The organism is Sphingomonas sp. SDUR79 (assembly GCF_056821745.1).
In genome coordinates this window covers 1-56442 of record NZ_JBPDIN010000002.1, presented here as the reverse complement: position 1 = coordinate 56442, position 56442 = coordinate 1, and the positions used below count along the sequence as shown (strand labels likewise).

The 56442-nt window shown below is 62.8% G+C and carries 53 protein-coding genes and 1 pseudogene; 28 read left to right on the top strand and 26 right to left on the bottom strand.

Features of this window, described 5'->3' with window-relative positions; translation table 11 throughout:
* Nucleotides 1-237: 237 nt before the first annotated feature.
* From ACRYLO_RS19450 to ACRYLO_RS19395, 12 genes are all read right to left on the bottom strand, one after another.
* Complete coding sequence (locus tag ACRYLO_RS19450) at nucleotides 238-2070, bottom strand: ParB/RepB/Spo0J family partition protein (RefSeq protein ID WP_482661830.1); 1833 nt, start codon at nucleotides 2068-2070, stop codon at nucleotides 238-240.
* A 34-nt stretch (nucleotides 2071-2104) separates the two neighbouring features.
* Nucleotides 2105-2296: a hypothetical protein gene (locus tag ACRYLO_RS19445; RefSeq protein ID WP_482661829.1), complete on the bottom strand. Its 192-nt coding sequence runs from the start codon at nucleotides 2294-2296 to the stop codon at nucleotides 2105-2107.
* Between the two features lie 375 nt (nucleotides 2297-2671).
* Nucleotides 2672-3637, bottom strand: coding sequence for a Dyp-type peroxidase (locus tag ACRYLO_RS19440; RefSeq protein ID WP_482661828.1), 966 nt, complete (start codon nucleotides 3635-3637; stop codon nucleotides 2672-2674).
* A gap of 145 nt (nucleotides 3638-3782) precedes the next feature.
* Complete coding sequence (locus tag ACRYLO_RS19435; protein WP_482661827.1) at nucleotides 3783-3980, bottom strand: hypothetical protein; 198 nt, start codon at nucleotides 3978-3980, stop codon at nucleotides 3783-3785.
* Nucleotides 3977-4294, bottom strand: a complete 318-nt coding sequence (locus tag ACRYLO_RS19430) for a DUF7673 family protein (protein WP_482661826.1) — start codon at nucleotides 4292-4294, stop codon at nucleotides 3977-3979. Before ACRYLO_RS19430 ends, ACRYLO_RS19435 begins: the two co-directional genes overlap by 4 nt.
* A 30-nt stretch (nucleotides 4295-4324) precedes the next feature.
* Nucleotides 4325-4978: a hypothetical protein gene (locus tag ACRYLO_RS19425; protein ID WP_482661825.1), complete on the bottom strand. Its 654-nt coding sequence runs from the start codon at nucleotides 4976-4978 to the stop codon at nucleotides 4325-4327.
* A complete protein-coding gene (locus ACRYLO_RS19420) occupies nucleotides 4975-5910 on the bottom strand; it encodes an ArdC family protein (protein ID WP_482661824.1) in 936 nt (311 codons plus the stop codon). The genes ACRYLO_RS19425 and ACRYLO_RS19420 overlap by 4 nt, the downstream gene beginning before the upstream one ends.
* 288 nt (nucleotides 5911-6198) lie before the next feature.
* On the bottom strand, nucleotides 6199-6462 hold the full coding sequence (locus ACRYLO_RS19415) for a DksA/TraR family C4-type zinc finger protein (protein WP_482661823.1): 264 nt from the start codon (nucleotides 6460-6462) through the stop codon (nucleotides 6199-6201).
* Nucleotides 6463-6595: 133 nt separating this feature from the next.
* Nucleotides 6596-7492 (bottom strand): bestrophin family protein, encoded by an 897-nt coding sequence (locus ACRYLO_RS19410; protein WP_482661822.1) that lies wholly within the window; start codon nucleotides 7490-7492, stop codon nucleotides 6596-6598.
* Nucleotides 7493-7561: 69 nt separating this feature from the next.
* Complete coding sequence (locus ACRYLO_RS19405) at nucleotides 7562-7678, bottom strand: DUF2474 domain-containing protein (RefSeq protein WP_482661821.1); 117 nt, start codon at nucleotides 7676-7678, stop codon at nucleotides 7562-7564.
* Nucleotides 7678-8682 (bottom strand): cytochrome d ubiquinol oxidase subunit II, encoded by a 1005-nt coding sequence (gene cydB, locus ACRYLO_RS19400; RefSeq protein ID WP_482661820.1) that lies wholly within the window; start codon nucleotides 8680-8682, stop codon nucleotides 7678-7680. Before cydB ends, ACRYLO_RS19405 begins: the two co-directional genes overlap by 1 nt.
* Before the next feature lie 2 nt (nucleotides 8683-8684).
* A complete protein-coding gene (locus ACRYLO_RS19395; RefSeq protein ID WP_482661819.1) occupies nucleotides 8685-10097 on the bottom strand; it encodes a cytochrome ubiquinol oxidase subunit I in 1413 nt (470 codons plus the stop codon).
* Nucleotides 10098-10404: 307 nt separating this feature from the next.
* Between ACRYLO_RS19395 and ACRYLO_RS19390 the strand changes: the two genes are divergently transcribed.
* The 11 genes from ACRYLO_RS19390 to ACRYLO_RS19340 all read left to right on the top strand — a co-directional run bounded on the left by ACRYLO_RS19390 (nucleotide 10405) and on the right by ACRYLO_RS19340 (nucleotide 24129).
* Nucleotides 10405-10695, top strand: coding sequence for a metal/formaldehyde-sensitive transcriptional repressor (locus tag ACRYLO_RS19390; RefSeq protein ID WP_482661818.1), 291 nt, complete (start codon nucleotides 10405-10407; stop codon nucleotides 10693-10695).
* 158 nt (nucleotides 10696-10853) lie between these two features.
* On the top strand, nucleotides 10854-11774 hold the full coding sequence (locus tag ACRYLO_RS19385; protein ID WP_482661817.1) for a LysR family transcriptional regulator: 921 nt from the start codon (nucleotides 10854-10856) through the stop codon (nucleotides 11772-11774).
* A 269-nt stretch (nucleotides 11775-12043) separates the two neighbouring features.
* Nucleotides 12044-13216, top strand: a complete 1173-nt coding sequence (locus ACRYLO_RS19380) for a glutathione-independent formaldehyde dehydrogenase (RefSeq protein ID WP_482661816.1) — start codon at nucleotides 12044-12046, stop codon at nucleotides 13214-13216.
* 330 nt (nucleotides 13217-13546) lie between these two features.
* Nucleotides 13547-14656 (top strand): S-(hydroxymethyl)glutathione dehydrogenase/class III alcohol dehydrogenase, encoded by a 1110-nt coding sequence (locus tag ACRYLO_RS19375; RefSeq protein WP_482661815.1) that lies wholly within the window; start codon nucleotides 13547-13549, stop codon nucleotides 14654-14656.
* A 51-nt stretch (nucleotides 14657-14707) separates the two neighbouring features.
* Nucleotides 14708-15106 carry a VOC family protein gene (locus tag ACRYLO_RS19370; RefSeq protein WP_482661814.1) on the top strand — a complete coding sequence of 133 codons (399 nt, stop codon included), beginning with the start codon at nucleotides 14708-14710 and terminating at the stop codon, nucleotides 15104-15106.
* A 147-nt stretch (nucleotides 15107-15253) separates the two neighbouring features.
* On the top strand, nucleotides 15254-16084 hold the full coding sequence (gene fghA, locus ACRYLO_RS19365) for an S-formylglutathione hydrolase (RefSeq protein ID WP_482661813.1): 831 nt from the start codon (nucleotides 15254-15256) through the stop codon (nucleotides 16082-16084).
* Entirely contained in the window at nucleotides 16081-17436 is a 1356-nt protein-coding gene (locus ACRYLO_RS19360; RefSeq protein WP_482661812.1) for an NAD(P)/FAD-dependent oxidoreductase, read from the top strand. Before fghA ends, ACRYLO_RS19360 begins: the two co-directional genes overlap by 4 nt.
* Complete coding sequence (locus ACRYLO_RS19355) at nucleotides 17433-18755, top strand: DUF3422 domain-containing protein (protein WP_482661811.1); 1323 nt, start codon at nucleotides 17433-17435, stop codon at nucleotides 18753-18755. Before ACRYLO_RS19360 ends, ACRYLO_RS19355 begins: the two co-directional genes overlap by 4 nt.
* A 64-nt stretch (nucleotides 18756-18819) precedes the next feature.
* On the top strand, nucleotides 18820-20796 hold the full coding sequence (gene uvrB / locus ACRYLO_RS19350) for an excinuclease ABC subunit UvrB (protein WP_482661810.1): 1977 nt from the start codon (nucleotides 18820-18822) through the stop codon (nucleotides 20794-20796).
* A gap of 54 nt (nucleotides 20797-20850) precedes the next feature.
* Complete coding sequence (locus ACRYLO_RS19345; RefSeq protein ID WP_482661809.1) at nucleotides 20851-23508, top strand: excinuclease ABC subunit UvrA; 2658 nt, start codon at nucleotides 20851-20853, stop codon at nucleotides 23506-23508.
* A gap of 75 nt (nucleotides 23509-23583) precedes the next feature.
* Nucleotides 23584-24129: a PRC-barrel domain-containing protein gene (locus ACRYLO_RS19340; protein WP_482661808.1), complete on the top strand. Its 546-nt coding sequence runs from the start codon at nucleotides 23584-23586 to the stop codon at nucleotides 24127-24129.
* Nucleotides 24130-24138: 9 nt separating this feature from the next.
* Here the strand turns inward: ACRYLO_RS19340 and ACRYLO_RS19335 are convergent, their stop codons facing one another.
* Nucleotides 24139-24435, bottom strand: coding sequence for a type II toxin-antitoxin system RelE/ParE family toxin (locus tag ACRYLO_RS19335; protein ID WP_482661807.1), 297 nt, complete (start codon nucleotides 24433-24435; stop codon nucleotides 24139-24141).
* A complete protein-coding gene (locus ACRYLO_RS19330) occupies nucleotides 24432-24701 on the bottom strand; it encodes a type II toxin-antitoxin system ParD family antitoxin (RefSeq protein ID WP_482661806.1) in 270 nt (89 codons plus the stop codon). Before ACRYLO_RS19330 ends, ACRYLO_RS19335 begins: the two co-directional genes overlap by 4 nt.
* An 87-nt stretch (nucleotides 24702-24788) precedes the next feature.
* On the opposite strand from ACRYLO_RS19330, the gene ACRYLO_RS19325 reads away from it, so the two are divergent.
* Nucleotides 24789-25046, top strand: a complete 258-nt coding sequence (locus ACRYLO_RS19325) for a hypothetical protein (RefSeq protein ID WP_482661805.1) — start codon at nucleotides 24789-24791, stop codon at nucleotides 25044-25046.
* A 48-nt stretch (nucleotides 25047-25094) separates the two neighbouring features.
* Here ACRYLO_RS19325 and ACRYLO_RS19320 read toward each other — a convergent pair whose 3' ends face one another.
* The 3 genes from ACRYLO_RS19320 to ACRYLO_RS19310 form a co-directional block, all read right to left on the bottom strand.
* Entirely contained in the window at nucleotides 25095-25424 is a 330-nt protein-coding gene (locus ACRYLO_RS19320; protein ID WP_482661804.1) for a hypothetical protein, read from the bottom strand.
* A 156-nt stretch (nucleotides 25425-25580) separates the two neighbouring features.
* Nucleotides 25581-26180, bottom strand: coding sequence for a thermonuclease family protein (locus tag ACRYLO_RS19315; RefSeq protein ID WP_482661803.1), 600 nt, complete (start codon nucleotides 26178-26180; stop codon nucleotides 25581-25583).
* Entirely contained in the window at nucleotides 26177-27061 is an 885-nt protein-coding gene (locus ACRYLO_RS19310) for a DUF7146 domain-containing protein (protein WP_482661802.1), read from the bottom strand. Before ACRYLO_RS19310 ends, ACRYLO_RS19315 begins: the two co-directional genes overlap by 4 nt.
* Nucleotides 27062-27155: 94 nt before the next feature.
* On the opposite strand from ACRYLO_RS19310, the gene ACRYLO_RS19305 reads away from it, so the two are divergent.
* The 14 genes from ACRYLO_RS19305 to ACRYLO_RS19240 all read left to right on the top strand — a co-directional run bounded on the left by ACRYLO_RS19305 (nucleotide 27156) and on the right by ACRYLO_RS19240 (nucleotide 40516).
* Entirely contained in the window at nucleotides 27156-27443 is a 288-nt protein-coding gene (locus ACRYLO_RS19305) for a hypothetical protein (RefSeq protein WP_482661801.1), read from the top strand.
* 494 nt (nucleotides 27444-27937) lie between these two features.
* Nucleotides 27938-28627 carry a lytic transglycosylase domain-containing protein gene (locus ACRYLO_RS19300; RefSeq protein ID WP_482661800.1) on the top strand — a complete coding sequence of 230 codons (690 nt, stop codon included), beginning with the start codon at nucleotides 27938-27940 and terminating at the stop codon, nucleotides 28625-28627.
* Between the two features lie 65 nt (nucleotides 28628-28692).
* Nucleotides 28693-28995, top strand: a complete 303-nt coding sequence (locus ACRYLO_RS19295) for a TrbC/VirB2 family protein (protein ID WP_482661799.1) — start codon at nucleotides 28693-28695, stop codon at nucleotides 28993-28995.
* A 63-nt stretch (nucleotides 28996-29058) separates the two neighbouring features.
* Nucleotides 29059-29403: a VirB3 family type IV secretion system protein gene (locus tag ACRYLO_RS19290; protein ID WP_322790382.1), complete on the top strand. Its 345-nt coding sequence runs from the start codon at nucleotides 29059-29061 to the stop codon at nucleotides 29401-29403.
* Nucleotides 29396-31786 (top strand): VirB4 family type IV secretion/conjugal transfer ATPase, encoded by a 2391-nt coding sequence (locus ACRYLO_RS19285; RefSeq protein WP_482661798.1) that lies wholly within the window; start codon nucleotides 29396-29398, stop codon nucleotides 31784-31786. Before ACRYLO_RS19290 ends, ACRYLO_RS19285 begins: the two co-directional genes overlap by 8 nt.
* A gap of 12 nt (nucleotides 31787-31798) precedes the next feature.
* Nucleotides 31799-32512, top strand: a complete 714-nt coding sequence (locus tag ACRYLO_RS19280; protein ID WP_482661797.1) for a type IV secretion system protein — start codon at nucleotides 31799-31801, stop codon at nucleotides 32510-32512.
* Nucleotides 32512-32814, top strand: coding sequence for a hypothetical protein (locus ACRYLO_RS19275; protein WP_482661796.1), 303 nt, complete (start codon nucleotides 32512-32514; stop codon nucleotides 32812-32814). The genes ACRYLO_RS19280 and ACRYLO_RS19275 overlap by 1 nt, the downstream gene beginning before the upstream one ends.
* 28 nt (nucleotides 32815-32842) lie before the next feature.
* Entirely contained in the window at nucleotides 32843-33850 is a 1008-nt protein-coding gene (locus tag ACRYLO_RS19270) for a type IV secretion system protein (RefSeq protein ID WP_482661795.1), read from the top strand.
* Between the two features lie 401 nt (nucleotides 33851-34251).
* Nucleotides 34252-34944 (top strand): VirB8 family type IV secretion system protein, encoded by a 693-nt coding sequence (locus tag ACRYLO_RS19265; RefSeq protein WP_482661794.1) that lies wholly within the window; start codon nucleotides 34252-34254, stop codon nucleotides 34942-34944.
* A complete protein-coding gene (locus tag ACRYLO_RS19260; protein ID WP_482661793.1) occupies nucleotides 34941-35780 on the top strand; it encodes a TrbG/VirB9 family P-type conjugative transfer protein in 840 nt (279 codons plus the stop codon). Before ACRYLO_RS19265 ends, ACRYLO_RS19260 begins: the two co-directional genes overlap by 4 nt.
* Nucleotides 35781-35820: 40 nt before the next feature.
* Nucleotides 35821-36978, top strand: coding sequence for a type IV secretion system protein VirB10 (gene virB10, locus ACRYLO_RS19255; protein WP_482661792.1), 1158 nt, complete (start codon nucleotides 35821-35823; stop codon nucleotides 36976-36978).
* Nucleotides 36975-37985 carry a P-type DNA transfer ATPase VirB11 gene (gene virB11 / locus ACRYLO_RS19250; protein WP_482661791.1) on the top strand — a complete coding sequence of 337 codons (1011 nt, stop codon included), beginning with the start codon at nucleotides 36975-36977 and terminating at the stop codon, nucleotides 37983-37985. Before virB10 ends, virB11 begins: the two co-directional genes overlap by 4 nt.
* Nucleotides 37957-39777 carry a type IV secretory system conjugative DNA transfer family protein gene (locus tag ACRYLO_RS19245; RefSeq protein WP_482661790.1) on the top strand — a complete coding sequence of 607 codons (1821 nt, stop codon included), beginning with the start codon at nucleotides 37957-37959 and terminating at the stop codon, nucleotides 39775-39777. Before virB11 ends, ACRYLO_RS19245 begins: the two co-directional genes overlap by 29 nt.
* A gap of 1 nt (nucleotide 39778) precedes the next feature.
* Nucleotides 39779-40516 (top strand): LPD7 domain-containing protein, encoded by a 738-nt coding sequence (locus tag ACRYLO_RS19240; RefSeq protein ID WP_482661789.1) that lies wholly within the window; start codon nucleotides 39779-39781, stop codon nucleotides 40514-40516.
* 133 nt (nucleotides 40517-40649) lie between these two features.
* On the opposite strand, the gene ACRYLO_RS19235 is transcribed toward ACRYLO_RS19240, so the two are convergent.
* Nucleotides 40650-43619 carry a Tn3 family transposase gene (locus ACRYLO_RS19235; protein ID WP_482661788.1) on the bottom strand — a complete coding sequence of 990 codons (2970 nt, stop codon included), beginning with the start codon at nucleotides 43617-43619 and terminating at the stop codon, nucleotides 40650-40652.
* 129 nt (nucleotides 43620-43748) lie between these two features.
* On the opposite strand from ACRYLO_RS19235, the gene ACRYLO_RS19230 reads away from it, so the two are divergent.
* Nucleotides 43749-44384, top strand: a complete 636-nt coding sequence (locus tag ACRYLO_RS19230; protein ID WP_482661787.1) for a recombinase family protein — start codon at nucleotides 43749-43751, stop codon at nucleotides 44382-44384.
* A gap of 1089 nt (nucleotides 44385-45473) precedes the next feature.
* Here ACRYLO_RS19230 and acs read toward each other — a convergent pair.
* The 4 genes from acs to ACRYLO_RS19210 form a co-directional block, all read right to left on the bottom strand.
* Nucleotides 45474-47756, bottom strand: coding sequence for an acetate--CoA ligase (gene acs, locus ACRYLO_RS19225; RefSeq protein ID WP_394427752.1), 2283 nt, complete (start codon nucleotides 47754-47756; stop codon nucleotides 45474-45476).
* Nucleotides 47756-48790 carry an alcohol dehydrogenase AdhP gene (gene adhP, locus ACRYLO_RS19220; protein ID WP_066278433.1) on the bottom strand — a complete coding sequence of 345 codons (1035 nt, stop codon included), beginning with the start codon at nucleotides 48788-48790 and terminating at the stop codon, nucleotides 47756-47758. The genes acs and adhP overlap by 1 nt, the downstream gene beginning before the upstream one ends.
* A gap of 79 nt (nucleotides 48791-48869) precedes the next feature.
* Nucleotides 48870-50390 (bottom strand): aldehyde dehydrogenase, encoded by a 1521-nt coding sequence (gene adh / locus ACRYLO_RS19215; protein WP_183937418.1) that lies wholly within the window; start codon nucleotides 50388-50390, stop codon nucleotides 48870-48872.
* Nucleotides 50391-50530: 140 nt separating this feature from the next.
* A complete protein-coding gene (locus tag ACRYLO_RS19210; protein WP_137861163.1) occupies nucleotides 50531-51478 on the bottom strand; it encodes a helix-turn-helix domain-containing protein in 948 nt (315 codons plus the stop codon).
* A 427-nt stretch (nucleotides 51479-51905) separates the two neighbouring features.
* Between ACRYLO_RS19210 and ACRYLO_RS19205 the strand changes: the two genes are divergently transcribed.
* A protein-coding gene (locus ACRYLO_RS19205) for an IS5 family transposase (RefSeq protein ID WP_482661786.1) occupies nucleotides 51906-52663 on the top strand; the annotation gives its coding sequence in 2 pieces (ribosomal slippage) (nucleotides 51906-52227 and nucleotides 52227-52663; 759 coding nt in all).
* A 224-nt stretch (nucleotides 52664-52887) separates the two neighbouring features.
* Here the strand turns inward: ACRYLO_RS19205 and ACRYLO_RS19200 are convergent.
* The 4 genes and pseudogenes from ACRYLO_RS19200 to ACRYLO_RS19185 all read right to left on the bottom strand — a co-directional run.
* Nucleotides 52888-54159: a DUF763 domain-containing protein gene (locus ACRYLO_RS19200; protein ID WP_482661785.1), complete on the bottom strand. Its 1272-nt coding sequence runs from the start codon at nucleotides 54157-54159 to the stop codon at nucleotides 52888-52890.
* A gap of 105 nt (nucleotides 54160-54264) precedes the next feature.
* Nucleotides 54265-55377 carry a relaxase/mobilization nuclease domain-containing protein gene (locus ACRYLO_RS19195; RefSeq protein ID WP_482661784.1) on the bottom strand — a complete coding sequence of 371 codons (1113 nt, stop codon included), beginning with the start codon at nucleotides 55375-55377 and terminating at the stop codon, nucleotides 54265-54267.
* Nucleotides 55377-56006 carry a hypothetical protein gene (locus ACRYLO_RS19190; RefSeq protein ID WP_482661783.1) on the bottom strand — a complete coding sequence of 210 codons (630 nt, stop codon included), beginning with the start codon at nucleotides 56004-56006 and terminating at the stop codon, nucleotides 55377-55379. The genes ACRYLO_RS19195 and ACRYLO_RS19190 overlap by 1 nt, the downstream gene beginning before the upstream one ends.
* A 138-nt stretch (nucleotides 56007-56144) precedes the next feature.
* Nucleotides 56145-56442 (bottom strand): annotated as a pseudogene (locus tag ACRYLO_RS19185) (ParB/RepB/Spo0J family partition protein); the annotation flags it as partial.

Below are 56442 nucleotides of genomic sequence, written 5' to 3'. Positions count from 1 at the left end.
ACTCAAGCGGAGCGCGAGCCGATCATCGTGCGTGCTGATGCAAAGTCGCGCAGCTCGTCATGATGTCGTGAAGTCGCCACGGCGCCGCCCGTCCCTTGTGGGCGGGCGGCGCCCGCGGGCCTGAAAGGGCAGCGGGCGCGACGGCCATGCAGGGCATGGCTGTCGCGCCGGCGACGGGGCCTCTGCTGGGCCAAACGGGGAAGATGGGGGCCGATCTTCACCGGCCCCCGATAGTCGTCACGCCATCTCGTCGTCGGCCATGTCCTCGTCCTCGATGCCGTCCATGTCGCCGTCGAAGTCCTCCGCTTCGCCCTCCGGCTGATCGAACGCACCGATCTTCATGGGGGCGGGAAGCCAACTGGCCGGAAGCCGCTCCGACACGTTCACCGCCAAGTCGCCCTTCTTCTTGATGGTGGCGCAATTTTCGGCGCTCGGGGCACCGCATTCCTCGCGCAACAGGTCGATCATCGCGGCGCGGCGCATCTTGTCGAACAGGGCGATGGGGGCGCTCCAACGGGCGGCAATGTCCACCCCGCTCGCGCGCGCGATCTGCTCGAAGTGGTGATGCCGCCTACCCGGGGAACCGCCAGAGAACACCGTGCCGTCCACCGTCATCGCGACAAGCCCCGCCAGCAGCGCCATCTTGTCGTCGCTGCTCATGGCGCGGATCGCCTCGAAACGCCCCTCGGCGGGGATCGACGCAAACCGGGTCGCCATCACGTCCTCGACGGGGCGAACATCACTGGTCGCCATAAGCTCGTCGGGAACATCGGTCGCGACCGTCTTGGCCTGAACCTCAAGCGCCATCTGGTAGCTATGCGCGCCGTGAAGCAACTGGCCCGCAAGGCTGTCCAGCACAATGTCCAGCGCCAGCGCCGGGTCGGCTGCGACCGCTTCCTGCACGATCTGCGTCTTGATGCGTGACAGGTCCGCGAACAGGCTGTTGCTGTAGAGCGGTTGCGGCTCGCAGCTGCCCGCCTTCGGCTTGGGCTCTGCCTTCGCACGATAGATGCTCTTGCCGAGCGAACCGTCATGCGAAACCCACAACGCCACGCCCCCGACTGCAACCTGCTCCGCATTGAAGGCCCGGAGTCCCTCGGTGATCGTGTCCCGCTCATCGACAAGCGGTTCGATCCGGTCACTGTCCTCGCCTTCCTTCTCCGCGATGGCCTCGATCTCAAGCTCGATCTCGGCAAGCCGTTGGCCCTCCGCCTCGGTCGGCTCGCGGGTGGCGGGATACATGCCGCCCTTCATATAAAGGTCATAGGGCCGGTCCAGCGAGGCGCGGACCTCATGCCAACCGATCGCGCGATATTCATCGGCGATGGCGTCCAACTTCTCTTCCGCCAGTTCCTGCACAAGCTCGGGCTGATCGGCGTAACCGGCATCCCCTTGGCTGAACAGGTCCGGGGTGATCGTCCCGCCCTTCGCCTCATAGGTTTCCCGCCCGATGAACAGGAACGCGCCGCTGGTGGTCGCGATCTTCTCCGTGGTGAGCATCCGGCGAATGGCGTGGGCCTGCCCGTTCGCCGCCTTGCAAACCTTGATCTGCTGGCTGTGATCGTCGGTGAGGGTGAGCGCGCGCGCCGCCTCAAGCGTCAACTGGTCCTTGGCGATCAGGTCGATCAGCGAGGGTGCCAGCGCGGAAAGGCGAAGCATCTTATAGACGAAGCTGACGGCAAGGCCGGATCGGGCGGCAATGTCCTCGGCCGACATGCCCGCATCGCGCAACGCGCCATAGGAACGGATGCGGTCGGCGGGGTGCATGTCCTCGCGCTGCTCATTCTCGATCAGCGACAGTTCGATGGCTTCTTCCTTGGCGCGGACCTCGACAGGGAAAACGTCGCTGTTCTTGATCCGCTTGCGCTTCGCCAGTTCCTTCAACCCACGGTAGCGCCGCCCTCCGGCGAACACATAGAACAGGCCATCTTCCTCGTAGGCGATAAGGTTCTGCAACAGGCCGTGCGCGGCAATGTCGTCGGCCATGGCGTCGATGGCGCTCGGCTTCACCTTGCGCTGGTTGAGCGGGGAAAGGCGAAGCTGCGACAGCTTGATGGTGATGATACCCATGATGAAATCCTTGATCCGTATGAGTTTTGGGGGGTCAGCCTTCGAGGGCTGCGAGTTCGTCAAATTCTGCTGATGCGCGCGCCGCGCCGTCGCCCGCGTAAGTCACGCCGGTTCGCGGATAGAAGAACACGCGGTCGCCACGGCGGTAGGGTGTGCCGTCCGCACTGGTCCCATCCGCCCTTGCCGTCTTCCAGTAGGGATCGCCTTTGTATCGGGTGTAAGCCATTGTCCTTTCTCCTTCTTCCTGCGGCTGAAAGCCGGTTGCCGCAGCAACCGGGTCTGCCTCTCCGGCGAGGAGCGGGATGGGGAGGGAGGAGGAAAATCGATGGCCTGGCGCGGGCAGGCCGCCTTAGCGCGGCCGACGCCCCCTCGGGCGTCGGGTGCCGCGCTTGGCGGACCACACGGGGCCGTCTATTTTCCTTCGGGAACGAAAGGGCAGCAGTCCCTTGGCGTTCCCCGCGCTGGCGGGCCTCCGGGGGAGGGCCGCGGCGCCCACAAACCGTCGACGCGCCTCATGGCGCTCAATCAGCGAGGCCAGGGACGCGGGCGAGACGCAGAGCTGTGGCCTGAAAGCTGCACGCGGCCGCCAGGGTCTCAGGGGTCAGGAAGGGTCTTTTGCCAACTCGGCGAGCTTCGCGCGCGAAGGCGCAAAAAACGTGATGCCAGTTTGTGCCGTAGAGAAATCCAGAAGGCGGTCATAGGCCCCCTCTGGATCGCCCACGAACATGCGCTTCAGCATCTCCTCGATCACCCAAAGGCGCCGGGTATAGCCGATGAAATAGGTGCCATATTCGCCTCGGCCAGGACTGCCGAAAGGCATATTATCGCGAAGAATGTCGTGCTCCAGACCTTCGTCATCGACGATCGTTGCAAGCGATTTATGGGATTTACGCGGAGCGGCATCATCGTCGATTTCGATGTTATCCGCCTTGGTGCGCCCAATGATGGCCTCCTGCTCCGACGTATTGACGGCACTCCATGCGGAAAGATCGTGCAGATATTTCTGCACGACGACATAACTCCCGCCGGCAAAGTCGCCATCCTCATCGCCAACCAGGGCGGAGGCGGGAATGTCGCTGCCCGCTGGGTTCGCGGTCCCGTCAACGAAGCCCAACAGATCGCGGGCATCGAAGTAGCGAAAGCCAGATACCTCGTCGACGACGCGAACGGCATCGCCGAGCGTGTTGAGCAAGAGCTTTTCCAGCTCAAAGCAAAAGTCACCCCGTTCAGCGCGAATGTGGAAGAGCATATCGCCCGGGGTTGACGGTGCTTTGTGAACGGGGCCGGTGATGGGCGCGAACGGCTTGAGTTCAGCGGGCCGCGACGCCGGCGAGAGCCGGTCCCATAAAGCGGCGCCGATCGCGACGATGCAGGAGAGTTTGGCTTCAAGGTCGCGGAAGCCAACCGTCTTAATCAGGTCGTCGAGCCCATCCAGAACAGAACGCACGGCACTAAGAGGGGAGGGGCCGTCCTCCACGTTGAGGACCAAGAACACGGCTGCATTTGATAGTGGGGCCTCAATGCTTTGAGCGTCAATCGGAACACGGTCCCACGTCTGGCCTGCCATTCGTTACTCCAACGATCGGTGAATCGCGGCCCCATCAACGCCGCGCCATGCGCAACATTAGGCTCAAACTAGGGGTGACACCAACCATTGCGGCATGAAGCGCAGCTTGCCCGCCCTGCGGGCGAGCTGCGCGCGATTTTCAGGCCTATTCGGCTAGGAAGCTGCCGCGCCCGCCCCGAAACGCCCCAACGACATTGCCCCGGTCCCAATGGCCTGAGAGGATTCCGCGCCGGGGGATGCTCCCGATCGGTTTGCGGCGCGCGGCGAGAAGTCGCGCGCGCCGCGTATCGCGATCAATTGGCTCGCCGGTCGCGATGTCGATGGCGTCGCGCAGCGGGGTCATGAAAGCCGCCATTGCTCGACCAGGGCCTCCATCGCATCGCGATAGCCCCAGGCATCGGGATAGACGGTCGGCTCCTGCGCCAGATGCGCCATGATCGTAATCATGTCCTCCGAAATGATCGCATCGCAATTGCACAAGTGAAGGATTGGGAAATGGCCGTTGTCGTCCCCATTCCACCATGCCAGCAGGAAATCGGCGACGCGCGAGGATTGGCCGGTATCGGAACCGGCAATTTCGATCAGACGGCCAATAGCATCGCCGACTTCCTCAAAGGTCACGGCGCGGATCGCGGGGCGGCGCTGGGGCGGATTCATTTGGTAGCTCCATTCGGACGGTTGAGCCGATCATAAGGAGAAGGCGACGGGGACCAACAGTGGATCGTCGATTGGCTCGACGTCGCGCAGCTCTACCATCGGGGTTTTCTCGACGCGCTCCGCGCCGATCGGATCGAGATAGACATAGAGATGATCGGCAAAGACGGGGCTGCACAAGCGCCATACGACACCCTTGCGGCCGATGCGGCGCTCAAACCGCCCATCGTAGGACGACGACGATCCGGCGAGGCGGACACGCTGCCCGATACGCAGCCAGTTCGCGGCGGACTGGATCAGCGCCGCCTTATCCTCGGCGCTCAAGCCGGGGCGGCCGATGCCGAACGTCGCGTTGGGGTCGCGTGCGATCCGCGCCAGCTTGTCTTCCACCGGCTCGGGCTTCCAGTCGATGACCGGCCCGGGCGCGGCCTTGTGCATGTGCGTCACTGGCTTTCCGCCGAATAGGTCGGGCTGCACGCCGACAAGGCGGCGGTTGAACATCGCCTTGTGATAGTCGCGCCGCCATTGCGCTTCCGGGGTCAGCGGCTTGGCGGCGATGCCGTCGCGCATGATCGCGACCAGTTCGTTAAACTCCTCCTCGCTGACGGTCGCGAAGCTCGGATCATAGACCAGTCGCCCCGCGACTGCCCGGCCCTCGTCGGGGCCGGGGTCGTGGGGGGCGGTCACGCCGCCTCCTCCAGTTCGGGGGCCGTCTCGACCGCCATGCGGCTCAACAGCCAGTCGGAAGCATCCTGCGCGAGCCGTGCGGCGGTGAAGATGCACCGCTTGTCGTTGCGGAGGGCGTGGAGCCAACTTGCCAGATAGGCGGCATGGTCCTCGCGATCGTGGAGCTTGATGCCGATCGTCGCGCTGACGAACGCGGCCCCAAGCTCGGCCACTAATTCCTCTCGGGCATAATCCTCGCGCTTCGTGGAAATGAGGGTGGGACGGGCGAGCCGGTCCACATGGCCGCTGGCGTGGCATAGCTCGTGTGCTAGGGTCGAATAATAGTCGTCGCTGGTGTGGAAGTCGGCAAATTCCGGCATGACGACATGATCGCTGCTCGGCTGATAATAGGGCTGTGAGCCGTGATGACGCACGGTGACGGGCACGCGGGCAAAGAGGGCATCCAGTTCGGCGTCCCGCTCGTCGGGATTGGTCGCGGTGATGATCGGCGCGGGGGTCGGATACTTGGCCTCAATGCCGTCGATCTGCTCGGCATTGAAGACCGTGTAGCGCTTGAGAAACGCCACCTGACGCTTTGCATCCTCGCCCTCATGATCGCCGCCACGGTCGCCCCTGTCGGCGTCCACCACGATCTTGTTGGCATAGACGACGGTCGAGCCCTTCTCGCCCTTTCTGACGCATCCCCCAAGCGCGAGGGACTGCTTGAAGGTCAGCCAGTGCGGGGAGGTATAGCCCTTCGTCATTGCCGCAACCCAAAGGGTCAGGACGTTGATGCCACGATAGGGAACGCCGGTTGAGCGCAGCGGGATATTGGGCGCGGTGCTGCCGTTCCACGATTTCGACCAAGGCCGGGTGCCCGCCTCGATCATGGCAATCATCTGGTCGGTGATTTCCTGATACACATCGGCCCGGTTTTCGGTGATCCGTCCCATGACTTCTTCCTTTCCTTGAGGCTGAAAGCCGCTTGCTCTGCGGCAATGCGGCTCTGCCTTCCGGCGAGGACGGGATGGGGAGGGAGGGCGAGAATCTACCGCTGGCGCGGGCGAGCCGCCTTAGCGCGGCCGTCCCTTCAAAGGGGCGGGCGCCGCGCTTGGCGGATTACACGGGCGGTCGATTGTCGTTCGGGAACGAAAGGGCAGGGCCCTTGGTGTTCCCAGCGCCGACGGGCCTCCGGGGGAGGGCCGCGGCGCAAATTCAAATCACGCTGCGCAGCGCATCGTTCAACGCAATTGGCTGTCTTTGCTGCCCCGGCGATTGATGCCGGCGAAGGCGGGACGCTTGTCGCGCTCGCTCTGACAGGCCACACAGGTCCTAACGCCAGGGATAGCGATGCGGCGCTTCGCGGGGATATCATCACCGCACACCTCGCAATCGGTAGTGCCTTCCCCGGAAGGCAGCCGTGATCGCGCGGCGAAAACCGCGTCCATGACCGTTGCATCAATCTGGTCCTGCACCGCGCTATCGGGTGCCCATCCGTTTGCCATCGCCGCAAGCTCCTCGATCTTAACCTGGGGGACAGATAGCGGCCGTCGTCCCCATGCAAAGACGGGCGACAGTCAAGCTATAGCACCCCAATATAGGGTACTCCCTAGCAGTATCAAGATTAGGCTAGAGCGGTCAGCTCAGGACGGATTTATGAGGCTGCATCGGCGCCGGTAGATCTTCCTCGCCGAGCAGCGACAGCATTTCCCGTTCGATCGTCCGCTTTAGCGCGTAAAGCGGAAGGCAGTTCGGCTTCACACCAAATGGATCTTCAAGCTCGTGCCCTAGGGCGTCTAGGCCGAAGAATGTGTAAGCGGTGAGGAGAACGGGGAGGAGCGTCCACCAGTCGAGCGATCCTGCAAGAGCGAAGGGAAGCATCACGCAGAAGACCAGGGCGGTGCGGTGGAGCAGCAGAGAATAAGCGAACGGGACCGGCGTCGTGGCTATACGTTCGCAAGCGCCCTGAACCTTGGAGAACGAACGCATCTCGTCGGCGAGGACCGAATAGTGGATCGGCGTGATGATGCCGTCCTGCATCAGAGATAGCAGCCGTCGCCCCATGCGATCGAGCACGGCGTTAGTGACATTTGGCCCTTTGGCGTCATCCCCGAAGTTTTCCCAAGGTGCGACGGCGGCAATTTCGTCCTCGCCCCGAAGCCGGGCAGTGAGTCCGCAGGCAAAGCCACATACACCGTGGAGCAGTGCGCGCCGATCCTCCTCTGGAAGAAGCGACGTCTCGCGGGCGAATGAACGGGCCGAGATAATCAGCTCGCCCCATAGCTGCCGTCCTTCCCACCAGCGCGTGTAGCAGGCATTGTTGCGGAAGCTCATGAAGACCGAGAGCGCGATGCCGATCAGGGTGAAAGGGATCGTCGAGATCCGCGCGAAGATGCCGGGATGCGCTTGGGCCGCCAGAATCGCGATCACACTGACGATAGCGATCGCCGCCAGCCTGCGCGCGATGCGCGGCAGGATCGAGCCATGCACGGTAAAAATGATATCTTGGAAGCTCGGTTGCGATCGAACGATCATGGCCCGTGGGATGTCCTTGTCGGCTGTCTTGCAGCATGTCACCCGGCAGCTCGTCGTGACGAGCTGCCGTCATGGTTTGAGAATGAAGCGAATGACCTGCGCGACGGCCCCCAGCGCCAAGACGCTGGCCGTCCAGATGAACACCATCCAGGCAAGCCGTCGGCCGAGAGGTTTGTGCTCATCCATCAGTGATAACCGTGGGCGCCGACTTTGCCGCGGAACACCCAATAGGCCCACGCCGTATAGCCGAGAATGATGGGAATGATGATGGCCGCGCCCACCAGCATGAAGAGCTGGCTTTGCGGGGGCGTCGCGGCATCCCAGATCGTCACCGCGCGCGGAACGGCGTAGGGGTAGATGCTAATCCCCAACCCCACGAAGCCGAGAAAGAACAGGCCAAGCGCCATCATGAAGGGAAGGCGCTCCGCGCCGCGCTTCAAGCTCCAGAAGAAGGTCGCCGCGCAGATCGTCACCAGCAAAGGAACTTGCGCGGTAAGGAGCACACCGGGCATCGCGAACCAGCGTCGCCAATAGTCATAGGTCAGGAATGGCGTCGCCGCGCTGACAGCGAGAAGCGCGAGCAGCGTCGCCCCGCCGAGCCAAAAAGCCAAGCGCCGCGCCCGCTCTTGGCCCGGCCCCTCGGTTTTCCAGATCAGCCAGGTTGCCCCGAGAAGGGCATATCCGACGACGATGGCCGTTCCGGTAAGCAGGCTGAAGGGACTGAGCCAGTCCAGCCAACCCCCGGCATAGGCGTCGTTCTCGACACGGACGCCCTGAAGGATAGCGCCAAGCGTAATCCCTTGCGAAAGCGCGGCGATGACGGAGCCAAGGCTGAAGGCCAGATCCCAGAATGCGCGATGGCGCGGATCGCGCCAGCGAAACTCGAACGCCACCCCGCGAAACACCAGGCCGAGCAACATGGCGATGATGAGCGGATAGGTCGCGGGAAGGATGATAGCATAGGCGAGCGGGAAGGCTGCGAACAGGCCGCCTCCGCCAAGCACCAGCCATGTTTCATTGCCGTCCCATACCGGCGCAATCGAGTTCATCGCCTGATCTCGTTCCCCGCCGACTGAAAGGGCGGGAAAGAGGATACCGATTCCCAGATCGAAACCGTCCATCACGACATAAGCGAAGACGGCAAAACCGATGATCCCGGCCCAAATGATGGTAAGGTCAAGGTGCGCCATGGTCATGCCTCCCTCGCGGTCGACGCCGCGACTCCGGTCGCCGGGGTGATCCCCGCCGCCCGTTGTGGAATCTTGGAAGGTTCCGGCTCGCCCGCTTCGGGCGGCTTTGCCATCATCCGGAGCAGATAATAGGTGCCGGCGCCAAACGCGCCGAAATACACGATGATGAAAGCAATGAGCGATGCTGCGACGGCGGGGGCGGCCAGGGGCGAATGCGATTCCGCAGTTCGCAGAAGGCCATAAACAGTGAAGGGCTGTCTGCCCACCTCCGTTGTGACCCATCCCGCGATGACGGCAATGAAGCCTGAAGGTCCAAGCGCGATCGCGGCGCGATGAAGCCAGCGCCAATGGTAGAGTTTGCCGCGCCAGCGCGCGAGCAGGCTCCAAAGCCCGAGCCCGAGCATGGCGAGCCCCATCGCCACCATGATCCGAAACGACCAGAATACGATCGGCGTGGGCGGCCAGTGATCGCGCGGAAAATCCTTGAGACCGGGCAGGGGGGCTCTGGGGTCATGCTTGAGGATCAGAGACCCCAAATAGGGGATTTCGACCTTGCCGTGGACCACAGCATCCTTGTTGCTGGGGAGGCCGAAAAGGATGAGCGAGGCGCCCTCCGGGCTCGCCTCATAATGGCCCTCCATGGCCAGAACCTTTGCCGGCTGATGCTCGAGCGTATTGAGACCATGCTGATCGCCCGCGAGGATCTGGATCGGCGCGACGAGCGCCGCCATCCACATCGCCATCGAGAACATCTTGCGGGCGCCGGGATTTGCGCGGTCGCGCAGGAGGTGCCATCCCCCGACAGCGCCCACGACCATCGCCGTCGTCAGATAGGCCCCGATGACCGTGTGAACGAGACGGTATGGGAAACTCGCGTTGAAGATGATCGGAAGCCAGGAGCCTGCCGGCACGAACTGACCTTTGGCATTGATCGCATAGCCTGCCGGCGTCTGCATCCAGCTATTCACGGAAATGATCCAGGTCGCCGAAATGAGCGTCCCGATCGCGACCATGCAGGTCGCGAAAAAGTGCGGTCCCTTGCCCACCTTGTTGATCCCGAACAGCATCACGCCAAGGAAGCCCGCTTCGAGGAAAAATGCGGTAAGAACCTCATAGGCCATGAGCGGGCCGATAACTGGACCGGCCTTTGCCGAGAACACCGACCAGTTGGTCCCGAACTGGTAGGACATCACCAAGCCAGAGACGACGCCCATGCCGAAGGCGACGGCGAAGATCTTGAGCCAATAGCGGTAGAGGTTGGCATAAACGCCGCTGCCCGTCTTCAGCCACAACCCCTCAAGCACCATCAGGTAACTCGCCGTGCCGATGGAGAAGGCGGGGAATATGAAATGAAACGAGACCGTGAACGCGAATTGCGCACGGGCCAGGATGAGCGGATCGAGATTCGCAAACATCAAACGTCCTCCCTGTTTCGCCCCGCCAGAGGATTTCCGATCTGCACCTGGGACTGAGAGCCGGAGGCACGCCGATTGCGGCGTGCTGCGATCCGGGAATATGCGTCGCTAATATCATACTCCCCACCAGTATCAAGGGGGGATAGGAACCTATCAGCGATGTCCCTGTCTCCGGAGGGGGGACGATTACGGCATAGCTCTCAAAACGGCTGTAGGATCGCGCTTGGCTACGAAAGAGCCAGTCTCGGGATAGGGTTGAAACTCCCCCCCTGTATAGTATGCTGAAGCGATCTTTCAGGAAAGCGCGATGCCACATTCACCAGAGGACAAGAAGCGGGCCATCACACGCCTGCGGCGCATCAAGGGACAGGCGGACGCTCTGGAACGTGCGATCGAAGCTGGGACCGATTGCGCTCCCCTGCTTCAGCAAATTGTGGCCATGCGGGGCGCGACAAACGGTCTGATGGCAGAAGTGATGGAGAGTCATCTTAGACAGACATTCGGTCCCGGTGCCGATCCGACCGTCAAAGGCGAGGGCAGCGCTCACGATGACGACGTAGAAGGCGTAATGAAGATTCTGCGTACATATCTTAAGTAGCGGTTTCAGGGCTTCGTTGCTTGCCTGTGCTCTCCCCTAGTTAGAGCATAAGCCTCGTATCAGCTAAGCCCTTTGATTTCTGGTATTCGGCTACGCGATAGTCGCCACCAAGACACGGTTTAAGATGCCTTGGGACTACCAGGGCAGGGGAGGAATTTATGATCGTAAAGACTTTTGAATATCTGCTTGCGCTCGATCGCGAAGGACACTTCGGACGGGCCGCCAAGAGCTGCAATGTGTCGCAGCCCACGCTTTCGGCGGGCATCAAGCAGCTCGAGCAAGATCTAGGCGTGGAGATCGTGCGGCATGGCCGGCGATACGATGGGCTCACATTGGAAGGCGAGACAGTGCTCGCGTGGGCCAAGAAGATCGAACGCGACTGCGACGGGCTGGAGAGCGACCTATCGGCCATCAAGCGCGGGCTCGAAGGCATGTTCCGCTTGGGGATGGTGTCCGGGACCTCGGCTGTCGGCGCGATCATCAGCGCCGCTCTCGCAAATCAAATTCCGCTGCTGGGGCAAGCCGTGTCGGCGAACGACACCGCTTCGCTGCTGAGATCCTTGCTGGATCACGAGATGGACATGGCGCTGACCTATCTCAGCGATGTTCCGAAGGACGAGTTCGAGACCCACCATCTCTACCGAGAGCATACGACCCTGTTCCAGGCGAGCGAGGAGCCGCAACCCAAGCGCGTCCCGTGGGATCATGTCGTGAGCCTGCCGCTTTGCATCTTGGCGGATGCCCTTCCGAGCGCGGCGCAATTGCAGCTCGCGCATTGCTCGGCCGTGACAATACACACCGACACGATCGGCATTCTGGCGGCGCACGTCGCCACCGGGCGATACGCGGCAGTGTTACCCCAGTCCCTCGCGAGCCGTCTTGCCCACATTCCTAACCTTCAGGCTTCCGCCTTGACGGGGGCTGGCGCGCACGCAGATGTTGGATTTGTCATGACGAAGGGGGAGACAAAGTCGCCGCCCTCGGCCGCCCTGCTTGAATTGGTCCACACTCCCAAGGTCGTGTCCCCGTTGCAGGAAATCCTTGCATTGCATCGCCAGTTACAGCCTCGAAAGGGCTGAACCGAAGCGCTTTCGCTTCGAATAGCGATCATAGGAATTTTCTATCTCAAGATAGAATCTTCGAGTTTGCCGTCACATGCAGCCAAAGCCATGTTGCAAGGACGGTAACGAAGAGGTTCGTGTCGCCAAAGGCGCATTGTGCTAATGGATTTGGCGCAACTCCTTTGGCGCGTCACCAAGAAACTTCATCATTACTGAGGGGTGGCGATTGAGACCTAGGAGATAATGCGATGGCTACCGGAAACAGGATCGTAACCTTCGAGAAAAAGATGGAGATGAAGGTCAATACCTTCAAATTCCCGGAACTGATCACTCCGCAAGGCAAGAAGGCCCCCCACGGCGCCATTCTCAAGATCGTCACCACCAACATCTGCGGCAGCGACCTGCACATCTACCGCGGTTCGTTCGAAGTCCCCAAGGGGATGACGATGGGCCATGAGATGACCGGCGAGGTGATCGAGGTCGGCTCCGACGTGGAGTATATCAAGGTCGGCGACATCGTGTCCGTTCCCTTCAACGTCGGCTGCGGGCGCTGCTACAACTGCAAGCACATGCGTTCGGACGTCTGCGAGCACACCAACCCCGAAGTCGATTGCGGCGCTTACGGCTTCAACCTGGGCGGTTGGACGGGCGGGCAGGGGGATTACCTCTTCGTGCCTTATGCGGATTTCAACCTGCTGGCCTTCCCCGACAAGGACGCGGCCATGGCGAAGATCCGTGACCTGACGCTCCTTTCGGACGTGCTGCCTACCGCGTTCCACGGCTTCGCTGCGCCCGACTGGCCGGCGCAGCCTGCGTATATCGTCGGCGAAAACGTGCTGATCTTCGGCGCCGGTCCCGTCGGTCGTGCAGGCGCCGCCTGCGCGAAGCTTCTCGGTGCCGGCGCGATCATCGTCGCCGACTTCATCCAGGAGCGGCTCGATCTGCTCAAGCCGCACGGCATCGAGACCATCAACCTGTCGGACGGCATCCCGATCGAGGATCATCTCGAACGCATCACCGGCAAGCGCGAGGCCGATCGCGTCATCGACTATGTGGGCCTCGACTGTCGCGGGTTCGGGGCGGAATCCGACCAGATCGTCGAGAACGCCGTCACCAATGCCCTGCTGAAATATGTCCGCTTCGGCGGGATGACCAGCACGGTCGGCGTTTACTGCCCCAACCCGATCTCCAAGAATCGGGACAACCAGAAGGGCAGCATGGAAGTCGATTGGGCCAGTGGCTGGATCAAGTCGCCGCGCATGTCGGCAGGCCAGTCGCCGACGGCGAATTACAACCATGCCCTCATGCGCGCGATCCTGAACGATCGGATGCCCTATCTGACCCCGATGATGAACACGAAGATCATCAAGCTGGAGGACGCACCGGCGGCCTACAAGGAGTTCGATGAAGGATCGGCGTTCAAGTACGTCATCGATCCTCACGGCTCGGTCGCGGCCTGACCCCGCCCGGAATGTCCCCGGTCTTGATCGGGGACATTCCGGCTTCGCAGGGGCAGGACGGCTTGCTGCACAAATGCCCCTCTCGGCTTGTCGATCGCCCCCCGCTGATCGGCAAGCCGAACCGCGTTGACCATAGCATCAGCGAGTCCTGCGAGCTGAAGCGACCCGCCATCCCATCTCTCATTTGGCATCCTCACTCGGACACCCCTTGCATACTGGCAGGGAGTATAATATTGATACTCCCCGCCAGTATGAGTGCCCCAGCGAATCGGAGATGACGCAAGGGCCTCGCGACCGGCAATCCGATTCAACCAACGAGGGTATTCCAAGATGAAATCTCGCGCCGCCGTAGCCTTCGAGGCAGGCAAGCCACTCGAAATCGTCGAGATCGATGTCGCACCTCCCCAGAAGGGCGAAGTGCTCATCAAGGTGACGCATACCGGCGTGTGCCACACCGATGCTTTCACGCTGTCCGGCAATGATCCGGAGGGCATTTTCCCGGTGGTTCTAGGCCACGAGGGCGCAGGCATCGTTGTCGAGGTCGGTGAAGGCGTCACCAGCGTCAAGCCGGGCGATCACGTGATCCCGCTCTACACCGCCGAGTGCGGCAAGTGCGAGTTCTGCCTGTCGGGCAAGACCAACCTGTGCGTCGCGGTCCGCGAAACGCAGGGCAAGGGCTTGATGCCCGATGGCACCACCCGCTTTTCGTACAATGGCCAGCCCCTCTATCATTACATGGGCTGCTCGACGTTCAGCGAATATACGGTCGTCGCCGAAGTCTCGCTCGCCAAGATCAATCCCGAGGCTAATCCCGAACATGTCTGCCTGCTCGGCTGCGGCGTCACCACCGGCATCGGCGCGGTCCACAACACCGCCAAGGTTCAGCCGGGAGACTCGGTTGCCGTGTTCGGCCTGGGCGGCATCGGCCTCGCGGCGATTCAGGGTGCGCGTCAGGCAAAGGCGGGTCGCATCATCGCGATCGACACCAATCCGTCCAAGTTCGAGCTGGCACGCCAGTTCGGCGCGACCGACTGCATCAACCCCAAGGACTATGACAAGCCGATCCAGCAAGTGCTGATCGAGATGACGGGCTGGGGCATCGATCATACCTTCGAGTGCATCGGCAACGTCCACGTCATGCGCGCCGCGCTTGAATCAGCGCACCGTGGGTGGGGTCAGTCGATCGTCATCGGCGTCGCCGGCGCGGGCCAAGAAATCTCCACCCGTCCATTCCAGCTCGTCACGGGCCGCGTCTGGAAGGGGTCGGCCTTCGGCGGCGTCAAGGGACGGACGCAGCTCCCCGGCATGGTCGAGGACGCCATGAGGGGCGACATCGATCTGGCCCCCTTCGTCACTCACACCATGGGTTTGGAGGAGATCAACGAGGCGTTCGACCTGATGCACGAAGGCAAGTCGATCCGCACCGTGATCCACTACTGACCCGCCGTTCCCAAGCGCTTCAAGCAACACCAGACATCAAGGAAATTCCGTATGACCACTCCAGTTATCTCCGGTGACGGCATCTTCTCGCACGTCTTCCTCGGCGCCGCCGACATCGACCAGTCGGTCGCGTTCTACGACGCCGCGCTGGGCGCTCTCGGCATCGACAACCTCGGCCCCTTCGGCAACGGTTGGGTGCTATACGGGCGCGACAAGCCCGCCTTCATCATTGCCCGCCCCGGCAATGGTGAAGCGCCCTCCAGCAACGGCGCAACGGTAGGCTTTGCGGCCGCCACGACCGCCGAAGTGGATGCGTTCCACGCTGCCGGCCTCGCCGCTGGCGGCACCGACGAGGGTGAGCCTGGCCCACGTGGCCACCTGCCGGGTGCCTATGCGGCCTATTTGCGCGATCCGGCGGGCAACAAGGTTTGCTCGTACACCTTCGTCTAAAGCTGGGAAGGTGAGGGCCACCCGCCGCCCTATGACCGGCTGTCGCCGGCGCTGAAAGATGCGCCGGCGCCCCCCCACCAACAGCTAGGCAAAGGGTTCCTTCGGGTCGCCACACCGTCCCCCAACCGTCGAAGCTAAGGAAAAATAATGAAACGTGTCGAACATCACGCCAGCTTCGGCGGTTGGCAGGACGTCTATCAGCATGACTCTATCAGTCTCGGTTGCTCGATGAACGTGGGCGTCTTTCTGCCGCCTCAATTGAAAGACGGCAGCGCGCCGGTTCTCTATTGGCTTTCCGGTCTGACCTGCACCGAGCAGAATTTCATCACCAAGGCGACCGCGCAGCGTTTCGCCGCCGAGCATGGGATCATTCTCGTCGCGCCGGACACCAGCCCGAGAGGCGAAGGCGTCGCCGACGACACCAGCTACGATCTGGGGCAGGGCGCCGGCTTCTACGTCAACGCGACGGAAGCGCCCTGGGCCGCTAATTACCGCATGTACGATTATGTCGTCGAGGAATTGCCCGCGCTGATCGAAACCACATTCCCGGCCGACGAGCGTCGCGCGATTGCGGGCCATTCGATGGGCGGACATGGCGCGCTGGTCGCCGCGCTACGCAATCCCGGACGCTATCGCAGCGTATCGGCCTTTTCGCCGATCGTCGCGCCGAGCCAGGTGCCATGGGGCGAGCGTGCCTTCACGGCCTATCTCGGCGACGATCGCGATGCGTGGAAGCAATATGACACGATCGAACTCATCAAGACCGCCCGCGAGCGCCTACCGCTGCTTGTTCACCAGGGCCTCGATGATGAGTTTGTCGACCGCGAGTTGCGGCCTGACCTCCTGCAGGCGGCTTGCGAGGCGGCGGGACATCCGCTGATCCTTCATCAGCGGCCCGGATACGACCACAGCTATTATTTCATCGCGAGCTTCATCGGCGAGCATATGGCCCACCATGCCGCGGCGCTGTCCCAATGACCGCGCCGGCTTCTTCGATCATGCGCGAAATCGCATCCAGCCATGAGCCGGCGCACGGTCGCCATCGTGTCGTGGTCGTGGGGGCGGGCTTCGGTGGACTCGAAACCGTGCAGCGGCTCGCCGGTAGCGGCGTGGACATCACCCTCGTCGATCGCCGTAACCACCATCTCTTTCAGCCATTGCTCTATCAGGTCGCCGGCGCCTCGCTGTCGCCATCGGAGATCGCATGGCCCATCCGCTCGCTCTTTGCGAAGCGGAAGGACGTGCGGACGCTGCTCGCGGAGGTTGAAGGTGTCGATGCAGGCAGTCAGCGCGTCCTTCTCGAGGACGGCTCGACGCTTGCCTATGACACGCTCGTCATCGCGACGGGGGCGCGGCACTCCTATTTCGGGCACGATCAATGGGAGCCTTTCGCTCCGGGCCTCAAATCGCTGGAGGATGCGACAACCATTCGCCGGCGCCTTCTGGTCGCATTCGAGGAAGCCGAGCGCGAGACAGACCCCGCGCGCCGCGCTGCCCTGCAGACTTTCGTCATCATCGGCGGCGGCCCGACCGGCGTGGAGCTTGCCGGCACGATCGCGGAGCTTGCACGCCTAACACTGGTGCGAGATTTCAGGTCGATCGATCCGCGTGCGACCCGTGTCGTGCTGATCGAAGCGGGGCAAAGGCTTCTACAGGCTTTCCCGGAAGATCTGTCCGCTTATACGCGCAAAGCGCTCGAAAAGCTGGGCGTCGACATCAAGCTCGGCTTCCCGGTTACGGAATGCTCCACGGACGGGGTTGTCGTCGATGAGAAGCGGATTCCCGCCGAAACGATCTTGTGGGCTGCGGGCGTCCAGGCATCGCCCGCTGCCCATTGGCTGAACGCCGAAGCCGATCGCGCTGGCCGCGTGATTGTCGGGCCGGACCTGACAGTACCGGGCCATCCCGACATCTTCGTGATCGGCGACACCGCGGCCTCGAACGGGTTCGATGGGAAGCCGGTCCCCGGCCTTGCACCTGCTGCGAAGCAGGCAGGGCAATATGTGGCCCGGCTGATCCGCCAGCGCCTGAAGGGGGCGAATGGAGCCGAGCCCTTCAGATACCGGCACCAAGGCAATCTGGCGACGATCGGTCGCAGCCTGGCCGTCGTCGACATGGGCCGGTTCAAGTTGCGCGGAGCCTTGGCATGGTGGATGTGGAAGCTCATCCACATCTATTTCCTGATCGGAGCGCAGAACCGGCTTAGTGTAGCACTAAGCTGGCTGTGGACCCATGGCATAGGATATCGTGGCTCTCGCCTGATTACTTATGGCGACCTCGCGCACCATGACGCGGGGAAGGAGCATGACAAGGGGAGGGAAGGCGATTGAGTGAAGAGGGCGACGCTCTAACTATCGGTTCAACAGTCTATGGAATGCCGTCCTATGAAAATAGGCGGGTTGCCATCGACGAGGTTCATGCGCGCCCCTATCTCCTCTTGGAAGCGCCCCGCGCCCTGGTGCAGCTCGCCTTCATGAACGAAGGCAATCTGGCAAAGGACAAGGCCACGCTCGCGGAAATAGCGAGCCGGACGGGTGCGCCGCTGCCCGACCAGGACACGCCGCTTCACGGCCTGACATTCGAACAGGGCGACCTCCACTGCGAGAAGCACACGGAGTTTTCGACCTATCTGTGGTGCACACCCCTGAATCCAGAAACGGGCGATCCTTCGGGCGAAGATCCGTTCAAGCATAGCTTCACGCCCCCCGGGCCGGTCATCTGCGGCATTCGGTTGGATGTGGTGGCCTGGACAGAAGAGACCGCGACCTACATCGACCGCTTCGATCCGATCAGCCGTTGCCACTCGCTCGTCGAGGACGGCATGGCCGAAATCGTCACCGATTTTCGGCAGGATGCCGATGGGCTGACGCGCATCCTCATCCTCGATCGAGGATTGACGCCGATCCGGCTCGGCGCGCTGGCACAGCGGCTTCTCGAAATCGAGACCTACCGGACGCTTGCCCTTCTCGGCATCCCCCTGACCCAATCGTTGGGGCCGCATCTGCGCAGTATCGAGAAGCGCCTTGCCGCCATAACGGAGGAAATGCGCAAGGCTGCCCGCCGCAATAGCGAGGGGCTGCTTTCGAGATTGACGGACCTTTCGGCCGAGCTGGAGGCTGACACGGCGTCAAGCCTCTACCGCTTTGGTGCGAGCCGCGCCTATTATGAGATTGTCGAGGAACGGCTTGCCGCGCTCGGCGAAACCGTCATCCCCGGCTGCTACCGCTGGCGCAGCTTCCTGCATCGCAGAATCGCGCCGGCGATGCGGACCTGCCGTTCGATCGAGGAGAGGCAGGCCAATCTATCCGACAAGCTGGCGCGCGCGACTACGCTGCTCCGGTCATGGATCGATGTGCAGCTCGAACGGCAAAACAGCGATCTGCTCGCCTCGATGAACAATCGCGCTAAGCTGCAATTGCAGCTTCAACAGACCGTGGAGGGCCTGTCGGTCGCCGCGATCTCCTATTATGTGATCGGCCTCCTGGCCTATCTCATCAAGGGCATTCCGGGCCTTCACGACGTCGTGGCGCCGGAGCTGGTTATATCCGGCCTCGTTCCGCTCGTGCTGTTCGCGATCTGGTGGACGGTCCGGCAAATCAGGCATTCTCACAGCGACCACGGGGCACCGGCGCAGAAGGGGAAGCCATGACCCGACAATCGCCCTTGGGCGCGCTTGCGGCCTTCGCGGCCTGGCTCTGGCAGGAGGATTTCTAATGTCCACCGGCATTTTCATATTGCACTCCGACTATACCCCGGCGGGGGATCAGCCCGAAGCGATCGCGCGGCTCATATCCGGTGTCGAGGAGGGCGCGCACCATCAGACCCTCAAGGGCATCACGGGGTCGGGCAAGACGTTCACGATGGCGAATGTGATCCATCGCCTGAAGCGGCCGACGCTGATCCTGGCCCCCAACAAGACGCTGACGGCGCAGCTCTATGGCGAGATGCTGCAATTTTTCCCTGAAAATGCGGTGGAGTATTTCGTCTCCTATTACGACTACTTCCAGCCAGAGGTGTATTTGCCGGGCCGCGATGAGTTCATCCCGAAGGATTCCTCGATCAACGAGCATCTGGAGCGGCTGCGCCTGTCGACGACAAAATCGTTGATCGAGCGCCGCGATACGATCGTCGTCGCCTCGGTCTCCTCGATCTACGGCATGGGCGATCCAGACGACTATCGGGCGCTGCAAATTCCGCTGTCTGAGGGCGCGAGGCTGGATCAGGAAGAGCTTCTTCGCGGTCTGGCGCGCCTTCAATACGATCGTGCGGAACACAAGCTGAAGCGCGGGACATACCGTGCGGACGGCGAGGCCGTTGAGATTTTTCCGGCGGATTCGGAATACAAGGCTCTTCGGGTCGGGTTGGAAAATGGGGTGATAGCGTCACTGCGCTGGTTCGACGCGGCGACCGGAAAGCAGTTGGAGGACACCGACGAATATCTCGTGTCGCCCAAGACGCTGTTGGCCGCCTCATCGCGTCAGGCCGGCACGGCCGCCACGGCGATCCTCGAAGAGATGGAGAGGCAGGTCGCTCAATTGACGAGCGAAAATCGCCTGACCGAAGCCGCTCGCCTGTATGAGCGCATCACCAATGATGCCGAAATGCTGCGCCAGGTTGGATATTGCTCCGGGATGGAGAACTACGCCTCCTACCTGAGCGGCCGCGATCCTGCGCTCCCGCCGATCACCTTGCTCGACTATCTTCCGAAGGACGGCCTGCTGTTCGTGGATGAATCGCACGTGATGATTCCGCAGATTTCGGCCATGTATCGCGGCGACCAGAGCCGCAAGGAAACCCTGATCGAATACGGGTTTCGTCTGCCGTCCTCCAAGAACAATCACCCGTTGAGCTTCCGGGAGTTCGAGGAAATCAAGCCGCAAACAATCTTTGTTTCCGCCACACCCGGCGCTTACGAGCTGAATGTGTCGGGGGACCGGGTTGTTGAGCAAATCGTGCGGCCTACGGGACTGCTAGACCCGGAAGTCGAAATCCGCCCATCGCAAGGCGCTGTCGATGACCTGCTCTACGAGATAACGCAGCGCACCAAGAAGCATGAGCGTGTCCTGATAACGACGCTCACGAAGGTCGCGACGGAAGATCTCCATAGCCTGCTTGAGAGCAAGGGAATCCGCGCGCGATACATGCACTCGGACATCAAGGCGGATGACCGTGTTGAAATCATCAACGGCCTGCGCGCCGGCGAGTTCGACGTGCTGATAGGGATCAGCCTGTTGCGTGAGGGGCTGGATATCCCCGAAGCGTCTCTCATCGCCATCCTCGACGCCGATCGCGCCGGGTTCCTGCGCTCGGCACAGGCGTTGATCCAAATGATCGGCCGCGTCGCGCGCAATGTGAACGGGAAGGCCATCCTCTATGCCGACACGGTGACGCCAGCGATGCGGGCGGCGATCGACGAGACCAATAACCGCAGGCACCGCCAGATCGCATTCAACGAAGAGAATGAAGTGACCCCTTCGTCCTCTATCCGCAAACTCGCGTCCGACCAATCCCCGTCGGCCGAACCTTCGGTTCACTCGGAGGCATTCTGCGCGAACCTCTATGAACTTTGCGACCGCATCACCGATGAGGAGCAACGCCTGTTGTCGGCGGTCGACAGCGGGAACGAACAGCAAGCAGAGGACATTCGCCGTCGGTTGGACGGCTTGTATCGGCAATTCATTTATCTGTGACCTTGGTCGTGTCGAAGCACAGGCTGGACGAGCGGATGTGGCAGGAAAATTGAGATGAAGAACAAGGATATACCCTCCACGGCACCGGCCTCCGATCATGGACATGCGGGGCCGCCCGCTTGCGTGCAGGTTCGCGGCGCGCGCCAGAACAACCTCAAGAATGTTGACGTCGATGTACCGCGCGACGCCTTCGTGGTGTTCACCGGCATATCGGGCTCGGGCAAATCATCGCTCGCGTTCGGCACCCTCTATGCCGAAGCGCAGCGGCGTTATCTGGAATCGGTCGCGCCCTATGCCCGCCGCCTGATCGACCAGGCCGGCGTGCCGGAGGTCGACGCGATCGATGGATTGCCGCCCGCGGTCGCGTTGCAGCAGCAGCGCGGCTCGGCCAACGCGCGATCCTCCGTTGGCAGCGTGACGACGCTCTCCAGCCTGGTGCGGATGCTCTATTCGCGCGTCGGCGAATATCCGCGCAATCAGCCCATGCTCTATGCGGAGGATTTCTCCCCCAACACGGTCGCGGGGGCCTGCCCGACCTGCCACGGCATCGGGCGCGTCTATGACGCGACCGAAGAGACGATGGTGCCCGACGACAGCCTCACCATTCGCGATCGGGCGATCGCCGCTTGGCCGGCCGCGTGGCATGGCCAGAACCTGCGCGATATCCTCGTGTCGCTCGGCTATGACGTCGATACGCCGTGGCGCGATCTGCCGAAAAAGGATCGCGACTGGATCCTCTTCACCGACGAGGCGCCGACAGTGCCGGTCTATGCGGGCCTGACGCCCGAACAGACCCGCGTGGCGCTCAAGCGCCGCATGGAGCCGAGCTATCAGGGCACTTTCACCGGCGCCCGTCGCTATGTGCTGGAAACCTTTGCCAACACCAAAAGTGCGCTGATGAAGAAGCGCGTCTCGCAATATATCATCGGCCGCGATTGCCCGACCTGCGACGGCAAGCGCCTGAAGCGCGAAGCCCTGTCGGTCAAATTCGCCGGCCTCGACATCGCCGAGTTCGGCGACCTGACGGTGCTGAAGCTGAAGGACTTGCTCACGCCCGTCGCGCATGGCGAATATGGGGCGGCCTCCGCCCCAAAGGGCCATGTTCTGGGGAAGGCGGCCCGCGATGCGGCGGTCGAACAACGGGTCGCCGCGGGCGGCTCTGCGCACAAGAGCGCGCCCGACGTGCGCCGCACGCCCAATCTCTCCGATGAGAAGCGGGTCGCCGCCCAACGCCTTGCCTGCGAATTGCTCGAACGGCTCGAGCCGCTGATCGATCTTGGCCTGGGCTACATCTCGCTCGACCGCAGCACACCGACGCTCTCCTCCGGAGAGCTGCAACGCCTGCGCCTTGCCACCCAATTGTCGTCACAGCTTTTCGGCGTGGTCTATGTGCTCGACGAGCCTTCGGCGGGGTTGCACCCGGCAGACGGCGAAGCCTTGCTCACGATCCTTGAGCGTCTGAAGGCGGCGGGCAACTCCCTGTTCGTCGTCGAACATGATCTCGACGTGATCCGCCATGCCGAATGGCTTGTCGATGTGGGGCCAGGAGCCGGGGAAAAGGGCGGTGAAGTCCTCTACAGCGGGCCGATAGCGGGGCTCGCCGACGTCGAGGCGTCGATTACCCGCCGCTACCTGTTCGCAGAGCCCCTCCGCAGTGAACGGACGCCCCGCGATCCCAAGGCATGGCTGCGTCTCGAAGGGGTGACGCGCAACAATCTCCACGGTCTCGACGTCGAGCTTCCCATCGGCTGCTTCACCGCTGTCACCGGCGTTTCGGGATCGGGTAAGTCCAGTCTGGTCAGCCAGGCGCTGCCGGAGCTTGTCACGGAACATCTCGGCGGCTCCCCGGTGGCCGAAGAGGAGGATATCGATCCGCTGCTCGATGTTGCGCAGGAAGATACCGAAGGACGCATCGTCGCAGGCATGGAGCATGTCCGGAGACTGGTGCGGGTCGATCAGAAGCCGATCGGCCGCACGCCGCGCTCGAACCTTGCCACTTACAGCGGCCTGTTCGACCATGTGCGCAAGATCTTCGCTGATACGCCGCTCGCCCGCCGGCGACACTACAGCCCGGGCAGGTTCTCCTTCAACGTCGCGCAAGGCCGCTGCCCGGTGTGCGAGGGCGAGGGGTTCGTCATGGTGGAGCTGCTGTTCCTGCCGAGCGTCTATGCGCCGTGCTCGACCTGCCATGGCAGTCGCTACAACCCGCAAACGCTCGAAGTCGAATGGAACGGGCGCAATATCGCCCAAGTGCTCGAACTGACGGTCGACGAGGCGTGCGACTTCTTCGCGAGCGAGGCGTCTGTCATGCGCTCCCTCGATGTGCTGCGGGAGATCGGCCTTGGCTATCTGAGGCTCGGACAGCCGGCGACAGAGCTGTCGGGCGGCGAGGCGCAGCGCATCAAGCTCGCGACCGAACTGCAACGCGCTCAACGCGGCAACACGATCTACATCCTCGACGAGCCGACTTCGGGGCTTCACCCCTCCGATGCGGACCGGCTGATGCGACACCTGCAGGGCCTCGTCGACGTCGGCAATACGGTCGTGGTCGTCGAACATGACATGCGCGCCATCGCACAGGTGGATTGGGTCATCGATCTGGGACCGGGGGCCGGGGAAGATGGCGGCCGTATCATCGCCAGCGGCGTCCCTGGCGACGTTGCAGAAGCGGAAGGCAGTCTGACCGCCCCTTATCTCAAGACGGCGCTGTAGCCGCGTAGAAACCGACCACAGGGGAGGGGTGGGACTATGATAAGCCTCGTCGGTTGGATCGCCACGATCGCGACGATGATCGCGGCCATGATGACGGCTTCCAACCTGGGCGCGCGGGTGACAGGCTGGGGCTTCGTGGTGTTCAGCATCAGCTCGATTTGCTGGACGACATTAGGCTATGCGACAGGGCAGACGGCCTTGGTTGCCACCAACGGATTTTTGATGGTGACGAACCTCGTCGGTATCTGGCGATGGTTGGGGCAGCAGACCAAATATGAGGATGGCGGTCGATCGGCCGAAACCGCCAGCCAACGATCGGAGACGCCGAACCTGTTCACCGCGACTGGCCTGATCGGCATGGCGGTCGACGACAAGGGAGGCATGAACCTGGGCCGGGTCGTCGAGGCGCTGATCGAGTGCTCAACCGGCAGGATCAATTATGTCGTGGTGTCGGATGAGCGATATGGCGGTCTCGAAGAGACGCTGCGCGCGGTTCCGCTCGATCAGCTCAGGATCGGTTACACACGCATGACATTGTTGCTGGATGGCCCGAGCTACCTGTCCCTGCCTGCCCTCAAAAATCGCGATTGGCCCGCCTATGCTTCGATCAATCCGCAATAGGGGTGAGGGTCATACCAACTGTAGTGCGCGATCGTGATCCTGCCCGGGTCCAAGGAAGCGCAGGACAAGGATGCGCTCGGCCTCTGGGCGGTAGAGGATGCCATAGCGCCGATAGGAACGGCGCCGGATGCCGTAGCGCTCATATCGAGGCACCAGCGGATAGCCTTGGGGAAGATCGGCGAGGCGGCGGGCCGCCTCACGTAGCTCCTCGACGAAGCTGATGGCGCGTGCCGGATTGTCGGTTTCGATATGCTCGGCGATGCGATCGAGGTCGGCCAGCGCATCCGGCGTCAGGATGACTCTCATTGCGGCTGAGCGGTTGCCCGTGTCCGAATCCTGCCAATAATGGCATCGCACGCCTCATCGAGGTCATGCGTGCGGCCCGCCTCCGCATCTGCAAGCCCGCGCTCGATCGAGGCGTCAAGCTCATGCAGCCAGCGTTCGACATCATGAGTCTCGCCCTGATCGCGACGAATGAGGTCGCGAACATAATCGCTGACGCTGGCATAGTGCCCGCTGTCGATCCGTCGCTGGACGTAATCCCGCATAGGGTCTGGAAGAGAGACGTTCATCGAAGCCATAAATCACCTCGGATGTATAATGGCAAAAACTGCCATCAACTTCAAGACGTGCCCCACGATAGGGAAGGGGTGTGCCACGTGGCACACCTAGCCACTGCGGCCTTCCATCCGCCAGAGGGCGTCGTCGCCCCTGCGAAGCCGCCAGGAGCGGGCAACAACATCGCTTCGCTTGGCCGTGCGGTAATCGGGTACGTCGAGGAGAATATCATCGCCATCGGCCTTGGCCGTGGCGCTCACAACGACACCATCAGCAAATTCGATAAAGCAGGGCCGAAGCTCCTGCTCGTCATCGATCCGCACTTTGCAACCATTGAAAGCGTGACTGTAGGGGCATGAAATCTGCATCACGGATGGTCCATCATTGTCGAGGCATCGGTAGCGTCTTCAAAGCCAAGAGCCTTGGAGAATGGTATGGAACTCGATCGCGAGCGAGGTGACGCCGGCGACCAGCGCGAAGAGTGTGAAAAGCGCGAGCCGTCCCGGGATGCCGGGCCGCCCGCCGCCATGCTCGGTGAGGGCAACGGCGCTACCGATTGCAATGGCGAGGATAAGCGCCGGCCCCAGCTCGTAGAGGACCAGGCCGGGGAGGCGATTGGGAAGGAGATAGGGGAAATTACGGATAAGGCGACCGATCAAGACGGAGCCGGCGACCAGCGATAGCGCCGCGCCCCAGCGGCCTATCAGGATCGCAGTCGGGGAACCGCGCTCAAGCATTGGAGCTGTTTCCCGAAAAGCTGCGCCCGCCCGTAAGGGCGGTCCATATTGGACTAGCTTGATCGTCACCCGCACGGGCGGAAACCCGGCAGCGGGGTTCCGCGGAGCGCCGCGACAGCGGCGCGGAGTAGAGCGCGGGCCGAAGGCAGGCCCGGCCTATTTCTTGATCGTTCCGATGCTGCATCCTTGTGGCACCTGTGCCCTGCGAACTGCGAGTTGACGCATCCCCTCGTAATCAACACCCCATAATCCGGCCCGTCGAGCCGCCGCTCTCTGCATCAAATCGATATAAGCCCCGCCCGAAAACACGCGATAATCGACCGCATATCCCTGAGCGACCATCGTTGCCCCGACACTGGCCTTATTAGCGGGAAAACGACATGCCAGATTGAGCCGCCCATAACTCTTGGGATCGGTGCGACACTGATTTTCGCGACGCAAGGCATAGTCGAACATCGACACGGAACAGTCCATGCCACCATCGCGCATCGACAACTCCCGCAACGCTTCGCTTGAAATCGCTTTGAGCTGCGGCAAATCGTCATCAGGCGCATCGATACCGACAATCCGCACCCTGCCATTTGTGAAATCGACGGTATCTCCATCGATAATCCTCGGCTGCGGGGAGGTCAGGCGCGTTCTCGACGCCTCGACCAGCGATTCCTTGTTCTGCGTGATCGCGTAGCCCGCGACGATCAGGAACGTGATTCCCATCGTCCACCGCTGGAACGGCGTCGCACCCGGAAACAGCTTCATAGCGAGCGGATCTCGCGCAGGAGGTCATTCCAGTCGCCTGCATGGGGCGGCGGCTTGACGACGAGCTGGCGGCCGTTGGCCGTCAGGTGCGGGGTGGCGCGCGTGATCGCGCGTGCCGCCTCGGCCCCATGCTGGCTGTAGATGACGACGGTGTGGACACTCTCCGGAATGGCGACAGCCTGATACCGCTCGATCCCAAGGACAGGCCACACGAAGCGGCCAGGCCCGAGCAGGTTCATTACGCTCGCTGCGTCCTCGACGCCTTCGGCGAGGCGCAGAATGCCGTCAAGCGGGGTTCCGCCCCATCGGACGGCACCGACGCCGGGATTCCCGAGCATTCGCTTGGGTTCCTCCATGTCGGCTTTCCAGCGGCCATCGGGCGTGAGGAAAGTCCGATGGATAGCGACGACGCCGGCGTCTTCCTCGATCGGCACGATTAGCGCGGGCGCGAATGCCTTGGCGGCGCCGGCACCGCATTGGCAGCGCGGATCGAAGCGGGCGTTGATCCCATCGGGGATGATAAGTCGCCCCTCGCGCATGTAACGATCGGCGAGTGTGCCGGCGAACGGCTCGGCGTGGCGCCAGATAGCGACCGCCAGTTTGTTGAGGTCAGTTTTGCTCTCCTGCCGCTGGCCCGGGTCGTGGTCAGCGGGCGCGAGGATCTTGCCCGAGCGCAGCGCAGCCATGATCGCGTCGGCATTGCAGCCGGCAAAGCAATGGAACAACACGGCCCGATCGCCAACGCGGATCGATAGGCTTGCGGTGCTGTCGGCATGAGCCGGACAGCGACACATGGCGAAATCGCCCTGCCATTTGCCCCCGAGCTGACGGACGATGCGGTCCGCCTCCTCTTCGATTGAAGCCTTCTCCCGTCGCGCCATCTCTGGACACCTCCATTGCAGGAAGCATACTTGCTATCGCGCGGGAGCAAACAGCACCAGCGAAAACACATCAAATCGCTTTGGCGGGGTAGCGGTGGAATTTGAACTTATATTAGAGCGCGAATTGACGACGCAGCGGCCTCCGGGGGGCTCTATTACGGACGTCCATGTCTGTCAGCATGACTCGGGCAAGTGGCACATCAATGTTCGCGTAAATTGGCGTGGCACGTCGCTTTACCATGTAGGTCTCTACGATAAGAAGCGTATCCGGCTGTATAAAAAGGCTTCTAACGCCATCCGGCATATTGTTTTGGGCTACGGCTATGAAGGCGTGATCCACGTGCATCCGATTGCCGGGCTGCGCGACGAGACGGCCTTTTGAGACGACGGACTGTTTGAGCCACTATGAACATTTCGTCATTTTTCGACTAGGCAGCGGCCCAAGAGCGAATTACCCTGTTTTCACGAGAGGAGTGAAAACATGGGTAATCGCTTATTTGCGACCCTAGCAGTTTCGGGCCTTGTCGCAGCCTCGCTTAGCCCGGCGCCCGCGCGAGCGGAAAATACCTGGGCTTGTGAAGTCCTGCTTTGCGCGAGCAACCCGGGCGGGTGGATGCAGTTCGCGGAGTGTGTTCCGCCGATCCGAAAGCTGATCTCGCATCTGGCGCTCGGGGGTGGATTCCCGACCTGTAGCGCCGGGGGTGTCAGCAAGGCGGATTACACCAAACCCAAGAACGGGCGGCCTGGCTACGTCGTGATGACGATGACCGACGGCACCCGGACCCGCTACACGGTGCCGACAACGGCACAGGTGGCCCAAGCGGAGGCGACGGCACAGCCGGGCGGCCCGCTAGGGTCAGAGACATTGGAGCGGTAATGTCGCTCCCCGCCGCGGTCATCATGGGTCTCGCGGCGCAATGCGCGCCTAATGTGGCGCCCGCCACCATCGCGGCGATCGTCCAGACCGAAAGCCACGGGTTCGAGCTGGCGATTGGCGTCAACGGCCTCGATCGACAACCCGCGCCCGCAACGAGCGTCGCGCAGGCCGTCCAGACCGCCCGCTATTATGTCGACAAAGGCTATTCGGTCGATCTCGGGCTTGGTCAGATCAACTCGCGGAACATGAAGGCCCTCGGCCTGACATGGGACAATGTGTTCGATCCCTGCACGAACATCGCCGCTGCCGGCGCCGTGCTGTCCGGCAACTATCATAGCGTGCGCGCGGGCCTGCACCCGCAGCGCGCGCTTCGCATCGCCCTGTCCATGTATAACACCGGGTCACAGTCGCGTGGCTTCTCCAATGGCTATGTCGGCAAGGTCGTCGGCAATGCCGGCTTCGCCGACGGCATCCAGCCCGTCGCCGCCCGCGTCAGCGCGGCCTCCAGCACAACGATAATCGGCGATAGATCGAGCGCGGCAGCGCAGCTCGCCGCGCTGGTCGAGGAAAACACGTCCGCAAGCGCGCAGCCAAAGACTGCGCCGCCACCACCGCCGCCATCGTGGGACGTGTTTGCGAGGGCGGAGTTTGAGCGAGCCCGTCTCGCCGGAGAAGGAGAAAACCGATGAACCTCGTATCATTCGGCGGGCCGGCGCTCGCCCTGCGAGCCCGAGTGACCAAGCGTGTCGACGCAATGACGCCGCGTCAGCGCAAGGTTTCGCGGCTGCTGTCGATGTTCAGCCTGGTGGCGCTGACCTCGCTGCTGTCGGCGGAACCGGCCTTCGCGCAAACCAATCTGGAGAGCTTCGGCAACGCGGTCCTCGGCCTGCTGAGCAATGGCCTCCTGCGCATCGTCGCGATCCTGGCGCTGATCGCGGCAGGTTTCGGATGGCTGACGGGCCGGGTGAACACCGGCGCGCTCGTCACGGTCATCATTGGCATCGCGATCATCTTCTCGGCGCCGTGGATCGTCGATCAGCTCAACACCGGAGCCTGATCCTTATCAGGGCGGGGCGCTAATGACGCCCCGCCCACGCCTGTTCCGTGTGGAGTGCGTAGCGTGGATGAAGAACGGGAAGTGATGGCGCGCAATCCGCTTTTTCTGGCGGTGACGCGCCCCGCGCTGTTCGCGGGCATCCCGATCGAGGCGGCGGTGGTGATCCTGCTGGCCTCGGTCATCACCCTGATCGGCACGACGAACCCGATCTACGGGGGCGTTGTCGCCGCGGTGATGTTCGGCATTTCGCGCCTTGTGGTGCGGCACGACGTCAACGCCTTCCGCCTGATCTTCCTATGGGGTCGCACCAAGGCCGCCAACCGCAACCGCGCCTTTTGGGGTGGGTCGAGCTACACGCCGCTCCCCCTGAAAGGCATCAAACGAAAGGGGTTCGGCCGCAATGGCTAGGGCCAATCGCCTGTCGGACCAGGTGCCGATGAAGGTCGCGCTCAAGGAAGTGATGCCGACCAAGTTCCTCCCGTATGCGCGGCACGTCACCGACGAAATGGTGATGCTCGATTCCGGCGCGATCATGCTGACATTCGAGCTGCAGGGCCGCGCGTTCGAGACGGCCGACGTGCGCGACCTGAATGACTGGCACGCGAAACTCAACGGAATGCTGCGCAACCTGCATGACGATCGCCTGTCGATCTGGACGCATCTCGTGCGCGCGCGGGTCGAGCAATATCCCGGTGGCAACTTCCGTTCGCGCTTCGCGCGCGAGCTGGACGCCGCCTACTTCGCACGGATGAACAAGGAGCGGCTGTTCATCAACCGCTTCTTCGTGACGCTGGTGCTGCGTCCCTCGGTCCACGGCGCCGACAAGCTCGTCCAGCTCTTCAAGAACAAGGCGAAGGCGGAAGCGGAGGCCAACGAGGTCGACGCCGATCTGCTGGAGGCGCTGGAGGACAAGGCGCGCGATTTCGAGAAGCTGATGGATCGCTGCTCGCCGCGCCGGCTCGCGATCTACGGGCACAACGGCCTCAAGTTCTCGGAAACCCTCGAGGTCGTGGAAATGGTGATGACGGGGCGGCACCGGCGCGTCCCGATCATTCGCGGCCATCTTGGCAGCGCCCTCTATCGACAGCGGGTCATTTTCGGCGGGGAGACGGTCGAGGTCCGCGACGCCGATCGCAGCGCCTTCGGCGGGATCTTCGGCATCCGCGAATATCCGGCGTTCACGACGCCCCGCCAGTTTGAGTCCCTGCTCGCGGTCGATTTCGGCTTCGTTCTGACGCAATCCTTCACCTTCCTCGGCCGCGCTGCGGCATCGGAGCGGTTCCGGCTGCGGCAAAAGCAGATGGAGAACGCCGACGACCGCGCCGTCAGTCAGATGCTCGATCTCGTCGACGCGGCCGATGATCTCATGTCGAACCGCTTCGTCCTGGGCGATCATCATTTCACGCTCGCGGTCTATTCCGACAGCCTGAAAGGGCTGCGCGACAATATGTCGATCGCGCGGGCGGCGCTGGCCGACACCGGCATGGTCGCGGCGCGGGAAGGGGCGGCGCTGGAAGCCGCCTTTTGGAGCCAGCTCGTCGGCAATTTCGCGTGGCGCGCGAGGCCGGCGCCGATCACGTCGCTCAATTTCGCGGCCTTCTCGCCGTTCCACACCTATCCCGCTGGCCTTCCGACGGGCAACCATTGGGGCGACGCGATCGCGCTGATGAAGACGAGTGCGCGCAGTCCCTATTTCTTCAGCTTCCACAAGCGCGACATAGGCCACACGCTGATCGTCGGCCCGACCGGGGGCGGCAAGACGGTCATCGTCAACTTCCTCATGGCGCAGGCCGAGAAGACCGGCGCACGCCAGATTTTCATCGACAAGGATCGCGGCGCGCAGATTTTCGTGCTGGCGTCCGGCGGCACCTATCTGACGCTCGAGAACGGGAAACCGACCGGGTTCGCGCCGCTCAAGGCGCTCGAAAACACGTCGGAGGATCGGGCCTGGCTGTCGCTGTGGGTGCGCCAGCTCGTCCGCGCCGAAAGCCGTCCGATCACGGTGCAGGAAGAGCGCCTGATCGACGAGGGCATTGCCGCCGTGATGCGGTTGCCTCGGGAGGATCGCTCGCTGGATGCGTTGCGCACCATGCTCGGCATGGCGGATGCTGGCGGCATCGGCGCCCGTCTCGAAAAATGGACGTCGCGCGGATCGATGGGGTGGGTTTTCGACAACCCCTCCGATCTGCTGACGCTCGATGCGCGGTTCATCGGCTTCGACATGACGGACTTCCTCGACAACGGCGAGGTCCGCACGCCGCTGATGCTCTACCTGTTCCACCGGATCGACAAGCTCCTGACCGGCGAGCGGACGATCATCGCCATCGACGAGTTCTGGAAGGCACTGCAGGACGAAGCATTCCGGGGCTTCGCGCAGGACGGCTTGAAGACCTATCGCAAGCGCAACGCCATGATGGTGTTCGCCACGCAGTCGCCGGCTGACGCGCTCAAGAGTGATATTGCGCACTCAATCCTCGAACAGGTCGCGACCCAGGTGATGCTCCCGAACCCCAAGGGCGCGCGCCGCGACTATGTGGAGGGCTTCTCCCTCACCGACGCTGAATATCAGCTCATCCGCGAGGAATTGTCGCCGGAGTCGCGCAAGTTCCTCGTCAAACAGGGGCACGACAGCGTGGTTGTCGAGCTGGACCTAACCGGCCTCGATGACGAGCTGGCCGTGCTTTCAGGCCGGGCCGAGACGACGCCGATCGCCGTCGCGGCTGCGGCCGAGTTCGGCCCGGACCCCGCCAACTGGCTCCCCGTATTCCACCAACGTCGTCGTCCAAGCTGAAGGAGAAGGGACATGCGTAGCTTAAAGATTATCGCTCTCGCGCTGTCGGGATCGGCGCTGTTGGTGGCCGGCTCGGCGCACGCACAGGGCATTCCGGTCCATGATGTTAGCTCGATCCTCCAGCAGATCGAGCAAGTGCGACAGGGCGTGCAGGTGATCCAGCAGGGCGCCGCTCAGATACAAGAAGCGCAGAAGCTCTACCAAGACCTCAACAAGATGACCGACATTGGCAACGTCGCCAATCAGCTCAAGAACGACGTGCTGCGGACCAGCAACGTGTCGTCCAGCAGCCTCGACGGCTACACCAATGGCGATCTCAACGTCATCGGCGGCCTTCGGGGCAAGGCCAATGACGTCTATCAGGATCTCATCGGCCGTGGGCCGCAAACGATGACGGCCGCGCAGCGGGCCGCATACGAGCAGGGCTCGCGCGAGGCGGCCGTTTCGACGGGTCTGGCAAGCAACGTCGGCGATGCCGTTACGAGCCGGCGCGAGGGCCTGGAAGAGTTGCGCTCCCGGCTCAACAGCTCGACGTCGGCGGCCGAGCGAGCCGATATGTCCGCGCGCCTCCAGCTCGAAACCGCGCAGATGATGAACGATCAGATGGGCTTGCAGGCAATCGAGCTTCAACGCCGTGCAAAGGCGCAAGCCGACTATCAGCGCAGCCTCGCGTCGAACAAGGCCGAGATTGACAAGCTGCGGACTGAGGCCGGGGTCAATCCGTGATGAAATGGCCTTGGCTCATCCCCTGTATTTTGATGCTGGCCGCCTGCGGCAAGAATGACTCGGCCTCTGAGAATGGCGAGCTTCGGTCTGACATGCCGGCGCGGACGACAAAGTATTACCTCCAGCATCGCGATGAACTCGCGGAGATGGAGGCGATTTGTGGCGCATGGCGGGCATCTCAACGCCCGCCCGCTTCATGGCCTGCCGTGGTGATCGGCAATTGCAACAGTGTGAATGCAGCAAAAACTTCAATCTCAAATGGTGCCGAGACCGACAAGCTCCGCAAGGAAGCCGGTATCTAATTGAGGTTGAACAATCCGGGATCGGATGATGGGTTTCAATATCTACACCGAGATGTTCAACCAGCTCAACGCTGCTTTGGCGGGCGTGATGGCCACCTATGCAGGGGTTATCGGTTGGATTTCCGGTCCGCTCCGGGTGGGAGTGACGATCTACATCATCCTGCTCGGCTTCGCGATCCTGCGAGGCGCGGTCGAATATCCTTTCCGTGAGTTCGTCTATCGCGGCATGAAGCTCGCGGCGCTCGTCTTCGCGGTAACGACACTATACGGTGCCTCGGTCGGGCTGCTCGCTATGGATGGCCTGCCGAGAGAGGTTGCGAACGCCGTAGGCGCGCAGGACGTCAATGGCCTGGGCGGCTTCTTCGACGGCATTTTGAAGGGCGCGGTTCGCGCTATCGCGAACATCAAAGAGATCGTTGCTGCACACACCGCGGAGGAAGGGGAAAACCTCGTCGGCATCCCGAACAACTGGGATGAAATCATCGTCAGCGAAATCATCAATGTCGTCATTATGCTGGCCGCGTTGCTGGCGTCGGCTCTCGGCTTCGCGATATGTGCCTTCGCCCTTTTCGCACTGGCGCTCTTGGCGGCGGTCGGTCCGCTTTTTGTGGCCGCGCTGTTGTTCGACTCCACGCGGCCGTTCTTTTTCCAGTGGCTCGGCAGCATCGTAAATTACGTCATTCTCGTAGCCTTCGCGCTGCTGGTGACGGTTTTCATCTCCAATGCGGCCGATGCGTTCATTGACGCGATCACGCAGGATGACTCGCTGATCCTCGCATCGGTGAAGGCACTCGGTTTCTACGCGCTTGGGTTCTTCTTCTTTTTGCAGATACCGAGCATGGCCGCCGGCTTGGGTGGCGGAGGCGCGTCGCTCGCGACGCAGTTCGCGAACGCCGCGACCGGGAACGTCGCGCCGATGCTCGGCCGCGCTTGGTCGAACGCGCCGCAAAGAGCGATCAGCCGTTGGCAGGCCAATCGTGCTCGTCGCGCCGAAGCAAGAGCCGCTGGTGGCGGCACCCTCTACAACAACAGCTAACGGGAGACCCGGCATGAAGCTCGGCTCGGCACTGGCCTTTCTCGCCCTCGCGACCCTCACTCCGTCAATCCCGGCAAGCGCCGCAAAGGACGAAAAGCTGCCCCGCTGCAACGGGCGGCAGAAGCGGCCTGCGAACCCATATGGGACGGTGTTGCCGACGATTCCGGCGCCGAACGCTGTGTCGGCCGCTGCGGCGTCGCCCGAGGGGGGTGTGCCACGTGGCACACCCCCGGCGCAGCCATCGCCTCCCCCCACAACCAACCTTTTCCCTCCCGAGAACGCGGCGCCGGGGCCGACGGGGCCGGATACGTCACGAAACGAGAAGGTGCCGGCGATCGGTGCGGTCAGCCCCGGCGCCGGCCCGACCGCGGCGCTCCAAACCTCATATGCGAGCTGCTGACATGGCGATCGGCGTGAAGGACAAAGAGGAAGATCTGAAGGCTTATTTCGCGGAAGCGGAAAGCTGGGACAGGGATCGGTTCGTTGCTGCGGTCCGCTCGCGGCGCATCGCGTGGATCGTTGCCATCGTGGCGATGGCGTTCGCTGCGATCTGCGCCGCGGCCGTGTTGGCGCTCTCGCCGCTCAAGACGGTGGTTCCCTATGTCGTCACGGTCGATCGATCGACCGGCGCTACGGAAGTCACCCAGGAGCTGCGAGGCGACAGGACCATCACCTATGACGAGGCGATCCGTAAGTATTTCCTCGCCGACTATGTGCGCGCTCGCGAAGGGTGGATTCCCCAAGCGCGCGAGGAGTTCTTTCGCAAGGTGCTGGCGCTATCGGCGCGGGAAGAACAGAACCGCTGGACGGCCTTCTACAAGAAGGACAACCCGGATTCCCCGCAAAATCAGTTCACCGCCAGCGATGCGGTGTTCGTGGCGATCCGCTCGGTTGCTTTCATTTCGCCCAACGTCGCGCAGGTCCGGTTCATCAAGCGGCTCCAGCGCGATCAACAGGTGATCGAGACGCCGGCGATCGCGACCATCACTTTCGATGTGCTGTCGAAGCCGGAAACGGAGTCCGGCCGATACGCCAATCCGCTCGGATTTCAGGTGAAGACATACCGGGCCGACGTGGAGGTTCCCGCACGATGAAGACGATCCTGCTCCTGGCTGCGGCGATTGGCGCCGTGTCGGCAACGCCTGCGCTGGCGCAGACCCCGATGCAGCGCGGCCCCGATGCCCGTATCCGTGAGGTCAATTATACCGACGGCAACGTGATTCAAATCCGGAGCGCGTTCCGGACCGCGACGCAGATCGAGTTCGCCCCCGGCGAGGTCATCAAGTTCGTGGCGATGGGTGACACGGTGTCGTGGGAGGTCGCGCCGGCTGAAAACTCCCTCTTCGTCAAGCCTCGCGAGCGTGCCGGCGCCACGAACCTGATCGTGGTGACGGATTTCCAGGGGACCAAGCGCAACTACACGTTCGAGCTTTCAGCGGTCGCGTCATCGCGCTCGCCGGGCACCTTCTTCAAGGTCCGGCTCCGTTACCCCGAATATGAAGCGGCGCAGGCCCGGTTGGCGGCGCAGCGCCAGCAGCTCGCCGCGGCGCTCGCTGCGCAGAACGGCGCGATCAAGTCAGCCCTCGACATAGGCGTCCTCGAAGGGACGCGGAACCTCAACTACAAGGTCCAGGGCTCATCCGACCTGCAACCGTCCGAAGTCAGCGATAACGGGCAATTCACGGTCCTGCGCTTCCCAAACCAGCGCGAGATCCCCGCCATCTTCACCGTCAACCCGGACGGGAGCGAGGCAACGGCGCCTTTCGACGTCCGCGACGAGTTCGTGGTCATCCACGGCGTTTACAAGGAAATGCGCCTCCGCCGGGGGAAGGTGGTGCTGTGCATCTACAACGAAAGCCCGAACTTCTACGGCCGCGATCCCAAGACGGACACGGCCTCGGAAGCGGTCGAGCGCACGACGGAGAACTGACGTGTCCGATAAGAGATTCGACGTCGATGCGACGCCCGACGTGAACGAAATCGACCGCACCCCTGCGGCCGATCGTCCGAACCGCATTCCCTCGCTCAATGCGGTCCAGTGGGACAACAAGAAGATGGTGGTAGGCGCGGCGCTGGCGGGGGCGATCGTCTTCGGCGTGCTGTCTCTCGTCACCGGCTCGGGGAGCGGCAACAAGGCCCTCGATGCGAGAAAGGCACCGCCCCCGGCTGCGGAGGCGCCTTATGATCCCAATTCGGTGATCGCGCCGACGCTCGCGACGGCGCCGCGCGATCCCAACGCGCCCGTCCAGCTCGCCGGCGAACAGGTGCCGGCGATCGGCCCGGATGGTCAGCCGATCACGCCGAATGGATCGGCGGGAGGCCAGAGCCGTGCGGCAAGCGAGGCGGAACGACGCGCGACGGAAGCTCGAACCCTGCGCGACAACGCCCGCCGTTCAACCCTGATCGCCTACAATGCCAATGAGGGCGTGAGCCGCGCCCTGGGCGGCGTAACCGGCGCCGGCGCTGGCAATGCGCAGGACGTTGGCGACAGCGCGCCGCCCAAGGCGACGAACCTCGACACGCTAAAGCAAACCTCGACGATCGGCACGGCCTCGGCCCGCATGATCGGGGATCGCAACTATCTCGTCACTGCGGGGGCGATCATCCCCTGCACGCTGCAAACCGCGATGGATAGCGGCGTGCCCGGCTATACGACCTGCATCATTCCTCGAGATGTGTATTCGGATAACGGCCGTGTCGTGCTTCTCGAGAAAGGGACGCGCGTTTTCGGCGAGTATCAGGGCGGGTTGCAGCGCGGGCAAAATCGGCTCTTTGCGATGTGGACCCGTGCCGTCACACCTCGCGGCGTGGCGATCGACATAGGTTCGCCGGCCTCCGATCCGCTCGGCCGTGCCGGCATCACCGGCAAGGTCGATCGTTTCTTCTGGCAGCGCTTCGGCGCCGCCATGCTGTTCAGCGTCCTCGACGCGGGCGGGCAAATCGCCGGCCAGGCTGTCAGTCCGCAAGGCTCGACGGTGTTCCGCACCCCCGGCGACACAACGTCGCAAATTCTCCAAGACACGCAGAACATTCGCCCCATTGTGCGGGTGAATCAGGGGACCGAGCTGGCGATCACAGTCGCCAAGGATTTCGACTTCTCGCAAGTCTATGGGCTGGGCCTGAAATGAACGCGCCGTTCCGCAACACGGCGATCCTCGATCACGCCGTTCGGCCGCTCCGGCGCTACCTCGATGACGATGGCGTTACCGAAGTCATCATCAATGAACCTACGATCGTCGGCGTCGAGCGACGCGGAGGCTGGACCTGGGAGAGCGAAGGCGATCTGACGCTCGACGCGCTCAATCAACTGGCCCGGGCAGCGGCCGCTTTCACATCGCAGGACGTGACGCGCGAAAATCCGATCTGCTCGACGATCTTTCCGACCGGCGAGCGTGTCCAGCTCGTGCTGCCGCCTGTCGTGCCCGACGGCACGGTGTCGATAACGATCCGCAAGCCGTCGACGAAGACGCTCACGATGCAGGATTTTGAGGCGAGCGGCCTGTTTGCGCATACAAAGGTCGCGAGCAAGCGGGTCAGCCCTGTCGAAGAAAAGCTGCTCGGCCTGCTCCACGCGGGCAGGCACGTGGAGTTTTTCGAGCTGGCTGTGCGCAGCCGGCTCAACATTCTGATTTCCGGCGCCACGGGCTCGGGCAAGACGACGTTCTCCAAGGGCCTTATCCAGCTCATTCCAGAGCATGAGCGCCTTCTGACGATCGAGGACACGCGCGAGCTGGTGGTGCCTCACAAGAACGTCGTCCACATGATCTACAGCAAGGACGGCAACGGCACCGCCAAGGTGACGGCCAAGGAGCTGCTGGAAAGCGCGCTGCGCATGAGGCCCGATCGCATCCTGCTCCAAGAGCTGCGCGACGGGACGGCGTTCTTCTATCTCCGCAACGTCAACAGCGGCCATCCCGGTTCGATCACGACAATCCATGCGGACTCGGCCGAGCTGGCGTTTGAGCAACTGACGCTGCTGGTGAAGGAGAGCGAAGGCGGCGCCGATCTCGCGCGCGATGACATACGCTCATTGCTGAAGATCCTCGTCGACGTCGTGGTGCAGATGAAGAAGGAGGAAGGCGAGTTTCAGATTACCGAAATCTACTATGATCCTGCAGGGCGTCATGCAGCCTAGGAAGGGCACCATCCTCGCGATGGGCATCCCCGTCGCGATCGTCGTCGCCTTCCTCATCACGTCGGTCGTGGCGTGGATCTACCTCGGCCTCCCCAGCGCGAAATTCGACATTTTCAAGATGCCGGGCTTCTTCTGGTATTATCGGCACGATCCGGTGGTGCTGAAGGCGCTTGCCGGAGGCGGCCTAGTTGGCGCCATCATCGCCGGCCTCATGCTGTGGTGGGTGCTGAAGCGTAAGCCGCCGTTGCACGGCGCCGCCCGCTTCGCAAAGGAAGGCGAAATCCGCCGCGCCGGCTTCCGGGCAGACAGCGGCATCGTCCTCGGCAAGAAGGGCGGCAAGTTCCTCACGTTCGGGGGTAGCGAACACTGCATCGTCGAGGCCCCTACCCGCTCGGGCAAGGGCGTCGGGATCGTCATCCCGAACCTGCTGTCATGGCAGGAATCGGTCGTGGTTCTCGACGTGAAGCGGGAAAATTGGGATGCCACGGCGGGTTTTCGCCAGACCTACGGGCAGGCGGTTTACCTGTTCAACCCGACCGATCCCGAAGGGCGGACCGCCCGCTACAATCCGCTCGGCTATATCGACCGCACCGATCCCGACCAGGTTGTGATCGAATTGCAGAAGATCGCCACCATGCTTTTCGTGCCCCCCGAAAGGGGCGAGCCCTTCTGGACGGATTCGGCGCGAACCGCCTTTGTTGGCGTCGGCGCCTACTTGGCAGTTGCCGATCAGCCGTTCACCATTGGCGCGATTTACCGGCTGATGACAACGGGCGATACGCGGGGGTTCTTCCGCCGCGTTCTCGATGATCGCTCGCTCGATCTGTCGCAGGGATGCCGCAACGCGCTCGCCGACTTCACGTCGGGGGCGGACAACACGTTCGCCGGCATCGTCCAGACCGTCACCTCCAAGCTGAGCCTCTGGCTCAATCCGCGCGTTGATGCGGCGACGGAAGAGTGCGACTTCGATCTGCGCGAGCTGCGCACCAAGCCCATATCGATCTATCTTGGCGTCTCGCCCGACGAGCTGGATCGGGTGGCCCCCCTCTACAATCTCTTGTTCCAGCAGCTCGTCGATCTGAACGTGCGCGACCTTCCTGATGCGGCGACGCCGCTGAAGGTTCTCGTTATCCTCGACGAGTTCGCGAGGATCGGCCGCGCACAGGTGATCGCCAGCGCCTTTTCCTACGTCGCCGGGTACGGCATCCGCCTCCTGCCAGTGATCCAGTCCCGATCGCAGCTCCGCGCCGTCTATGGCGAGCATGTCGCCAACGAAATCGTCGCCAACTGCGGCGTCGAGGTCGCCTTCACCCCCAAGGAGCTGCGGGTCGCAAATGAGCTTTCCGAAAGGATCGGCTATGTTGGGCAGGAATCCGTCACCAAGTCGCTGACGATCCACGGCGTTCTCGCCAACCGCTCCAAGTCTATGTCGGATCAGCGCCGCGCCCTCCTGCTCCCGCAAGAGCTGATGCAGTTTCCCGACGACGAATTGCTGCTCCTGCGGGGCGGCATCCCGCCGATTCACGGCGACAAGATCCGCTACTATTCGGACGGACTTTTCAAGGCTCGCGTGCATCCGGCGCCGGAAGTGCCGCCGATCCCGCGAACGCTGCGCGACGATGAAGACTTGCCTGATTGCGTGATGCCGACATTCGACCAGCTAACCGACCCTGATCCCTTCACGTTCGCAATGGATTGCGTCGTCACCCAGGATCATCCGGACATGCTCATCGACGTGTCGGCCGAGCGACAGGGAAACGAGGTTGTAGGTGTGATCGAACAGGAGCGGTGACATGGTTGAGAATGTCGATGCTGCCGGCGCCGGCAAGGAAGGCGAAAGCCGCCGTCGTCGACCAATGGAAGTGCCCCCCGAGCTGGACTCGCGTTTCCTGCGCGTCGGCAACAAGCTCTATCGCAGCGCGCATGACAAGGAGCCTGTCGCGACCCTCGCCCACGATCGCATCAAGGCGAAGGATCGGGAATCACTTCCCGATCTGATCCGGCTCGCCAAGGAAAACGGATGGACATCGATCAAAGTGAGCGGCGACGCGGATTTCCAACGCGCCGCCTATCTCGCCGCCTCGGCGCAGGGGATCAAGGTTGATGGTTATCAGCCCGACGAAAAGACCAGGGCCGCGGCCGAACGGGAGCAAGCCAGGCAGGCCGGGGTTCCCGACAACCAGGCCCGCTCGCCCCGCACCGCCAACCAGGCCCGCGACAGCAAGGAGCAGCCGGAACCGCGCGCCGATCTCGCTGAACGCTTCCGCCGCCAGTCGGACGTCCAGAACGCGAAAGACCCTGAGCTGCGCAAAGCGCAAAGCCACGTCTCGCTTGCAATGGTCGTCGCAGGGGAGCGTTTCCCAAACGACCATACGAAGCAACGCGAGTTTGTGGCGGAGCGAAAGGAAGAGGTCGCGATGAGGATCGGCCGTGGCGAGACCATCGCCGGCATCGAGGTTAAAGCGCGCCAGGAACAGCGCGTGCGCGAGATGGCGCAGGATCAGATTCTACAGAAATCGCGAAGCCGGTAATGAGCGAGCAGCGATCCGCCTAACGCCATCGCGCTCACTACTAGACTGCTGACCCGAGATGGCTTCCATCTGGCACCGCCATTCGGGTCTAGCTCTTACTGGGGGCCGGTGAGAGGATGGTCGAAAACGTACGCTAAGTGTCCCGGCCTTGCTGGTGGAGCCGGAGCGGCCTGAACCGTTCACGGGGTTTGTCGATCTCGCCCCAAAGATAGTCGCCGGTCAGGCCGACATGCTCCCAGCCCAGCGGGGCGACGTGGGCGAGCAGTTCGTCGGGCACGTCGACGCCGCTGCCGCGCAGATGACGGACGGCGCGGTCGAGATAGACGGTATTCCAGAGCGTCACGGCCGCGGTGGCGAGGGTCAGGCCGGATGCACGATGGCGCTGGTTCTCGAAGGTGCGGTCGCGCAGTTCGCCGAGCCGGTTGAAGAAGATGGCGCGGGCGAGCGCGTTGCGGGCCTCGCCCTTGTTGAGGATGCTGCCGGTGCGGCGCCGCTGGTCGGGATCGTCGAACCAGTCGAGCATGAACAGTGTGCGCTCGATCCGTCCAATCTCGCGCAGGGCGCGGGCGACCGGGTTCTGACGCGGGAAACCCGCCAGCTTGCGCAGCATGACCGAGGCGCTGACGGTGCCGGCACGGATCGAGGCGGCAAGGCGCAGGGTTTCGTCCCAGTTCTCCTCGATCGCGCGGAGGTTGACCGGCCCGGCGACGAGCGGGCGCAGCGTCGGCCACGGGTCGAGCGGCGACAGGCCATACAGCCGGCGCTCGTTGAGGTCGCGGATGCGCGGTGCGAAGCGGAAGCCGAGCAGGTGGCACAAACCGAAGACGTGATCGACCGCGCCGGCGGTATCCGTCGCATGTTCGCGGATCACCAGTTCGCTCTCATGGTCGAGCAGGCCGTCGAGGACATGCGCGGCTTCGCCGGCATTGGCGGCGATGACCTTGGTATGGAACGGCGTAAAGCGGTCGGTGACGTGGGTGTAGAACAGCACGCCGGGTTCGGTGCCGTAGCGGGCGTTGCGATCGGCGAGGGCCTCGCCCTGACCACCGGCGCGGAAGAACTGGCCGTCCGACGACGATGTGTCGCCCGGTCCCCAAACCGCCGCGAGGGGATGCGCGGTGTGGCAATCGACGATCGCCGCCAGCGCCGACAGGTAGGTTTCGTCGCGCACATGCCATTCCGCCGTCCAGCGCAGGCGAGGCAACGTCAGCCCGCGCGAACTTTCGGCCATGCGGCCCAGGCCGAGATTGGTCGCATCGGCGAGGATCGCACCCATCAGCGCGGATTGGTCGGAGGCGGAGGCGCCGCTGCGCGCATGGACGAAGCGGTCGGCGAAACCCGACCATGCGGCGACCTCGACCAGCAGGTCGGTGATGCGGACGCGCGGCAGCATCGCGTAGAGCCGGGCCTTCAGTGCATCGGCATCGTCGGAGGGAGAGCGCCGGATCGGCGAGATCAGCAACTGCCCGCGCTCGATTGTCACGTCGACCAGCTCGCCCGCCGCGGCTGCGCGTTCCACCTCCGTCATGCGCCGGACCAGTAGGGTGCGGCGCTCCTCATACCATTCGGGGAAGTCGGTCGGCACGGCCAGGCGCAGATCGCCGGTCGCGCGCATCGCCTCAAAAGTGGGCACGGGCAGCTGATAGTCGTCGAGCGTGCGATAGGCGCGGCTGCCGTCCACCCAGATGCTGCCCGACCCGAGCCGCTCGCGCAGATGGACGATCACCGCGATCTCGTAAGCGCGCCGGTCGATCGTCCCTTCCGCAGGCTGCACGACCTTGCGCCAGCGCGGCTTGATGAAGCTGGTTGGCACCCGCTTCGGCAGGGCCGATCGACCGTCGCGGTACATCGTGCGCAACACCTCGATCGCGCCGAGCAGCGGATCGCCCGACCGCGCGGTGCGGAAAGTGAAAGCGGCAAGAAACGTCGGGGCGAACCGCCGGACGGCGGTATAGCGTTCGACCACTTCCTCCAGCCCGTCGTCGGCCGAGCGCGTCAGGTCCTCGGCGAAGCGGATGCTGCGTTCGAGTTGCTCCCAGCCAACCTTGGCGTCGATCGTGCGGAAGGCATCGCGCCCACTCGCGCGAGCATCGACCAGAAGGCGACCGAGCCGGGCATGGAAGCGTGCGGTGTCCTTCAGCATCCGTGCCTGGCCGAGCAACCGATCGGAGCGGTTGCGGTCGGCGCGGCGGAACAGCGCGCCCACCATCTTCTCGACCATGACCAGTGCGGCATCAGTCAATCCCGCCTCCATCTCGATCATCGAGGCGATGAGCATGGCGAGCCGGCGCAGGCGTTCGAGACGTCGCAGGTGCTGGGCGGTGACGATACCGGCGGTCCGTGCGATGACGGCATAGCGGGCGGCATGTATACGTCGCGCCCTATCCGCTGCGATCCCGATGCCGCGCACAGCGTCAAGCCGTTCGATAATCCCTTTCAGGTTGGCGGCCGAAGGGGCTTCGGGCCATTCGCGTATCCACCCGAGCCGGGTGCGGCCGTGGTCGTCGGTTGCGATCAGATGTTCGAGCGCGGCTTCCTGCTCGGCCGAACAGTCGCGGATCAGGTTAGCATGAGCGGCCTTGCGCGCCCGTGTCCGCACGATAAGCGCGAGCCGTTCCAGCGTCGATGGTGCCGGCAGCACGATCCGGTCTGCGCGCAGGCGATCGACCATGCCGGCGACAATCGTCTCGCCCCGGTCGGTCGAGGCGGCGATCTCCGATCCCAGCGCCAGCATCGCTCGCACGTCCACTCGCGCAAAGGCACGCAGACCGAGCAGGGCTTCGATTTCGGCACGGTGTTCGCGCAGCGTCGTGGAGCGCATGGCATAGCCGGTGAAGTCGTCGGCCGCGCACCCGATCTGCTCGGCGAGCAGCTTGAGTATGGCGTCGGGCACCGCCTCACCCATCAGCAGCCCGCGGCCGGGATGACGCAGGTAGCAAAGCTGCACCGCGTAGCCGATCCGGTTGGCCCCGCGCCGACGTCGCGCCACCTGCGCCAGATCATCGGGACCGAGCGTGTAGAGCCGTTCAATCGTCGCGCGATCAGCGGGCGGATCGAAGATGGCAGTGCGCTGCGCGGGCGACAGAATGGTCTTGGTCGGCATCGGTGTCCTGTTCGTCACGAAACAGGAAAGCGGACCTGTTCATGGAGCATAGACCAGAAGACGGGTTATGTGACAGGATGAGGATTGTTGGAGGAGCGCTCCCGCTCTGTCACACGAACGGACGTATATGTGACAACCCAGATCGGTTACGCCCGGGTGTCAAAGGCAGATGGTAGCCAGGTCCATGACCTCCAGCGCGACGCGTTGATCGGCGCCGGTGTCGCTCCCGAGCATATCTATGAGGATGCGGCTTCAGGGCGGCGCGACACACGCCCGGGACTGGATGCCTGCCTCAAGGCACTTCGGCGCGGCGATACGCTGGTCGTGTGGAAGCTGGACCGGCTTGGCCGCGACTTGCGCCACCTCGTCAACCTGGTCGGAGATCTGACCAAGCGGGAAATCGGCCTGAAGGTGCTTGCGGGCGAAGGCGCTTCGATCGACACCACAACCGCCAACGGCCGCCTGATCTTCGCGATATTTGCCGGGCTTGCTGAGTTCGAGCGCGAGCTGATCGTCGAGCGCACCCAAGCAGGCCTCGCTTCAGCGCGCGCGCGCGGTCGATATGGCGGACGTCCATTCAAAATGACGCCGGCCAAGCTGCGTCTTGCTCAGGCGGCAATGGGAAAGCCTGAAACGAAGATCGCCGACCTGTGTGCTGAACTCGGCATTACCCGGCAGACCCTTTACCGACACGTCACGCCCAAGGGCGAGATTAGACCAGATGGTGAAAAGCTGCTGGCCCAGCGTAACCGGCAGCTGCGCTGAGTGGTCGTAAGCGCCCGCCCGCGTCCGCTTTCGGGTCGTGCCCAGAGCCGATCTAATGGCGAGGTCTGGGTGGATCGCGGACATGCCTATCCCTCTACTGCACGTAAACCAACATAAGTAGAGGTGCCATTGATACGTAGATGTGCAATCGCCTCGCGATGACCGACAACTGACAAACCAAAGCAATTGAGATCTCTTACCGATCTTTGCGTAAGACACACTTGGTCACCATTCACCTGGTAAGTCGCGTTTTCAGATAGGAGGCCTTGCGCACTTGTGACGATGACCTTTCCGGGAGCGTGGAAGTGCAGCCCTGGGAAGGAAAGTCGCTGCCTCTCGATTGGTCTCAAGAATTTGCCTTTGAGGAATTGAGCCAATCCGGCGCCTTCGAGCTTGCGTCCCGACTGGTAGTCTCTTTCAGGGGATGTGCGCTGCGCGGGTGAAGCCACTTGGCCGTTCGATGCTAGAGCATACTTGTCAGCAACCACGGCGTAAGCGCAAGTCAGCGCGAGTAGCAGATATGCAGCTCGATGAACCTTAAGCAACATGAGCCTCTATCCCCTTTTCGCGCCGGCCTCCAGGGCGTGCGGCTGCTAAACGCCGTATGCGGATTCTCGGCGATCTATGTTAACAGATAATTAGAATGGAACTGCCGAACGGCGTTCCAAGCAGGCGTTCTGGGGCGAGCTAACGAGCTGCGCAGCGTCTGGGATGGGGCGCAAGCCGAAAGGCAGGTTTCAGATCGCTGGAGGGGCAAGCGGACATCGGGCCAGCGCCGGATGCAACGTCGGCTTTCCCGCGGCTTTGGCCCAAAAGCCGCTAGGCAGCTCACGCCCCATTTCGGTCATTGAGGCGAGCAATCCGGACCCCCGAAAGCAGCCATTCGTTTGTCTCGATTTGTCCCGTTTCTCCATCTCCGGAGGGGAATTTCGGGAAAGAGCAATCGGGAACAGGATTCGGGAAAGCGGATCCATTCGGCGGCCGACAGCCCGACCACTTGGGGGAGGCGTCCCGCTGGCCGTTCCCAATCGGGAACGGTGCCGGAGACGATCCTAACTTCGGAAAGCTTTCCTGTCCCCGTCACGGACCCTAGGCGCTGATGCGGTTGGCCACGAGTTCGTCGACCACCGCAGGGTCGGCCAAGGTTGACATGTCTCCGACTTCGCCCGGTTTCCCTTCGGCAATCTTGCGCAGAATGCGGCGCATGATCTTGCCGCTGCGCGTCTTGGGTAGGCTGGGCGCAAACTGGATCGCATCGGGCGTGGCGATCGGACCGATCTCGCTGCGCACCCATTTGCACAGCGCGGCACGCAGGGCCTCGTCGCCCTCCTGATCCGCGTTGAGCGTCACGAAGGCGTAAATGCCTTGTCCCTTGATATCGTGCGGCATGCCCACCACCGCCGCTTCCGCCACACGCTCATGCGCCACCAGCGCGCTTTCGACTTCGGCGGTGCCCATGCGGTGGCCCGATACGTTGATCACATCATCCACCCGGCCGGTAATCCAGTAATCGCCATCGGCATCGCGACGTGCGCCGTCTCCGGTGAAATAGCTGCCCGGGTAGGTGCTGAAATAGGTCTGAAAGAAGCGTTCGTGATTGCCGTAAACCGTGCGCATCTGACCGGGCCAGCTACGGGTGAGGACGAGATTGCCCTCCACCGCGCCGGCCAGTGTGCGGCCTTCGGCATCGACCAGTTCCGGAAATACACCCGGCAGCGGCTTGGTCGCCGATCCTGGCTTCGCCTCCGCCGTGCCGTTCACGGGCGCGATCAGCGCCGCGCCAGTTTCGGTCTGCCACCATGTGTCGACGATGTCGCAACGCTCGCCGCCGATCACGCGGTGATACCAGTTCCAGGCCTCGGGATTGATCGGCTCGCCTACGGTGCCGAGCAGCCGCAGCCGGGACAGATCGTGTTGTTTCACCGGCTCCTCTCCTTCGCGCATCAGCGCGCGGATCGCGGTCGGCGCGGTGTAGAACACGGTGACGCCCAGACGCTGGCACGTTTCCCATAGGCGTCCGGCATCAGGATAGGTCGGCACGCCGTCAAACATTACCGTGCTGGCGCCGTTCGCGAGCGGCCCGTAAACGACATAGCTGTGGCCCGTGATCCAACCGACATCGGCCGTGCACCAGAATAGATCGTCGTCGGCTAACCCGAATAGAAGATCCGTGGTGAGCGTGACCCACAGGAGATAACCGCCGGTGCTGTGCAGCACGCCCTTGGGCTTGCCGGTCGATCCGCTGGTGTAGAGAATGAACAGCGGATCTTCCGCATTCATTGGCTCGGGCGGACAATCGGCATCGACCCCTTTGCTCAAGTCGTGCCACCACCAATCGCGGCCCTCCTTGAGATCGACCTCGGTCGTCGTCCGCTGTACGACGATAACCGTTTCGACCCCGCCCGCCTTTGCACAGGCCGCGTCGACATTGGCCTTTAGGGGAACCGACCTGCCGCCGCGCCTGCCTTCATTGGCGGTGATAACGAGCTTGGCGCCGCAATCGGAAATACGATCAGACAGACTATCGGGTGAAAAGCCACCGAACACCACCGAATGTACCCCGCCGATTCGTGTGCAGGCAAGCATGGCGATCGCGGCTTCGGGTACCATCGGCATGTACAGGACTACCCGATCTCCCTTGGCGACTCCGCGGCCCTTCAACACATTGGCGAAACGACAGACTTCCGTATGCAGTTCGCGGTAAGTGAGGGTTCGCCCCTCGCCCGGCTCGTCCCCTTCGAAAACGATGGCGGCGTTGTCGCCACGGGCATCCAGATGGCGATCGAGGCAGTTGACCGAAACATTCAGTTCGCCGTCGGCAAACCAGCGAATGCCGAAGTCGGCTTTGTCGAAGCTGCTCTCGTCCGCTTTGGTCGGGAAGACGCTCCAGTTCAGGCGGCATGCCTCGGCCAGCCAAAAGGCGTCGGGATCGCGCTCCACCGATGCTTGCATCGCGTGAAGCCTGTCGGTTGCCGCCAACATGGTGATCTCGGCCTTCTCATAGACACGGCTTCGCACGAGAAAGCGTCGGCCCGTTCCGTTGTCGAGGCTGAACATCCCGCCCCGTCCCTCCACCACGTCGAGGATCAGCTGCGTGTGCTTCCATGCCGCGAATTGCTGCGCCCCGATATAGACTGGCGTGGTGCCTATGGTGCCGAGCAGCACGTCCGATCCGCCAAGGCAAAACTCGCTGCGGGGATAAACCATCGGGCTGGAACCGTCGCAGCAACCGCCCGACTGGTGGACCAGCACCGGGCCGTGACGGTCGACGATTTCGGCCAGCAGCGCCGCTCCCGCCTCGGTGGCAATCACACGGCGAACCAAAGCGGCCCGCCCCATTTTTCCCTCGTCCTGCTCGTCACCGTTCGCCATTATACGGTCAGGTCGAGGACGACCCGCCCTTCGATCTGGCCCTGCCGCATACGGTCGAACACCGAGTTGATGTCTTCGAGACCGGCAGTCGAGATCGTCGCCTTCACCTTGCCGTCGCCAGCGAATTCGAGCGATTCCTGCAGGTCCAGCCTGGTGCCGACGATGGAGCCGCGTATGGTAATACCGTTCAGTACCATGCCGAAGATGTTGAGCGGGAAATCACCCGGCGGCAGGCCGTTAAGCGCGACGGTGCCGCCGCGCCCGATCATGCCGACCGCCTGTTCAAAGGCCTTTTCGCTCACCGCGGTCACCAGCGCGCCGCGCGCGCCTCCGCTGGTCAATCGCCTTACCGTCGTGGCGGGATCATTGTCCGTCCGTGCGTTGACCGTCTCCACCGCACCGAGCCTGCGGGCGAGGTCGAGTTTGGCGTCGTCGACGTCGACGGCGACCACCTTCATCCCCATGGCCACCGCATATTGTACCGCCATATGGCCGAGACCGCCGATGCCGGAGATGACGACCGCATCGCCGGGCCGGGTATCGGTCATCTTCAGGCCCTTGTAGACCGTCACGCCCGCGCACAACACCGGCGCGATTTCGTTGAAGCCGACATTGTCCGGCAGGTGGCCGACATAATTGGGGTCGGCCAGCACGTAGTCGGCGAACCCGCCATTGACCGAATAGCCGGTGTTCAACTGGCTTTCGCACAGCGTCTCCCATCCACCGAGGCAGTGCGTGCAGTGACCGCAAGCGGTGTAGAGCCAAGGCACGCCGACCCGGTCGCCTTCCTTCACGTGGGTCACGCCCTTGCCCACAGCGGAGACAAAGCCCACGCCTTCGTGGCCCGGGATAAAGGGCGGCTCGGGCTTTACCGGCCAGTCGCCTTCTGCGGCGTGGAGGTCGGTGTGACACACACCGGAGGCCTGAATGGCAACCTGGATCATGCCGGGCTGGACCTCGGGAACCGGAACTTCCTCGATCCGCAGTGGCTCGCCAAAGGCGCGCACGACGGCGGCTTTCATGGTCTTGCTCATGACATCTCTCCTGTAGTTTTATCGTTCGAAGGCCGGGCGGCGGGCGAAACTCCGCGTCGCCGTGCCCGGGCTGTTCGCCTCAGAAGAAGCCGAGCTTCTTCGGGCTGTAACTGACCAGCATGTTCTTGGTCTGCTGATAGTGGTCGAGCATCATGCGGTGGTTTTCGCGCCCGATGCCGGATTGCTTGTAGCCGCCGAACGCCGCGTGGGCGGGATAGGCATGGTAGCAATTGGTCCACACACGTCCCGCGCGGATCGCGCGGCCGAAGCGGTAGCAGGTGTTCGCATCCCGGCTCCACACGCCCGCGCCCAGGCCATAAAGCGTATCGTTGGCGATGTTCAGCGCCTCATCCTGGTCCTTGAAGGTGGTGACCGACAGGACCGGTCCGAAGATTTCCTCCTGAAAAATCCGCATCCGGTTATGGCCACGGAACACGGTGGGTTTTACATAGTAGCCGCCTGCAAGATCGCCTTCGAACCGGGCTGCCTCGCCGCCGGTCAGCAGTTCGGCGCCCTCCTGTTTGCCGATATCGATGTAGGATAGGATCTTCTGCTGCTGTTCGGATGATGCCTGCGCGCCGATCATTGTCTCCAGATCGAGCGGATTGCCTGCCTTGATCGCCTCAACGCGCTGGATCGCGCGTTCCATGAAGCGGTCGTAAATGTTCTCATGCACCAGTGCCCGGCTTGGACAGGTGCATACCTCGCCTTGGTTGAGCGCGAACATCACTAGGCCCTCGATCGCCTTGTCGAGATAATCGTCGTCCTCGCGACATACGTCCTCGAAAAAGATGTTCGGACTTTTCCCGCCGAGCTCCAGCGTCACCGGGATCAGGTTCTCGCTGGCATATTGCATGATGAGCCGACCCGTCGTCGTCTCGCCCGTGAAGGCAATCTTCGCGATGCGGTTGCTGCTGGCGAGCGGCTTGCCGGCTTCCAAGCCGAAGCCGTTGACCACGTTGACCACCCCGGCGGGCAGCAGGTCGCCGATGATTTCCATCAGGACCATGATCGACGCCGGCGTCTGTTCGGCCGGTTTCAATACCACGCAATTGCCTGCCGCCAGTGCCGGTGCGAGTTTCCACACCGCCATCAGGATCGGGAAGTTCCACGGAATAATCTGGCCGACCACGCCCAGTGGCTCATGGAAATGATAAGCGACCGTATCGTGATCGATCTCCGAGATACCGCCTTCCTGCGCGCGGATGCAGCCTGCGAAATAGCGGAAGTGATCGATCGCCAGCGGAATGTCCGCGGCCATTGTCTCGCGTAGCGGTTTTCCGTTGTCCCAGGTTTCCGCGATGGCGAGCTCGCGAAGATTTTCCTCCATCCGGTCCGCGATCCGATTGAGGATCAAGGCTCGCTCGCTAACGCTGGTGCGGCCCCAGGCCTCCTTCGCCGCATGCGCCGCATCCAGCGCGGCTTCGACATCGGCCGCCTGACTGCGTGCCACCTGACCAATGGATCTGCCGGTAATCGACGAGATGTTGTCGAAATAGCGCCCGTCCTTGGGCGCGGTCCACTTTCCGCCGATGAAGTTGTCGTAGCGTTCCGCGAACGGCACCGTCATCGAAGTGGCGGGGTTGGTCTGTATGTCCATCACGTCATCCTCTCGAAACCGCCGGATCCTTCCGGTCGCGAGGACGATAGTTCCGCGAGATGGCGGCGGTGCACAGGGACTGCCGGTTGATGGAATGGGTCGATTGTCTCGCTATCGAGACAATGGGGAGACCAGATATGTCAGCGACGCTGCAAACCTACCCTTTCCATTCGACGATAGAGAGTAGCTCGACCGATGCCGAGTTCCTTTGCCGCCTTGGTGGCGTTGCCGTCTGCCCGCGCCAGCGCGCGGCGCAAGAAAGCCCGTTCCGAGTCAGCGAACGAGGTGGCTTCTTCGCCACCGAGGATATTCGAAGCCGTGCGGCGGCCCCCGAGACACGCGTTGGTCAGTTTGAACCGATGCCTTGCAGCGAAGGTCGCGCCGATGACCAGATCGTCCCGATCAACGGCCAGCAAGGCTGCATCGCCGCCTGGCAGATTGGCATCGATGATCCGGTACGAGGCGAAATGCGCGCGAAAGATGCCGCTCTCGATCCGGCGAGCGGCATCCTGCACGATCTTCTGAACGAGCATTCCCATCGCGGCGCTGTGGTCGTAGCGGCAGTTCGAGATATCCAAGGCGCCGACAAGCTGGCCGGTCGCATCGCGCACCGGCGCATCCATGCAGCTTATGCCCGTATTCCGGCTGGCGAAGTGTTCATCTCGATGGATCGTGACCGGTCGACCCTCGATCAGGCAGGTGCCGATCCCGTTCGTGCCTTCCCGGCTTTCGCTCCACACTCCGCCGGGCGTCAAGCCGATCCGATCGAAAAGCTCGCGGTCACCCGCGAGGCTACGCGCTTCCAGAACGACACCGTCATTGTCCGACAGCATCACGGCGCAACCCGTGGCAGAGACGATCTGGAACAGCTGGTCGAGCAAGGGACGCGCGACCTCCAGCATCAACTCACAGCGTTGCCGCCGCTGAATCAGGTCACTTGCAGACACAAGATCTGGAACCCGATCGGCTCCTGCGTCGAGACCGTGCTTTAGGCCCGAACGACACCAGCTGGCAGCAACAAGCGAATGCGCGGCACTGGCTGAGCAATGCAGGACCTCTTCGACAACTGCTTCATGCCGATCCTTCATCGCGCCGGGATACACGAAATGTCGCCAGTTGTCGAACCAATGCCGTAGTGTTCTGCATCCCGCCAGCGGCCTTTGGTGTGAAGAAAGGTATCCTTGCGTCGATAAATTGACATCACGCTGACCGGTCACCCTGCCTGCATCGTGCCATCCGGCAATTGCTTGCAGCCGCCCATCGGTTCGTCCGTCAGTCAGGACAGGTCGCTCATTTTGCGCTTACTACGGAGCCTGAACCAGATCCAGACGTTTCCATCATTGAACTCCAACCTTGAGCTGAGAAGATTTCCGATTTCCGATTTCCGAACGGAAACGGACTGTTCTGACTGTCTTTCATACCCTTCCGATCGGGAATGGTATGAGAGCCTAGTTAGGGGCAGGACCCATTGATGTGAGCGTCGCGATCTGATTCAGGCTCCGCGAGGAGACCGGAATGAGTGACCTGTTTTGGCTGACGGATGAGCAGATTGAGCGGCTGCGGCCGTTCTTTCCCAAGAGCCACGGCCGGCCGCGGGTGGACGACCGACGGGTTCTGAGCGGCATCGTCTTCGTCAACCGCAATGGGCTGCGCTGGCGAGATGCGCCCAGCGCCTATGGGCCACACAAGACGCTCTACAACCGGTGGAAGCGCCGGGGTGAGGCAGGCGTGTTCACGCGGATGATGGAAGGGCTGGCGGCGGCAGGCGCCGAGCCGAAGACGGTTATGATCGACGCCACCTACCTGAAGGCGCACCGCACGGCATCGAGCCTGCGGGTAAAAAGGGGGGCCTTGGCCGCCTGATGGGCCGCACCAAGGGCGGCATGAACACCAAGCTCCATGCCGTAGCCGATGCGAACGGACGCCCCTTGAGCTTCTTTATGACCGCCGGGCAGGTCAGCGACTACACCGGTGCGGCCGCGTTGCTGGACGACCTGCCGAAGGCTCAGTGGCTGCTAGGTGACCGCGGCTACGACGCCGACTGGTTCAGGGATGCGCTCCAGGCCAAGGGCATCCAACCCTGCATCCCAGGGCGGCGGTCCCGCAACGAGCCGGTCAGGTACGACAAGCGCCGCTATCGGCGACGTAACCGCATCGAGATCATGTTCGGCCGCCTCAAGGACTGGCGCCGCGTCGCAACCCGCTACGACCGCTGCCCGACCGTCTTCTTCTCCGCCATCGCCCTCGCTGCCACCGTCATCTTCTGGCTGTAATCAACGAGTCCTGACCTTAAAGCATGATCGCGCGCTTGGTGGGTGCCACTGCGGTAAGCATGTAACTGTCCCAAAACACCATCGTTTTTGGGACGGCAGCTATCGCCTGCGGTCTCCCGAAAGCCGCATGTCCGGAAACCACCCACATATCGCCGTGACGCGGCTCATCAGCTTTGCCCGAAAGCGGACGCGGCCTAATTTGGTCGTCCGCTTACGTTTGGTCCTTAGCGTACGTTTTCGACCATCCTCTCACCGGTCCCCTTACTGCTGCGGATTGTGGGCGCGGCCTCGTAACCGAATACACTGCGTCCGCCATAAGCGTGGGACGCGGCACGTTCAGTCGCAATGTAGGAATCTATCGAAGGCCCCCTTGCCGTCCTTTCAAGAATTCGAGCCTGCTGATCCAATCTGCGAAGCGCCGCCAGTTCCTCGGTTTCCCCAAGTCTCGCCTTCTGAACCGCCGATTTCATTACAGCGATACTCCGGTCATAGACCTTCAGCGGCACGGGATATGGGTGCCCATCCTTGCCGCCGTGCGCCAAGGAGAAGCGAGCTGGATCGCTAAATCGGCAGGGTGCTCCATGCACCACTTCGGCGACCATGGCCAACGCACGCACGGTCCGCGCCCCAATGCCTGGAATGAGCAGAAGTTCGGGAAAATCCTTGGGACCGCGATCTGCCGCCGCAGCCAATGCACCGTGTAGCCGCCGCTCCACGACGTTTTCCGGGCGCACATCATGATGATCGGGCATAACGAGGTGCGGCAATGTGGCCTGACGCTCTATGCGAGGTTCAAGGCGTGCAAGTTCTCGAACAACGCCGCTAGGGCCAATTTCGGCAAGAAGCTGAAGCTGTCGGCGTCTCGACATCTCGGCCCGCCGATCCGCAAGATTGACGATGCTGCCTTGGTTCCGACCATCAATTGCAGCGTGAGGAGCATCGACAAAGCTGGTTAGATCCTCGCTGAGCCAATGATAGCGCCGTGCCTGTTTGCGATCTCCATTCATACCCTGCTGAATGACGACCCATCGTCCATCGTCGGTGACGATGAAGCCGTGGAGGTAGAGTTCGAAGCCGTCCTGCACTGCGGCGCTGTCGACCTTGGCGACTAACCGGCTTGCTTTGGCCAGCTCGGAACCATCGACACCCGTTCGCTCTCCCACAGCGAGAAGCTCATCAGGCGTGCGACGGCTGTGCTTCCCTCGCCCCCCGCAAATATGAAGTCCCAACTCTCCGGAGAGCGGCGTGAGCCCTCTTTTGAGGGCGCCCAACACACTTGTCGTAATACCCGACGAGTGCCAGTCCATGCCCATAACTGCGCCGAAGGACTGAAACCAAAAAGGGTGAGACAGGCGGCGAAGAAACTCGTCTCGGCCATATTCGTGTATGATCGCCTCGGCAATTACGGTCCCGAGCTTGGTCATACGCTGGCCGAGCCAAGCAGGCACGCGACCGCCATGAAGCGGCAGTACCGCCGACCCTCCCCTGCGGCTCATCGCGAAGCCTCGGCAAAAAATTCGCTCGTCTTTGACATGCCATGGGCATACCGCTTCACGAACATAATGGAAACATTTCGCTCTCAACCAATAGCTGAGCGACGGTCATCTTCGTCGTGGCGGCGGTTTTGGTGTGCCACGTGGCACACCCGGATCGGGCTGGGTTTCGGTTCTCGCGCGGTCCTGGGCGGCCTTCACGCGCGCTTCTGCCTCGCGCAACATGCGATCAGGGATCGTCTCGATGCTCGCCCGCTCCTGAATGAACTGGCGCACGTCGCGCGCGAGCTTTCGATCCTCGCGATCGGGGCTGCGATCGAGTTGTTCGGCTGCGCCCTCGTAGCGTCGTTTCGTGTCCTGCCAACGCTCGCGCGTCTTAGAAACGAACGGGGGTTGCTGGGCTTTCCCAAGCGCGACCTGCATCGCCTCTCGTGCTTGGCGTAGGTCTGCCTCGGTGGGCTGGCGCGATGCGCCGCTGCGTATCCGCGCGCGCAATTGCGTCAGCGCCATGCTGGTGCCCGCCCTCCCCTGGCCTCGGCTATAGCGCGGCGTCGCCTCGGCCTCGACGCCTCGGCTGCGCAGCGCGTCGGCGAACGCCTCTCGAAAGCGAAACAGATCCTCGCGCCTCGGATCGAACCGCTTGCGATTCAGGCCCTCGGCCTGGACTGTGAGATGGACGTGTGGCCGTGGTGTGTCGGTGTGGAGCGCCATGAGATAGTCGTGGTTATCGCCGATCATGCGCTCGGCTGTTTCGCGCACGGCCTGTTTCACGGTTTCGGGGTCAGTGCCGGCGGGCATTGAAAACACCATCGCCACGGCCGAAACCGTCGTGCCTTGGCGCCAATAGAGCGGATCGGACCATTCGTCCGCGATCCGCTGTGTGTCCTCCTTGGTGGCGATCAGCTCGCCGTCTCGCGTCTCGAGCGGAATGTCCCCGTGTCGCCCGATGTAATCGAGATGGGCGGCGAGATGCTTGGCGCCCTTTTTGCGGCCCGTAACTTTGACCAACACCTCCGGGGTGCGCCGCACGACGCGCGCGAGGACAGCCCTGGCCGAACCTCCCAAGCTCGATCGCGCTGACGCGGCCGATCGAGTTGCAAACGGGCCGGTGCCGTTGACCAGGTGCCGCGCGTATCTGATGTTCGGATCGCTGACGAGGCGCGGCTTGAAGCTCGGCTTCAATGCCCCCCATAGTTCGTCCTCGCGATCTCCGAACGGCATTAGTCGGCGACCTCCCAAAAGGCGGTCTCGCCGCGCAGCACGTCCGCCAGCGCCGCGATCTGCTCGTTGATCTCTTCGCGCATGTCGCCGATCCGGCGCAGCTCGCGATCGATCTGCAAGCCGCTATCCGCCATCATCGCGGCGTTCCCCGCCTTCATCGCCTGATTGAGATTTCGTCCGATCCGCGTGAGCTGCATCCGGATCGGCGCCACAGCGTCGCGCAGGCCGTCATCGACGCCGGATTTGAGCGCGAGATGCCGGCGAACCAATGCCTTGATCCATCCCGCGCGATCGACGCCGCGCTGCGCGGCCCGGTAATCGAGGACCGCCGTTTCGGCATCCGTGAAGCGCAGATTGACGCGATTGCCCGGACTATCCGACCGCGGTGCGATCCGGGGCGCGTCGGCGACTTGCTTCAAAGACTGTTGAAGAACGGTGCGGAGGAGCGCGCTGCGCCCTCCCCTGCCCTCGGCCACGGCGTCGAACGCGGCCAGCAACTCGCGATCGACGCGAGCCGTCAACATCGCTGTTTCCTTGGTGGGGGATGCAGGCTGCGGCGCGATCGACATGGCCCCATAGGGATAATGTAATACACGAGACGCCGCAATACCTATCCTGCCATCAAACATCCCCCACTAAAATTGGGCCTTAAAGTGTGCCACGTGGCACACCCAATCCGTCTGGAAGTGATGAAGTCGCGGAAGAAAGGATTGGACCTGGGCGCGAGCGTCGGCCGCTGCCGGCGCTCTCTGTCGCAACCGGCGCGATCAGCGCCAGCTCACCATGCGCGGTTCTGCCTCATCCTCGAAATGCAGCCATGCTTCGACGATCATCGCACGCTTGCCCTCGATCTCGATCGTCGGCCGCTCTACCCGCTGCTTGCCACCTTTCGGCTTTGAGGCAGCGCGGGGGGGAGGGGTCACAGCCGGCGCCGAAACGACAGGCACCGGCGTCTCCTCAAGCGCGCGATCGGCCTCGTCGTCCCTGATCTCGTCCGTCGTCGGCGCTGGCGGCGTAGCAACCGGCGCGGGACCGGATGGCGCGTCCGAAACGGGCGAGGGGGGC

What these genes read in the sequence shown, in the direction of transcription:
- ACRYLO_RS19450 (WP_482661830.1), bottom strand. Translation starts at nt 2,070, where the DNA reads ATGGGTATCATCACCATCAAGCTGTCGCAGCTTCGCCTTTCCCCGCTC.
- ACRYLO_RS19445 (WP_482661829.1), bottom strand. Translation starts at nt 2,296, where the DNA reads ATGGCTTACACCCGATACAAAGGCGATCCCTACTGGAAGACGGCAAGG.
- ACRYLO_RS19440 (WP_482661828.1), bottom strand. Translation starts at nt 3,637, where the DNA reads ATGGCAGGCCAGACGTGGGACCGTGTTCCGATTGACGCTCAAAGCATT.
- ACRYLO_RS19435 (WP_482661827.1), bottom strand. Translation starts at nt 3,980, where the DNA reads ATGACCCCGCTGCGCGACGCCATCGACATCGCGACCGGCGAGCCAATT.
- ACRYLO_RS19430 (WP_482661826.1), bottom strand. Translation starts at nt 4,294, where the DNA reads ATGAATCCGCCCCAGCGCCGCCCCGCGATCCGCGCCGTGACCTTTGAG.
- ACRYLO_RS19420 (WP_482661824.1), bottom strand. Translation starts at nt 5,910, where the DNA reads ATGGGACGGATCACCGAAAACCGGGCCGATGTGTATCAGGAAATCACC.
- ACRYLO_RS19415 (WP_482661823.1), bottom strand. Translation starts at nt 6,462, where the DNA reads ATGGCAAACGGATGGGCACCCGATAGCGCGGTGCAGGACCAGATTGAT.
- ACRYLO_RS19410 (WP_482661822.1), bottom strand. Translation starts at nt 7,492, where the DNA reads ATGATCGTTCGATCGCAACCGAGCTTCCAAGATATCATTTTTACCGTG.
- ACRYLO_RS19405 (WP_482661821.1), bottom strand. Translation starts at nt 7,678, where the DNA reads ATGGATGAGCACAAACCTCTCGGCCGACGGCTTGCCTGGATGGTGTTC.
- cydB (WP_482661820.1), bottom strand. Translation starts at nt 8,682, where the DNA reads ATGGCGCACCTTGACCTTACCATCATTTGGGCCGGGATCATCGGTTTT.
- ACRYLO_RS19395 (WP_482661819.1), bottom strand. Translation starts at nt 10,097, where the DNA reads ATGTTTGCGAATCTCGATCCGCTCATCCTGGCCCGTGCGCAATTCGCG.
- ACRYLO_RS19390 (WP_482661818.1), top strand. Translation starts at nt 10,405, where the DNA reads ATGCCACATTCACCAGAGGACAAGAAGCGGGCCATCACACGCCTGCGG.
- ACRYLO_RS19385 (WP_482661817.1), top strand. Translation starts at nt 10,854, where the DNA reads ATGATCGTAAAGACTTTTGAATATCTGCTTGCGCTCGATCGCGAAGGA.
- ACRYLO_RS19380 (WP_482661816.1), top strand. Translation starts at nt 12,044, where the DNA reads ATGGAGATGAAGGTCAATACCTTCAAATTCCCGGAACTGATCACTCCG.
- ACRYLO_RS19375 (WP_482661815.1), top strand. Translation starts at nt 13,547, where the DNA reads ATGAAATCTCGCGCCGCCGTAGCCTTCGAGGCAGGCAAGCCACTCGAA.
- ACRYLO_RS19370 (WP_482661814.1), top strand. Translation starts at nt 14,708, where the DNA reads ATGACCACTCCAGTTATCTCCGGTGACGGCATCTTCTCGCACGTCTTC.
- fghA (WP_482661813.1), top strand. Translation starts at nt 15,254, where the DNA reads ATGAAACGTGTCGAACATCACGCCAGCTTCGGCGGTTGGCAGGACGTC.
- ACRYLO_RS19360 (WP_482661812.1), top strand. Translation starts at nt 16,081, where the DNA reads ATGACCGCGCCGGCTTCTTCGATCATGCGCGAAATCGCATCCAGCCAT.
- uvrB (WP_482661810.1), top strand. Translation starts at nt 18,820, where the DNA reads ATGTCCACCGGCATTTTCATATTGCACTCCGACTATACCCCGGCGGGG.
- ACRYLO_RS19345 (WP_482661809.1), top strand. Translation starts at nt 20,851, where the DNA reads ATGAAGAACAAGGATATACCCTCCACGGCACCGGCCTCCGATCATGGA.
- ACRYLO_RS19340 (WP_482661808.1), top strand. Translation starts at nt 23,584, where the DNA reads ATGATCGCGGCCATGATGACGGCTTCCAACCTGGGCGCGCGGGTGACA.
- ACRYLO_RS19335 (WP_482661807.1), bottom strand. Translation starts at nt 24,435, where the DNA reads ATGAGAGTCATCCTGACGCCGGATGCGCTGGCCGACCTCGATCGCATC.
- ACRYLO_RS19330 (WP_482661806.1), bottom strand. Translation starts at nt 24,701, where the DNA reads ATGAACGTCTCTCTTCCAGACCCTATGCGGGATTACGTCCAGCGACGG.
- ACRYLO_RS19320 (WP_482661804.1), bottom strand. Translation starts at nt 25,424, where the DNA reads ATGCTTGAGCGCGGTTCCCCGACTGCGATCCTGATAGGCCGCTGGGGC.
- ACRYLO_RS19315 (WP_482661803.1), bottom strand. Translation starts at nt 26,180, where the DNA reads ATGAAGCTGTTTCCGGGTGCGACGCCGTTCCAGCGGTGGACGATGGGA.
- ACRYLO_RS19310 (WP_482661802.1), bottom strand. Translation starts at nt 27,061, where the DNA reads ATGGCGCGACGGGAGAAGGCTTCAATCGAAGAGGAGGCGGACCGCATC.
- ACRYLO_RS19300 (WP_482661800.1), top strand. Translation starts at nt 27,938, where the DNA reads ATGTCGCTCCCCGCCGCGGTCATCATGGGTCTCGCGGCGCAATGCGCG.
- ACRYLO_RS19295 (WP_482661799.1), top strand. Translation starts at nt 28,693, where the DNA reads ATGACGCCGCGTCAGCGCAAGGTTTCGCGGCTGCTGTCGATGTTCAGC.
- ACRYLO_RS19285 (WP_482661798.1), top strand. Translation starts at nt 29,396, where the DNA reads ATGGCTAGGGCCAATCGCCTGTCGGACCAGGTGCCGATGAAGGTCGCG.
- ACRYLO_RS19280 (WP_482661797.1), top strand. Translation starts at nt 31,799, where the DNA reads ATGCGTAGCTTAAAGATTATCGCTCTCGCGCTGTCGGGATCGGCGCTG.
- ACRYLO_RS19275 (WP_482661796.1), top strand. Translation starts at nt 32,512, where the DNA reads ATGAAATGGCCTTGGCTCATCCCCTGTATTTTGATGCTGGCCGCCTGC.
- ACRYLO_RS19270 (WP_482661795.1), top strand. Translation starts at nt 32,843, where the DNA reads ATGGGTTTCAATATCTACACCGAGATGTTCAACCAGCTCAACGCTGCT.
- ACRYLO_RS19265 (WP_482661794.1), top strand. Translation starts at nt 34,252, where the DNA reads ATGGCGATCGGCGTGAAGGACAAAGAGGAAGATCTGAAGGCTTATTTC.
- ACRYLO_RS19260 (WP_482661793.1), top strand. Translation starts at nt 34,941, where the DNA reads ATGAAGACGATCCTGCTCCTGGCTGCGGCGATTGGCGCCGTGTCGGCA.
- virB11 (WP_482661791.1), top strand. Translation starts at nt 36,975, where the DNA reads ATGAACGCGCCGTTCCGCAACACGGCGATCCTCGATCACGCCGTTCGG.
- ACRYLO_RS19245 (WP_482661790.1), top strand. Translation starts at nt 37,957, where the DNA reads ATGATCCTGCAGGGCGTCATGCAGCCTAGGAAGGGCACCATCCTCGCG.
- ACRYLO_RS19240 (WP_482661789.1), top strand. Translation starts at nt 39,779, where the DNA reads ATGGTTGAGAATGTCGATGCTGCCGGCGCCGGCAAGGAAGGCGAAAGC.
- ACRYLO_RS19235 (WP_482661788.1), bottom strand. Translation starts at nt 43,619, where the DNA reads ATGCCGACCAAGACCATTCTGTCGCCCGCGCAGCGCACTGCCATCTTC.
- acs (WP_394427752.1), bottom strand. Translation starts at nt 47,756, where the DNA reads ATGGCGAACGGTGACGAGCAGGACGAGGGAAAAATGGGGCGGGCCGCT.
- adhP (WP_066278433.1), bottom strand. Translation starts at nt 48,790, where the DNA reads ATGAGCAAGACCATGAAAGCCGCCGTCGTGCGCGCCTTTGGCGAGCCA.
- adh (WP_183937418.1), bottom strand. Translation starts at nt 50,390, where the DNA reads ATGGACATACAGACCAACCCCGCCACTTCGATGACGGTGCCGTTCGCG.
- ACRYLO_RS19210 (WP_137861163.1), bottom strand. Translation starts at nt 51,478, where the DNA reads ATGAAGGATCGGCATGAAGCAGTTGTCGAAGAGGTCCTGCATTGCTCA.
- ACRYLO_RS19200 (WP_482661785.1), bottom strand. Translation starts at nt 54,159, where the DNA reads ATGAGCCGCAGGGGAGGGTCGGCGGTACTGCCGCTTCATGGCGGTCGC.
- ACRYLO_RS19195 (WP_482661784.1), bottom strand. Translation starts at nt 55,377, where the DNA reads ATGCCGTTCGGAGATCGCGAGGACGAACTATGGGGGGCATTGAAGCCG.
- ACRYLO_RS19190 (WP_482661783.1), bottom strand. Translation starts at nt 56,006, where the DNA reads ATGTTTGATGGCAGGATAGGTATTGCGGCGTCTCGTGTATTACATTAT.